Below are 57,671 nucleotides of genomic sequence, written 5' to 3'. Positions count from 1 at the left end.
GCATCGGCCAGCGCTTGCTGAAAGAACGGCTCGTCTTCGGTGGGCCGCCCGCAGGGGTTGATGTAGGTGCGGTACACCGCGTAGTGCTCGACCAGCGCCTGTACGCCGCGGCGAATGGCGCCGAGGGTGAGGTCGCGGGTCATCAGGTCGTTGCGTGCCACCTGCAGCAGGGCCTGGGCCACCGACTCGAAGTCGCCGGCCAGGCTCGCGTTGAGTACCAGGCGGCGGGCTTCGCGCACTTCTTCGGGGAAGGGCGGGCGTTCGCTGACGCGCTGCCACAGTTCGGTCAAGGGGGCTTCGCCGGCAGGGTCGTGCTGCACCAGTGACACCTGGTTCATGAACTCGTAGCCGGTGGTGCCGTCGGTGAGCCAGTCGCGGTGCAGGTGCTCGCCGGTGCCGAGGATTTTTTCCACATAGATCGGGAAATGCTCGACTGCGGTATTCACCGGGCGTGCCGCGAGCAGGCCGTTGACCCGGCGGCGCAGCTTGCGGCAATAACCGCGCGGGTCGGCCAGACCGTCGATGTGGTCGATGCGCAGACCGTCTACCAGCCCGCGCTCGATCAGCTCAAACAGCTTGGCATGGGTGGCCTCGAACACCACCGAGCGCTCGACCCGCAGGCCGCCCAGTTCGTTGATGTCGAAGAAGCGCCGCCAGTTGATGTCATCGGCCGCCGTGCGCCAGCTGGCCAGGCGATAGGATTGCTGTTCGAGCAGAGCATGCAAGCGTTGCAGGCCCGCTTCGCTGCGGCCATCGAACAGGCGCAGCACCGGGTCAAGCCGCGCGCCGTCGTGGTGCAGTTGCGACAGCTCGGCTTGCAAGGCTTGAGCGGCGGCCAGCGGCACGGCCGCTTCACGCAGGCCGTTGAAACGCGTGGCCAGGGTTTGCAGCTCGGGCACGTCGCTGTGCTGCAGGATCTGAGCGTAATCGAGCGGGCAGATCGGGAAGCGGTGTTCGTGGTGAGCGACTTCCAAACGGCCGTGCTCAGCGTCGAAGGTCAGCGGCAACTCGCCATCTTTCAACGCCACGCCGTAGTCGTTGCCCAAGAACGGCAGCAGCAGCTGACCGGCCAACAGCGGATCGCTGGAGTGCCATTGAATATCGAAAAACTCGGCGTACGGGCTGCGTCGGCCCCAGGCCAGCAGGCTCTGCCACCACGGGTTGTCGGCCGCCCCGACCGCCATGTGGTTGGACACGGTGTCGAGAATCAGGCCCATGCCATGTTGGCGCAGGGCCGCCACCAGCCGTTCCAAGGCCGCTTCGCCGCCCAGCTCCGGGTTGACCTGGGTCGGGTCGACCACGTCATAGCCGTGCCGGGAACCGGCGCGGGCCTTGAGGATGGGCGAGGCGTACACATGGCTGATGCCCAGCTGGGCGAAATACGGCACCAGCGGCACGGCATGGTCGAGGGTGAAATCACTGTGGAATTGCAGGCGTACGGTCGCAGTCAAGGGCTTCATCGGTCGCGCTCCCACGCTTCTTTGCGGGCTTTGGCCAGCAGTTCCAGACGCCGGGCGGCGTCTTCATCATCAAGTAATTCGGTGCTGGACAGGGCAAAGCGGCGGCGCCAGTTCGGGTGGCCGTCGGTGGTGCCGGGCAGGTTGGGTTGCTCCTCGGCGCCCAGCAGGTCTTCGAGCGGCAGCAGCACCAGCGGAGCACGGGTCTTGCCAACGAAGGTGATGGCGGCGTCGATCACGGCTTGGGCGTCTTGCGCCTCGTCGGGTGGCATTTCCAGCAGGCTGCGCAGACCTTCACACTCCTGGCTGCGGCTTTCGCGCCAGGTGTGTTCGGTGTCGTCATCGACCAGCCCCAGCCGATGCTGCCAGTCGATGTCGCGGCCTTGCAGCCAGCCGGCCAGCGGCGCCAGGTCATGGGTGCCGGTGGTGGCCATGGCGTTGTCCGGCCAGTCCATCTGCTTGATGAAGCAGCCGGTGCCCTGCTGCTCGAAGGGCAGTACACGCATGCCCAGCACGGCCTTGTCGGCCAGTTGCTCGCGCAAGCCTTCGGGCACGGTGCCCAGGTCTTCGCCGAGCATGATCGCCCGGTGGCGCACCGACTCCAGCGCCAGCAGGCGCAGCAGGTCTTCGAAGGGATAGTGCACGTAGGCGCCGTGGGTGGGCTTGGCCCCACGCGGAATCAGCCACAGCCGGCGCAGGCCCATGACGTGGTCGATACGCAGGCCACCGGCGTGGGCGAGATTGGCCCGGAGCATTTCGATGAAGGCACGAAAGCCATTGCGCTTGAGGCCTTCGGGCGAAAAGCCGCAGATGCCCCAGTCCTGGCCATTGCGGTTGATGATGTCGGGTGGTGCGCCGACGGTGAGGTCGGCGAGCAGCTCGTCCTGTCGGCTCCAGGCCTGGCTGCCGGCACCATCGGCACCGACGGCCAGGTCGGCGATCAGGCCGACCTTCATGCCATTGCCCACGGCCGCCTGCTGCGCGCGTTGCAGGCTGCGGTCGGCTAGCCACTGGCAAAACACCTGGAACTCGATGCGCGCAGGATAGGTGCTGGCGAAGGTTTCGACCTCGACGTGATAGGGGTCGTGCCAAGCCTTCGGCCAGCGCCGCCAGTCAGCCCCCAGACCCTGGTCCACGGCCTCGGCTTGCAGTGCCTCGAAACGGCAGTGGTGTTCAAGAGCCTCGCCGCCGGCGGCGCGAAAGCTCTCGAAATCCGCGCGCTGGGGGTGATCGCCCTGGCAGAAATCCTTATACAACGCCTGCAGCAGGCGCTGGCGCACCTCGGCGGCGCGCGGCCAGTCGACCAGAGGTTGCTGTTCGAGATCGCTCAAGGCCTCGGCCAGGCCTTCGGCTTCGATGGCGGCGCGCACCTCGCGCTCGCCCAGCAGCCCGGCGGGGCTTGCATAGAGCGTGTTGAGCAGCAGACGGCTGGACGGCGAGTAGGGGCTGTAATGCTCTTGTTCGAAGGCCGACAGCGCGTGGATGGGGCTGATCGCCAGCGCGTCGGCACCGCGCTCGGCGGCGCAACGGGCCAACTGTTCCAGTGCCAGGCAATCGCCATAACCGCCGTCACCCGGACGGCGCAGGCTGTACAGCTGGGCCGCCAGGCCCCAGCAGCGCGCGGGGCCTTCTTCGACGGCGTCTTGCAGGCTGTAGCAGCGCGTCGGCGCTACCGCGACGGTCAGTGAACGGCCATCGACTTCCACCTGGTGATAGCCGATCGGCAGGTCCGCTGGCAGCTCGGACTGATCGCCCAGGCTGCACGCGCGCACCTGGCCTTGGGCGTCGGTGACGCGTGCGCGACTGCCGGCCGGAAACCACGGCTGTAGGCGCAGGGCCTGGTCGACGTCGCAGGTCAGCAGCTTGGGCAGTGCCTGAATGTCCTGGGCCCGCTCGAGTGCGGCCAGGCTGTCGGTGACATCTGCCGTGGTCTCGGCCGGATGGCCAAGGGCGCTGAGCACGCCGCGCAGTACCTCGTCACTGACTTGCTGCGCACGGTTGTTGGCATCGGTCCAGTCGCGCGCGATGCCGACCCGTGCCGCCAATTGATGCAGGGGGTTGTCGCTCATGCTGTCTCCGAACCAGTGGGAATCAGGCTCACCACGCAGCTCAAGGCTGACAGCGACGAGTCAGGGTGGGTGGTGTCGCTGCTGTCGAACAGACGCACGCTGGGGCAAGGCAGGGCCACCGCCTGAGCATGATCGGCAAGGTTCAGGTCGATGCGCAGCTCTTGCCCGTCGCCCAGCCGCCAACGGGCGCTGAGGGCCTTGTCACCGATCACTTCGCAGCCGAGCGAGGTGCAGCCCGGCACGTGGGGGGCGACGTGCCGGTGGCGCAGGTCGAGCAACTGCTGGTACAGACCGTGCCAGCCAGCGACCACGTTCTGCTCGGAAAGCTTGGAGGCCTCGAAGGTGCTGGCGGCGTTCGGGTCGGGGATCTGCGCACGCGACTCGGCGTCAGCGAAAGCCTTGAAGTGGGCGAATTCCTTGCGTCGGCCATTGCGCACCGCATCGGCCAGTTCATCGTGGAAGTCGGTGAAGAACAGAAATGGCGCACGGCTGCCCTGGTCATCGCCCATGAACAGCAGCGGGATCATCGGCGACAGCAACAACAGCCCGGTAGCGGCCCGCAGCGCAGCGGGTTTGCACAGCAGCGTCAGACGCTCGCCGAGCGCGCGGTTGCCGATCTGATCGTGGTTCTGCAAAAACAGCACGAAGGCACTGGGTGGCAGGTGGCCGCTGGGCTCGCCACGGGCTTCACCATGGCGGTTGAGCTGGCCCTGAAAGACGAAGCCTTCGGCCAGGCAGCGTGCCAGCTGCTCGATGGGGCGGTCCTTGTAATCGGCGTAATAGCCCTCGGTCTCATCGGTGAGCAGCACGTGCAGCGCGTTATGGCCGTCGTCGTTCCACTGCGCGTCGAAACCGTCCTCCATGAGGAAGGCTTGATTGTGTTCGTTTTCCAGCACCAGCCACACCTGACGCTCGCCCGTGGTTTCGCTGCGCACCTGTTGCGCCAGGGTCTTGAGAAACGCAGGCGAATCGATGGCGTGCACGGCATCCAGGCGCAGCCCATCGATGCGGTAATCCTGCAGCCACATCAGCGCGTTCTGAATGAAGAAGGCGCGTACTGCCGGCTGATTGAAGTCGATGGCGGCGCCCCACGGGGTCTGCTTGTCTTCATTGAAGAACGTGCTGGCGTATTCGTGGAGGAAGTTGCCGTCGGGGCCGAAGTGGTTGTACACCACATCGATCATCACGCTCAGGCCCAGGCCGTGGGCCTGGTCGACCAAGGCGCGCAGTTCATCCGGCGTGCCATAGCTGTGCTGCGGGGCAAACGGCAGTACGCCGTCATAGCCCCAATTGCGATTGCCGGGAAATTGCCCCAGCGGCATCAGCTCGATGGCGGTGATGCCCAGCGCAGCCAGACGCGGCAAGTGCTCGGCCACGCCCTTGTAGCCGCCCAGCGCTCCGACATGCACTTCCTGGATCACCGCTTCATGCCAGGGGCGATTGGGGAAGGGGTGCCGCCAGGCATAAGCCTCGACATCGACCACAGCGCTCGGGCCGCTCACGCCTTCTGGCTGATAGCGCGAGGCGGGGTCGGCGACGGTGAGTTTCTCGTCGATCTGGAACTGGTACCGCTGACCAGCGGTGCAGGGCACAGTGCCACAGAACCAGCCCTCTTCAGCGGCTGGCAGGTCGACGGGAGGTTGGCCGTCGAGCAGTACGCTCACGTGACGCGCGTCTGGCGCCCAGAGGGCGAAGCGCGCGGACGTGGCGTCCAACAAGTGTGCGCCATGTCTGTGCATCTTCGAATCTCCGGATCAGTAAGTGGCGAGCTGGGTTTGCTTGACGAGGTCTTCGTACAGCCGGGCGTAAGGGGTCACGGCCTGGCACCAGTTGAACGGTTGGGTCATGGACAGGCAGCGCATGGCGTTGAGCAGGTCAGGCCTGGCGTGCACATGAAAGGCGCGGCTCAAGGCTTCGCGGTAGCTGTCGGCGGTGGATTCGTCGAACAGGAAACCCGTCACGCCGTTTTCGATGGTGTCTGCCAAGCCGCCTGTGTTACGGGCGACCGGCAGCGAGCCGAAGCGCTGGGCGTACATCTGGCTGAGGCCGCAGGGCTCGTAGCGCGAAGGCATCAGCAGGAAGTCGCTGCCGGCGAACATGCGCCGTGCGTCGGTCTCGTTGAAGCCGATGCGCACCCCGATGCGGCCGGGATGGCGCAGGGCCAGTTCGCGCATGGCCTGCTCTTCTTCTGGCTCGCCGCGACCGATAATGGCGATCTGGCCGCCTTGCTCGACGATGAAGTCGGCCACTGCCAGGGTCAGGTCCAGACCCTTCTGGTAGACCAGGCGGGAGACCACGGCAAACAGCGGGCCCTGGCTGTCGTCGAGTTCGAACAGATGACGTACTTCCTGGGTGTTGAGCGCTTTGCCTTCCCAGTCATTGAGGCTGAAATTGTGCTGCAAGTGCTTGTCGGTCGCCGAATCCCAGCTTTCGTCGATGCCGTTCGGAATGCCGCCCAGCAGGCCTTGATTCGCCTTGCTGGCAAGGAAGCCGTCCAGGCCGCAGCCAAATTCTGGCGTGGTGATCTCTTGCGCATACGTAGCGCTGACCGTAGTGATGTGGCTTGAGTACGCCAGGCCTGCCTTGAGGAACGACAGCTTGCCGTAGAACTCCATGCCTTCTTGCTGCAACGCATGCTCGGGGATGGCGAGCTCGGGGCAGCAGGCCAGGCTGTACACGCCTTGGTAGGCCAGGTTGTGGATGGTGAACAGGGTGGGAGTGCTCAGGCCGCGCCAGTGCATGTAGGCAGGGGCCAGGCCCGCAGGCCAGTCATGGGCGTGAACCAGATCAGGGGTCCAGTGTGCCATGCCTTCGCCAGCGGCGATGTCAGCGGCGGCCAGGCCGAGGCGGGCGAAGCGGATGTGGTTGTCCGCCCAGTCACGGCCTTGGTTGTTGCCGTAGGGCGTGCCCTCGCGCTGGTACAGCTCGGGGCAGATCAGCACGTAGATGACCAGCCCGTCTGGCAAGTCCATACGGCCGATCTTGCACGGCGGCAGGGCGGCGTGGCCGCTCAGCTCACCGACGATGTGAATGGGGTTGTCGCTGTCCATGACCTGCGGGTAGCCCGGGATCAATACGCGCACATCGTGCAGGTCGGACAGGGCACGGGGGAGCGCCGCGGAGACATCGCCCAGGCCGCCGGTCTTGACCAGATCGGCAATTTCCGAGGTGACGAAAAGCACTTTGCGTTTGTTCGGGTTCTGCTGGCGCTTGGCGCCGGGTGATCTGCCTGCCGTGGTGAAGCCGGGTACTTGAGGCCCGCGATGCTCGGTTTTGAACGTGGTGACATTTGGCTCGACAGCGGCGCTGATCATGGTGCTCTCCATCCCTAAAATTCGGATCCCCTTGGACCCTATGCATTACATCGTGCTGGCTCTCTTCTTTTGTGCGGTGAAGCGTCTTGCAGTCCTTGCCCCGGGTCGTACGCAGCGGCACAGCGCCTTGGCCATCCGGGCCGAAAGCGTGTGAGCTCTATGGGGTGGGCAGGCCGTGAGAAAAGATGTCTACCAGCGGCCTACTAAGTTGATGACTGGTCGCGTCAGCGGAAAGTTCTACTCATTTAGAGCGATTGTTCCGAACGGTAACGAGACCAGATTTGGAGTGTAGGAGAGGAACAGTGAAAAATGTGACCCGTTGGTCACTCTTTTTGGCGTGGGCAGCTGTTTTCGGGGTGTTGGGTGGGGTTTAGGCTTCTGCGGTCAGTGGTGTGGGCTGGAGGGTCATGGGGGCAAAAGACGGATAGGCGAGGGAGGCTGAAGGGTCCAGGCACTTGGGTGCTGACACGCTGGCGCGCTGAACGATCCGTCCTCCGCACAGTACCGTGGGAGCGCGATCGGCCCAGCGCTCGCCCAGGCTTGCCCAGGCAAGCGTCTTAGGTCGCTCTAGACGGACGGGCTGATCCAGAATGGAGCCTGCAGCGGAGCGGTTTCAGGGGCGCGCGGGTCATTCATGCCGTTTCAGCGCTGCTCTACCAGCGTCGCGTTCAGTGGTCTGCTCGACTTCTTTCAAGGGCACCTCGCCCACTGCACGGGCCTGTTCGATCAATAACGCATTCCCTTGCTCACCTAGCAGAGCCTGCAGCCGTTGGAAGTCGCCACACCACAGGGTTTCGATGTCGCGGTCACGGCTCTTGTCGCGCTCGGGGTCAAAGGCCACCGTGCGCACTTGCAGGCGAGCGTTGTCGGCGCGACCGCCCACTTCCACGCCATAACCAGGGATAGCGGGCTTGCGCAGCACCACGCGACCGGTCTCGGCCCACCCGGTAGCCATGCCCTCACGGACCTCATAACCGAGGCTGGCCAGGCCTTGCAGCACAGCGTCACGGCGTGCCTGGGCGGCCAGCGTCTGGGCATGGGCGTCGAGCACGGCCTGGGTCTGGGCGATCAGGTCGTCAAGCTGGATCAGCGCATCAGCCGGGGTGCAGGCGGCGATCCGCGTCAGGAGCGCCGCTTCACGCTCGGCCAGCACGGCGTGCAGTTCGCTGGCCAGGTCCTCCAGGTGTGCGAGGCGTTCGCGTACCTGCTGGAAGGTACGGGTGGCGCTGGCCAGCTCGATCACCAGGCTGTCGAGCAGCAGGTTGCGTTGCGCGGGCCGTTCTTCAGCCTCAGCCCGTTGCAAGGCCGTGACGAAGGCTGCGGCCCTCGGTGTGCCTTGCAACAGTTGCAACTCGGCCAAGTGCCGGTCGATGCGCAGCAAACGCTCATCGCGACTGGCCGGCGCGCTGTGACGGGCCAGCCACTCGGCGTAGGCCAGCGGCTGCGCATCGCCTTTGAGCTGCTGCGCCAAGGCCTGCTGCGCCTCACTCAGGCCAGGCGCCGCCACCGCCTGGGTCAGCGTTGCAACGCCGCGTGCCAGCACCCGGTCAGCGTCCTGCTGATTGCCGGCGTTGGCCAACTGCTCCAGCGCCTGCAACACCTGCGCGTCCTGCGGCTGGCCGCTGGCGTTCAGCGCCTTGATCAGTGCGTTGGCGTTGTCCTGCACCTGCCGGGTGCGCTGGTGGTGCTGGGTGGCGCGCTCGATGGCCTGAGCCTCGCGCTCGCGCACATCACGCTGGAGGAATTCGATTTCCAGCGGCACCGCTTTCTGCAGCTCGGTGAAGCGGTCCGCTGTCAGCAGCGTCTGCAAGCGCGCATGCCGCGCGCGCGTGGCGGCGACCTCGGCGGTGTCCAGCACGCCCAACCGCTCGGCCTGTACCTGCCAGCGCGCAGCGGCCTTGGCCAAGCGCTGGAGGTGGCTTTCGCACAGCGCGACGATTTCTTCGCGGGTGACGATACGGACGACTTTCGGGCCGCTCACAGGTTGCTCTCGCGAGTGATCAAGCCAGCCGCCAATGGGCACAGGCGCTGCGATGGCGGGATGCGCTGCGGTTCGCAGGGCAGATCGAGGGTGCATTTCAAGCGGCTCATACGCTTCTCTCGCTGTCGCCGAGGTCAGCCACCGCCGGTGGGCCCAGGCGTGGCTGTGGTGTCACCCGGCGCGATGGGTGGGACACGCGGTTGGGCTTTTGCAGCACGCTCATGGCGTCGCCTCGTTATCCAGGCCCTCGACAGGGGACGCCTGCTCGCCGACGCTGTTGACCGGCTGCGACGCGGCGCTGTCCACTGAAACAGTGGCCAGCGCGGCATTGGCCACCACCGTATCAGCTTGCATCGCGCTGGCCATGGCCGCCTCGATGGCCATCCGCAGGCGTTCCTGCTCGGCCTCGGGATCGTGGTACCACGCCTGTGAGGACACCCGATGCAACTGTGCAATGGCCCGCCCGAGGACTTTCGGCCGCCAGATTTCCCGGGCGCGGGCGCGTTCGAGCAGCGGGTGGCACGGCGCATCGCACTCGATGCCGATGGCGTACACGCCGGTGGTGGGGTGCTCGATGGCGAAGTCCAGGCCAAAGGCATCGCCCTCGCTGGCCGCGGCTGCGTGCCAGCCGAGGCTGGCGATGTATTCACCGACCAGGCGGATGAAGCCATCGCGCACCCCGTCCTGGCGGCTGCGCGCCGGCATGCCGCTGCGGTCGGTCTGCAAGCGGTCGAGCAACCGCGCGCTGTTGCTGAACTCGCCGGCCGTCAGGCTGCGTGCATATTCCAGGTAGCCCTGCAGATAATCGCGCGGGCTGGCCGGGGCGCGGTGGGTATTGAGCATGTCGGAGATGTCGCCGATCGGCATCGAGGTGATCATCACCACCTTGCGCCGCGCACGGGTCACCGCGACGTTCAGGCGGCGCTCGCCACCGGTTTGCCCGAGCACACCGAAGTTGCGCCGGAAGGTGCCCTGGCCGTTACGCCCGAAGGTGGACGAAAACACGATGATGTCGCGCTCATCGCCCTGCACGTTTTCCACGTTCTTGACGAACACCGCCATGTTCTCGCCTTCTTCGCTGCGCTCGCGCTCTTGGGCATAAGCGGCGCGGAAGGCTGGGTCCTGTTCGGCGCGCAGCTCCAGGCAATCTTCGATCAGCTCGGCCTGCTTGCGGTTGAAGGTGACCACGCCGACCGAATCGCGCTCGGCGAAGGGTTTGCGCCAATGCTCGGCCAAGTACTCGACCACGCGCGCGGCCTCGGTCGGGTTGCTCTGGTTCTGGTACACGCCTTCGACCTGAATCAGCTCCAGCGGCTTGATGCGCTGAATGTTGGCCTGCGGGTGACGCACCGGCACATTCAGGCGGTTGCCGTAGAACGAGGCGTTGGAGAAGCCGATCAGCTCGCGGTAAGCCGAGCGGTAATGGATCTGCAAGGTGGTGCTGGGCAGGGCGTTGCGCGCCAGTTGCAGCAGGTCGGGGCAGTCCTTGATCTCGCGGCGGTTCCAGGTGTCTTCAAAGGCTTCGCGTTCCTCTTCATCGGCTTGGGCGTCCGGCTCGTCGCCGTCGAACACCTGGGCCTCGTCGCTTTCGACGCGGCTGGAGAAGAAGGCCGTCGGCGGCATCTGCTTCTCGTCCCCACTGACCACCGTGACCTGGCCACGAAACAGCGTCGGAAGGGCATATTCCACCGGCATCTGTGAGGCTTCGTCGTAGATCACCGTGTCGAACAGACCCGCTTTCAACGGCAACACGCGGCTGGCGACGTCGGGGTTCATCAGCCACACCGGGCGCAGGTGCATCAGGCCCAGGCCGCTGCCCAGCTCGATGAACTCGCGCAAGCGCCGCGAGCGTTTGCCGGTCAGGCGGGTGACGTCCTCCCACTGCTTGCGGTTGCCCAGTTTCGCCGGATCGATACCCTGGCCGAGCAGTTCGCGGTTGAGCAGGCGCATCTGCGCGTCGGCTTCGGCCAGGCTGCTGACCTTGGCGCGGGCCTCGTTCTGGCTGAACAGCAGTTCAGGATGGGCTTGTTCGATGCGGTGCTTCCAGCCCAGCCGTGCTTCAAGGTTGAGCAAGCGGCGTACGGCGCTTTCCAACTGGTCGGGTGGCAAGGCCTCGAGATCATCCTGACGCTGGCGCAGCAGGGCCAGCAACGCCAGCTCGGCAGCGGACAACTGCGCGGCGCGGGCGCGAAAGCGCTGGAAGGCCGCCAGGCTCGGCAGCGCGTCTTGCAGCGCCTGCAGCGTGGCCAGGGTGCTGCGGTTGTGCTGCACCGCCGCGCTGAGTTCGCCGTGCAGGTCCGCCGCCAGCCAGTCACCGAGCAGCGCCAGGCGCGCCAGACTGGTCTGGCGCACGCCCTGGCGCAGCAAGGATGCATCGACATCGGCCAGCAGCGCCTGTAGCTGCCGTGGGTCGCCACTGAGCGCGGCGGCGTCGCTGTGGCGCGCGCGCGGCGACTGCGCCAAGGCGGCGGCCAGGCGCTGGACCTGCTCAAGCTGACGCAACACGCTACGCGTCTTGGGTAGCAGTTCGGGGCCGGCATCGCCGTCTACCGCCGCCATGCCCAGCGCCTGCTGAACAGCCTGCAACTGCTGACGCAGTGGCCGCCAGGCGTGCTCCAGGGCACCGGCCGCACGCACCGGCGGCAAGGCTGCCGCCAGGTCATTGCGCCCATGCGGTGCGAGCAAGCCTTGCAGCCGTTTGCGGCGCAGCCAATGGGCCGGGTTGATCAGGCTCAACCAGCCCTGGCTGGCCTGAACCCGCTCGACGTCGTGGAGCAGTTGGTCCAGCGCCTTGTCGTCCAGTCGCGCCAATGCTGGGGAGAGATCGGTCTGGTGGGGGCTCTGGTCGAGCGCGGCCAGTTGCAGGTCGAGCCGCTGCAATTGGCTCAGCAGCGCTTCGCCACGCGTCGACGGGTGGGTCACTACCCTGGGCGCCGGTTGAACGCGGGTGTTGCCGTCGTCCACAGCAGCCGAAACCGCAGCCGAGGGCGGCATTGGCGCCGAGTCCGCCTGCTCGCGAGCACCGCCCACGCCAGCTCGGAACAACGGCAACCACTGCGCCAGGCGCTGGCAACTGCGCGCGTCCAGCGCCAGCAGTGTGCTGGCGTAGGCGGCGAGCCAGGCGCGGTAGGGCGCAGGGTCATCCAGCTCGAAACTGGCCGGGTGCGCGAGCAAGGTGGCGTCACGCTGGGTTTCTGCTTCGACCACACGCTGCAAGGTCTCGGCGAAGGCGTCCAGCGTCGGCCGGTCGGTGGCAAAGGCTTGCAAGCGCGCCAGCGGGCTGCCCTCGAAGCGCGCCGGTAACCAGGAGGGGATCAGTGGCGCGCAGCGCTCTTCCAACTGCACCAAAGTGCCTTCGTCGAGCCCGGCCAGGCGCTGGCGCAGCGCCGGGAACTGCAACGGCGGCGGGCCCGACTGCAGCTCGATCAGTTCGCCCAGCAGGCGCCGGTAGCTCAGGCCGCTGTCCGGGTCGGGGTGGTGCAGGCTCTGGTGATAACGGTCCAGCTCGCCTTCCAGGGTTTCGATGCGCGCGGCCAGTTGCTGGCGTTGGCGTTGCCAGCGGGCACTGGGGTTGTCCTGGCCGAACAGTGTTTCGAGCTGCTCGCGGATGCCGCGAATCACCGGCTCACGGTCACGGTTGATGTCGTTGAGCATCACCACGCGCTGGCCCAGGCCTTCGGCGACCAGGCGCTTATGCACCACCTCGAGCGCTGCGTGCTTCTGGCAGACGATCAGCAGGCTGCGCTGGCGCCCGATGGCGTCGGCCACCATGTTGACGATGGTCTGGCTCTTGCCGGTGCCGGGCGGGCCTTCGACCAGCAGGCCAGGGCCTTGACGGGCCTGCATGACCGCCGCCTCTTGGGAGGGATCGCTGGCGACGGTGAAGAAACGCTGCAATTCGCCGGGCACCTCAAGGGGTGCGGCGTCGTCGGCCGGGCGTAGGCGCAAGGCAGTTTCCAGGCCGGTGCCGGACGGCGCCAGGCTTTTCAGCTGGCGCAAGTCTTCGCCAATGGCCTGGCCCATGAAGGTGACGTGAAACAGCACTGCTGCGCAGGCCAACGCGTCCTGATACGGCGCGACCTGCAGCGCCGGCCCCGGCAGGGGGGCCAGTTGCCGCGAGTGCTGCGTGGCGAGCATGCCGAAGGCGTCCATCACATCGCTGGCGCGCAAGGACGAGCGCCCCAGCACCTCATCGGCGGTGCTGCGCCAGCGCTTGCAGGCCTCGACCCCGAGTACGCTTTCCAGCGCCGGATTCAGGCGTACCTCCTCGCGCTCGCTGTCGAACGCCAGCGCCGCCTGGCCGCGCTGGCCGACTTCCAGCTGCAGGGTCACCGGCCACAGCAGCAGCGGAATGATCCGGGGCCGCGACGTGCCGCGCGGGTCCTGGCTGAGCAGGAAGGGAAAGCCCAGGTACAGGCCGTCGATGCCGGTGTCGCGCTTGTACAGCGCGCTCTGCCGGTACAGCCCGTGCAGGCGGCTTTCCAGGCCGTCCTTGAGCTGGAAGCTCTCCGGGTCGAGGCTCACCGCGCGGGCGTTGCGTTGCAGCAGATGATCGAGCAGAGCCGGGGCAGGGCGGCGTTCGCTGTGCAGCTCGGCCAGGTCCACCCGGGCGGTGGTCTTGCCGATGGCCATGCGCACCAGCGGCCCGCGCATCACCGCGCTGACCACCTTCTTCTCGAAGAAATCCAGAATCTGCGCGACATACTGCTGCTTCTGCGGCTCCAGCCACTGGCTCGGCGCAATCGCCAACAGTACCAGCGCCTGGGCCAGCGGCATGCGCCGTTCCAGGCGGAACTGCTCGGCCCACTGATCCACCGCCTCGACGCCGCAGCGGGCAAAGCCCTGGATGCGCTCGTCAACGCTTCGAAACAGCTCCAGTTGCGTGTGTTGCAGCCACGCCGCCGCCGCGTGGGCCTCGAACCAGCCCACCTCATGCTGGCGGGCCAGCTCGGCCGCTTCGGCGATGATCGCGTCCGCCGCGCGGAACTGACTGAGGCTCGCACTGAGCAGCACGATCAAATCTTCCTCGGCGATCAGGCGGCGCTGGCTGAGCGACTGCAAACCGGGGTGGTCGGTGTCCGGGAACAGGCGCTGGCGGGCCTGCCACTGGCTGGCCAGGGTGGCCCGCGAGGTGGACAGCAGATAGATGCGCAGGTCGTCTTCGACCAGTTCGATGTGCTGGTGCAGGGCCCGTTGGCGGACGTTCTGCGCGCGGGCCTTGAGGCGGCTCAGCCAATGGTCGCTCTGCAGGCGCTCAAGCAGGTCCGGTACCGCGCCGCTGATCAACGCGTAGCCCTGCGCCGGATGCTCCAGCAGCCAGCCGGGGGTAACGATTTCACCCCGGTGGATCAAGGGCATGTCAGGGTTGAGCAGACGCAGCGCAAGCATCAGGCGCAGGTCGTCTTCCAGGCCCTCGTGCTGCACCACCTGGCGCAGGCCGGCGATCAGCGTCGGCGCCAGGCCGGTCTGTTCGGCCCAGGTGACGATGACCCCGCGCACCAGCAACTGCAACGCTTCGTCCCAGTGCTCAGCGTGCGCCGCTGTCAGGGCAAAGACCTGCGCGTTGCGGTACTGACGCCCGGCCAGTGCCAGGCTGGCGCCTTCGCCAGCGTCTTCGGTGTGGCTGGCCGCAGCCGGGGCGGGCAGGTCTTCACCGTTGAGCCAGGCGCAGACCTGCGGCCACTGCCAGCGCTGGTGCCGATCACGGGCCAGCAGGCCGCGCAGCAGCAGGTGCAGGCGCGGGTCGAGGTCATCGGGCAGCGGCACGCCGTTGGCCAGCACGTGGATCAGGAAGGCGTTGGCCTGGATGCCCTCGAAGCAGGCGCCGCGGGTCAGCTGTTCGAGCAGGATCATGCCCAGGCTCCACCAGTCTGACGCCGCGGCCACGCCACCGGCGACGGCTTCAGGCGCCATGTAGCGGCTGGTTTCCAATGGCGAGACGATGTCCAGGTCGAATTCTGACAGGCGCGCCGAGCCGAAGCCGCTGATGACCATGTCCAGCGGTTCCTGAGTGCGCACCAGCAGGCTGGTAGGGCGCAGGTCGCGGTGGCGCAGGCCGGCTTCGTTGAATGCGTGCAGGGCCTGGCCGACTTCGCGCAGCACGTGGCTGACGCTGGCGAGATCGACGATCACCATGCCCAGGTCGGCCAGGCTGCCGCCGCCCAATGCCTCGATCACCTCGAAGGCGCGCTCGTGCCAGCGACCGGTCGCGAACAGCTGCGGCACATGGGCCAGGGGCAGACGGCGCAGCACGTCGTAAATCGCCGGGTCGGGCTCGGCGCCGGGACGATAGAGCGTGAGCACGGCGCGTTGCCCGGTTTCCTCATGCTCGGCCAGGTAACGCTCGCGGATGCCGTCGGTGTTGCTGATGGCGTGGTCGAGGCGCCAGCCTTCGATGTGCGTGGGGGGCTCGGTGGGTAGGGCGTCGGCTGGCTCAGCCGGGGTGGCTGAGGAGGATCGCGACCCGCTCGCAGCAGTCGGCCCTGCCGTGCTGGCGGAGGTTGTCGAGGTGGCGGATGGCTCTGCAGGCGATGCGCCGCAGATCAGACACATCAAGTCACCGGGTTCGAGGGCGTGGCCTTGGGTGCACCGCGGTTGGGCGCACGCTTGGGGGCTGGGGGGTGAATCGGCGTCAGGGGTCGAACGGGGGTCCAGCGCAGACTCGCTATCGGTACCGGCGCGGGCGCTGTTGAAGGCGCCAGGCTCAGCGCCTGACTGCGCACTGGCAACAGCGCCGGTGTCGCCGCTTGATCCGCCACCGCTGACAACCCCCGCCTCGGTGCTGGATTCGACAGGGCCGCGGGCATCACTGCCCATGGGGGGAGCGCCTGCGCTGGCCGGCGCCGCAGGCGCATCGGCGCCGGTCAGGGCCGGGGTGTCTGGCGCCGCGACAGCGCCCCTGCGCAGCTCGCCCGCTGCGCGCTCTGCCGGGCCTTCAGAGCCTTGGGCGGGCGTGGAGGACTCATCGAGCGCAGGCGGGCGCCAGCCCTCGGCGCGGATCGGTTCGCCCGACAAGTCCCATGAACACGGCTGCCCGTGCACGGTGCCGGCGCAGAACAGTTCGTCTAGGCCACGGGCAGTGTGGCAGTTGGGGCAAAAACGCATCATTTCGGTGAACTCCGCTCAGCGCCGTTTCGAGGTGTGGGCGCTGGTCTGTATCTGGTGGCCCTGGCTGTGCAGGAGGTCGCGCAGGCGCAGCAGGTCGCCGCGGCGCGGAATGCCCGCCATCCACACGCTGCCGGCCGCATCGAACATCAGGTCGAGGGCCTTGTCGCTGGCGTGCAGGGGGCGTTGAAAATGGGCCAGGCGTGCCTCGCCCAACGGCGTGAACAGGCTCAGGCGCTGGTTGTCGCTGCCGCGCAGGGCAAGGGTCTGCTCGCTGTGTTCCTGATAGGGATCGCTGATCAGACCATCGATCAGGCCCCGGGTTTGGCCCAATTGCTCTGCAAGCGCTTCCAGGCTGTGGCCGCTGTACACGAGGATATCGCCCTCGCTGCGCTGGCGCAGGGCCTGAAGCAGGGCCAGCAGGGCGTCGAACTGCTCGAACGGCTCGCCGCCGGTAAGCGTGACGCCGTCGGCCTGCGCCAGCCAGGGTTGGATGTGCTCCAGCAAGGCATCCAGGCTCACGCGCCGGTGGCCGGGGCCCCAGGTGTCGGCCGAAATGCAGCCCGGGCAGCGGATGCTACAGCCTTGGAACCAGATGCCCAGGCGCCGCCCCGGCCCCAGTGTGGTGACCGGAAAATGCACGCGTGACAGGCTCAGGTGCATGCTCAGAGCGGGTCCAAGGTCAGGCCGGCATCGTCCAGGGCGCTGATGACCACGGCCTGGCCCAGCTGGATGTCCTGGTCGAACAGGGTCCGCGACAGCGGGTTGAGCAGGTGCGCTTCTAACTGGTTGCGAATGCCCCGACCGCCGTTGGCCAGGTCATGCAGGCACAGACCCTGGAGCGCCTGGCGCGCCGCAGCGCTCAAGGTCACGGTAAAGCCTTGGGCCTGGAGGTCAGCGAAGGTGGTGTCGACCATCTGCTCGAAAATCTGCAGGGCAACGTCTTCGCGGATGAAGTCGAAGACGATGATGTTCTCGCCGATGCGGTTGAGGATTTCCGGGCGGTTGAGCACCAGCTTGAAGTAGCGGTCGATTTCGCTGTGGACCTTGCCCTGCACCTGCTCGAACGGCTCGTGCGGCAGCACGTTGGCCACCCGCTCACCGTTCTCGCCCTGGCGATAGATACCCAGGTTGGAGGTGAACACGATCAGCGCTTCGGAGAAGTACACGCGGTCGCCGCGGCCGGAGGTCAGCACGCCGTCGTCGAGGATCTGCAGGAATTTATCGAGGATGCGCGGGTGGGCTTTTTCGATCTCGTCGAACAGCACCACGCTGAACGGTTTTTCGCGGATGGCATTGGTCAGCTCGCCGCCCACGTCGTAACCCACGTAGCCGGGCGGTGCGCCGATCAGACGCTGGTCGGCATGCTCGGCGCTGAATTCCGACATGTCGAAGCGGATGTAGGCGCTTTCGTCTCCGAACAGCAAGCGGGTAATGGTCTTGGCCAGCTCGGTCTTGCCCACGCCGGTCGGCCCGGCCAGAAACGCCACGCCGCGCGGGCGATTGCCCTTGCGGCTGGCGCCGACGCCGGTGACGGCACGTTTGACGATGTCGAGCATGTGCGTCACCGCGTGGCTCTGGCCTTTGACCCGTTGCTGGACGATGGCCGTGGCATTGCGAATACGGGTGCGATCCAGGCTCAGCCAAGGGTCTTCGGTGACCCCCACTTTGTAGCGGCGCACGGCGTCGCTGATCTGCGTCATGTCGACACCTTCAACCCGGGCCAGTTGGGCGATGGCACTGAGGTCGAGCAACAGCAGGCCCTCGGTGTTTTCCACGAACGCATCGACGGCGGCTTGCAGCGCGTCTGGCTCGGCGCCCTGGCTGCCGGCCAGGCCGCGCAACAGTGCCGGGGCCAAGGCGCGACGGCAGCGCTGGTCGGGCTTGCCGACCGGCACGTGGCGGATGCGCGGGTTGTCGACCAGCAGCCAGTCGGGCAGGTCGCCTTCCTTTTCCACCAGCCACAGCAGGGTGTTGAAAAACGGCTTGCGCTCGGCAGTGGCCGGGCGGCTGCGCGCTTGGTGCGACATCACCAGCGCTTGAGTAAACAGGCGGTGCTCGGCAGCGCTGAGGTTGTCGTTGCGCACCGCCACACGGGAGGCGAAGTCGAGGATCAGCGCCAGCGGCTCGCCGCGCTGGTTGACCAACCGCTCGACAGTGGCGCCGAGCAGGTCGATGCCGGCCGGGGCCACGCCCTCGACCGGATTCAGGCCCAGGCTCTGCATGAGCTTGTGGCTGTCGGCCAGGTCGCCGCCTGGGCGGGTGAGGGCGCTGAAACCACCGACCGGGTTCCACAGCAGCACCTGGGCGTAGCCGGCATCGAGCAGCGCGGTGCACAGGGTCTGGTTGAAGCTCTGCGCGGTAATCGCGCCAGGCGCGATCTGCGTGGCTTGCAGGTCGCGGATGTTGCCGGACAGCACGAACTGGCTCTTCAGCGGCAGAAAGCGGACCAGATCCCGCAACCAGCGTGGCCGTTCGAAATGGGCAATCCCTGTCATGTGCGTGCTCGCGGCGGTGATCGATAAGGCAGGGTATGGGGCCAACAGGGGATTTTCCACTGTTGCTGTAGGAAAGTTGCGTGAGTCTTGCAGGGCTGAAGGCTTGGGCGCTCTAGCCACGCTTGAGCGGGGGCCGATATCCCACCGTGTGCAGCAGGCGTCGAAATGCTGGCATCTGGCCCTGAGCTATGCGCCGGCATGCCAGAAGACAGTCTAACGCGGGGCCTGTGGCCAGTCGTCCAATTGTCGGACAATGTTGCGGGGTGGGCTTGCTTACCGCTTCGCTTGGACTAATGTTGGTCGGACGTCATCGATCAATACGCCTTTAGTCTCAGGAGGAGCCTGGCATGCGCATACGTGGTGATACGTTCTGGTCATGGGCCGACCCTACCTTGCATCACCGCCGGCACGATGAGGCGGTGCAACATGGCCACTGCATCGACGTGCAGGTACGGCTGTCTCGTACCGGCGCCACTCAGTTGTTCATTGGCGTCTATGGCGCTTCGGGCCTGGCCTTGTACGAGGAGGCCTACGCATCACGGCCGGGTGAGTCCATGACCCGCGCCCTGGCCTGGGGCGTCGGCCGCGCCCGGCACGTGGCGGGCGAACTGACGCCGGTGGTGAGCGCCAGGGGTGTCGAGCACGGCCCTGCACGTGTGGCCAACGCACGTTGACCTGCCCGTCGGTACACGCCTGATGCGCCCGGTGCTATGCGCGTCAGGTTGTGTCGCCACCCTCTGCTAGCATCGACGGTTCTCAGCAGCCAGGGAGTGGCGCATGAAAGCCGTCGTCATCACGCAATACCGCAGTGAATACCCCCAACCTATCCGCTTCACGGCCGGTGAACTACTGGCGGTGGGCCAGCGCTATGAAGGCCGCGAAGGCTGGCAGGACTGGTACCTGTGCACCAGCGCCGCGTGCATCCCCGGCTGGGTGCCCGAGCAGATCATCGAGATTCTTGGCGTAGGCCGTGGCCGTGCCCGCGAGCCTTACTGTGCCCACGAACTGGATGTCGATCCCGGCCAACTGATCGAGACGTTGCGCCCCCTCAATGGCTGGTACTGGTGCAGGCGCCTGAGCGATGACGAACTGGGCTGGCTTCCGGCCGAGGTGCTGCGCCTGCAGGACTGAGCGTTGCGGGCCATCTGATCTGCTTTTTTTTCGCCAACCTGACGCTGTAACCGTATCAGCCGCAGCGGGAAAATAGGCCCCGCCCAGTCACGCAGTACGGCCTGCACTGGGTCGGGGTCGCGCTGCTATCGCGGCGTTGCCAGCCGGGCCGTTCCGTTCAACGCACTGTAGAGGTTTCAATGGGCAAGCTCGCATGGTTCATCGGCGGTTTCTTGGTACTGGCCATCGGTATTGGCCTGTTGGGCACCATCCCGCCTCCTTGACCGCTAGCCGCATGGCCTGCCTTGCCCCTGGGCAGGCCGGTGCTAGGGTTTCACACATACAGTGCCAGTGTGGCCAGTCAAGGGTGATAGGTCATCACCTGTTCACAGTCGCTCCTGTACCCTGCGCAGCGTATTGCTTCAAGGGAGACACACAGCATGATGCACGCCACACGTGGTGCAGCCGCAATGGGGCAGTGGCGCACACAGTTTCTCGACCCCACCTTTTTCCATGAAGACGACTACGACCGCGCCCTGTTGCAGGCACAGGCGCTCGAGCAGGCGGGCGCGATCAGCACCCGCGAATGGAGAGAGCTGGTTCGTCAAGCCAACGCGGCGTTATTGAAGATCGACTGATCGTCGTAGGAAATTTGTCCACAGAAACCGTGAACAGGTCTGTGGATAACGCGCTGAATGCCTTGATGCTCAAGGCTTGGGGCGGATTGCACATATTTTGTACAAACTCGTTGCATCTCAGGGACCTGAGCACCTGAACACCCACCGAGGAAGTCCTTGAAATGCTGACGCTCGATGCCTCTGGTACGCCCGTCCTGACCGGCGCAATCGTCGCCCAGATCCTGATGCTGGAAGAGCGTCTGCTGACCCCTGCCACCCGACGCGATCCGCTCGCCCTGGCCGACCTGCTGGCCGAAGGCTTCTTCGAAATCGGCGCGTGGGGTGCGACCTGGGACCGCGCGGCGGTGCTGGCAGCACTGCCTGACGAAAACGCCGCCCTGCGCACCCTCAGCGATTTCAGGGTTCACCCCGTGAGCGCGGAGGTGGTTCTGGCCACTTATCACTGCCTCAAACAGGCTGATGGGGCAGCGACCCGGTCGCTGCGCAGCTCACTGTGGGTCTGGCGCGAGGGGGCCTGGCGTCTGGCCTTTCATCAAGGCACCGCGTTGTAGGGGGGCGGGCGGGGTGGCTGCACGGTGAGCGCACCCGCTCGGCACGCAGGTGATTCGCAACGCATACCGGTTCACTGAGCAAGCAGGTCAAAGCAGGTCGAGTTCGCGCCGGCGCCGTCCTACAGACCTGGAGAATGGACGAAGCACAGTTTATTGCCTTCCGGATCCCGACAGTACGCTGCATAGAACCCAGTGCCGTACTGCGGGCGCGGTCCTGGGGCGCCCTCATCGCTGCCGCCGTGGCACTGCGCGATACGCCAGGCCTCGTCCACCGCCTGCGGCGAACGGGCTGCAAAACTCACCTGGGTACCGTTGCCGGCGCTGGCTGTGTGCCCATTGAATGGCAACTGCACATAGAACTGCGGCCAGTCGCTTCCTGGCAACTGCCAGCCCGCGCCAGCCGGGCCCTGGTCGTCAGTCTCGGGCACGCGTGTCAGGCCAAGGCAGGCGAGCACCGGCTCATAGAAGGCGATCATGCGTGGCAGATCCCGGGCGCCGAGCTGGATATGGCTGAACATGGGTGGGTCTCCAGAACCATGAGTGTGGGCAGTGATGCTGCAGTGCGGTGAACGCGGCAGGCAAGCGGGGCAAACGCAATTTATTTCCATATGCGCATGATTCTCATGTAGATTCTCGACCTTTGGAGTCTTCATGCACAAGGAGTCAGCCCGCAATGCCCCCGTCCCTCTACCGTTCCCTGTCACTCAGCGTCGGCCTGTGCGCGTCAATCTTCAGTCCACTGTCGCTGGCCGAAGCTGAAGAAAAACCTGAAAAGCGTGTGATCGAGCTCGATTCAACCGAGGTGACGGCCACCGGCCTGGGCAGCACCACTGAACACAGTGGGTCCTACACCACCGGGAACATGAGCGCTGCCACGCGTTTGAACCTTTCGGTCAAGGAAACGCCCCAGTCGGTCTCGGTCGTCACCCGTCAACAGCTCGACGATTTCAAGCTCAATACTTTGTCCGAAGCCATGGCGCAGGTCACGGGCGTCACCGTTCAGCGCAACGACTCGGAACGGCCCAGTTACTACTCGCGCGGCTATGCGATCAACAACTTCCAGATCGATGGGATGCTCAACACCTTTTCCGGGCTCAAGTCCGACTCGGACACCATCATCTACGACCGCATCGAGGTGGTGCGCGGCGCGACGGGCCTGACCACCGGGGCAGGCGACCCGTCCGGCACCATCGCCATGGTGCGCAAACGCCCGACCCATGAGCTTGCGGTCAAAAGCGGCGTCAGTGCTGGCAGCTATGACAACTACTACAGCTATCTGGACGTCGGTGGGCCCCTGGGTTGGGACGGGCGCTTGCGCGGCCGTACGGTGCTGGCCTACCGCGACAACAAGTCCTTCATGGACAAGTACGCCAGCCAACGTGAAGTGGCCTATGGCGTGCTTGAAGCCGACCTCACCGACAGTACGGTTCTGGCCGTGGGCTATGACTATCAGAACAAGCACGTGCAAGGGTCCTCATGGGGTACGGTGCCGTATTGGAATGCCGACGGTAGCAAAGCCAACCTGCCACGCTCGACCAACCTCAGCGCCCCTTGGTCGTCCTGGCCACTCAAGGACCAGACCGTGTTCGCCACGCTCGATCAGCGGCTGGACAATGACTGGCGCATGAAGGTGGCCTACACCCACCGCCAGACCGACAGCGATGGCAAGGTCTATTACGGCGGCAATGGTTTCCCCGAGGCCGACCGCAGCGGCATGAACGCCTGGTACTCGCATTTTGGTGGCGAAGAGAAGATGGACGCTGTCGATTTCAACCTCGCCGGGCCGTTCCAGCTGTTGGGTCGCAGCCATGACTTCATGGTCGGGTATGGTGAATCGGAGCGGCGCAACAGTGAGCCGTATCGCATCGGCCTGCCGGTGGCCGATGGTTATGAGGCGATTCCCGACTGGAAATACATGGGGGGTATCGCGAAGTTCTCTGACCTGGAAACGGGGCTCGACCGCGGGCGCTCCTACACGCGACAAAAAGCCGGTTACATCGCCACGCGCCTGAACCCCACCGACCGCCTGCACTTGGTGCTGGGCAGTCGCTATGGCAGTTGGGACACCGAGCGGCGCAACTGGACCTACGACGACGCCCTGGTGCGCAACGGCGAGACCCTCAGCAGACAGACGCAGAACGATCAATGGACGCCCTATGCTGGCGTGCTGTTCGACCTGACCGATGATTTCACGGCCTACGTGAGCTACGCCGACATCTTCAATCCGCAGTCGGTGGTCGACGTCAACAAACAGTACATCGAGCCCATCGTGGGCAAGGTCTACGAGCTGGGCCTCAAGGGCAGCCTGCTCGACGAGCGCCTGAACCTGAGCACTGCGGTGTTTCGCAGCAAGCAGGACAACGTGGCCGAAGTCGACGACTCGGTCCCGCCCGATGGTAATGAAGTGTTCTACACCAGCGGCGGCAAAGGCATTGTCGTCGAAGGTTTCGAGGCAGAGGTGGCGGGCGAGGTCATGACTGACTGGCAGATGAGCCTGGGTTACAGCTACACCCACGCTGCAACGGCCGAAAAGAAACGCAAAAGCACCGAACAACCCTTGAACCTGGTGCGCCTCTCCAGCACCTACCGCATGACCCCAGCCCTGACGGTGGGCGCGAGCCTTGACTGGCAGAGCGACAAATACCGCCTGGCCAACCGCCCCATCGGCCGCGACGCAGCCGGCGGCATCATCACTGCCCGGGAGAAGATGCGGCAAGAGGCATTCTCGGTGGTGGGCCTGATGGCGCGGTACCAGGTCGACGAGCACCTGGCAGCGTCACTCAACGTGAAGAACCTGTTCGATGAGCACTACTACAACAACGTTGGGTTCTACAACGGCGTCTACCACGGCGAGCCGCGGACCCTGATGGTCAGCCTCGACTGGACGCTGTGAGCTGAGCGGTCGATAGGGCGCGCTGGGCTGCGCCTGCCGGCAGTCGGTGCAGCACGTCGATCAGGACGGCTGCATCATGGCGTGTCGCAGGGAAATCGCCATGGCGCATCGAAACCCTGAAAATGGACCTGTCACTCAGACCACTTCGCGCTGCGCATGGCAATGCACCACACGATTTCGGCCCTGAGCCTTGGCCCGGTACAGCGCCTGGTCAGCCTGCGCCAGCAGGGCATCGAGGTCGCCAACGGTCGACGGCGCGCTGCGCCCGACCAGGCCGATGCTGACACTGATGCGCAGGGCCGGACCGTGCTCGTGCACGGTCAGCTCTTCGATCGCCCGACGCAGCCGTTCAGCCAGGAAGCTGGCAGCCTGCGGCGCCACGTTGGGCACCACGATGGCGAACTCCTCACCCCCCAGCCGACCGAACAATGCGCCCGGCCCCAATTGCTCCTGCACGGTGTGTGCGAACTGGCGCAGCACTTGATCGCCAACGGCGTGACCATGGCGATCGTTGATGGCCTTGAAGTGGTCGATGTCGAGCATCATCAGGGTCAGCGGCAAGCCAGCCTGGCGGCAGCTGTCCAGCAGGGCGCTGGCCTGGTGAGTGAACGCGCTGCGGCTGAGCGCGCCGGTCAGGTGATCGATGGCCGCCTGATGCTCCAGGCGTCTGAGCAGCTGGCGGTTGGCATGGCTGACGCAGGCCACGACCACTGGCCCGAGCACCAGCATGGCGATGCCCAGACGCGCTGACATCAGGGCGGTGACGGCCGTTTCGCTTTGCGGCAGGCTGAAGTGCATGACGTTGTGCGCGACCGCCACGATCAGCGTGGAGCCCACACCCAACGCCAGCAAAGAGAGGAGAAACGGCGAATAATTCAGCGCGCACCAGACCAGGGCGGCAATCGGGAAGGCGATGGCGCCGGGCCCGCCGACAGCCAGCCCAAGGCCCAGCGATCCCAGCAGCACCAACAGCGGCGCCGCGCCAATCGGCTGCCCGCCATTGCGCAGCAAACTGCGCGGCGAGGGCGCACTGAGCAGCACCGGCAACACCAGCACGCTGGTGGAGAACTGTTCGCTGAACCAGGCCAGCCAGGTCGCCCTGACCGATTCCTCGAACCACGGCGCGGCCACCAGGCAGGCCAGGCTCGCCGCCACCACGGCGGCGGCGGCGCTGGCGCCGAGCAGGCACAACACCCCATGCGGCGTGCGCAAGCGCCGGTCGCTGCGGGGCAGGCGGGCCATCAGCAGCCATAACGTGAGGATCACGCTGAGGTTGCACAGGTTGAACCACAGGGTCGGTTGCCATGCGCTGCCACAGGCAAGGTCGGCAAGCACCATACCCAGGTAAACCAGGCACCAGCCGACGGGGCTGGCGAGGCGCCGGTGGCGCAGCAGCAGGCCTGCCAGCACGGCGTTGACCGGCCAGAACAACGAGAGGGTGGCGCTGGGGCGGGCCAGGATGCCGGCCGCCGTGAGGACCAGTGTCAGGCTGAACAGGGCCAGGTAGACCCACAGACGCGACCGGGCTGAAAACACCATGAACATGGACCACATGCGCGGTAGAGAAGAAACGATGCGCCAGGTCGGGCCCGGCGGCATACGCGGGCAGTGTCTTTCAACCGAGTAATTGATGTCAAACGGATATCATTGCGCGGCGATTGGCGGCGTTTGCTCGCACGGCAGGGCACGAGCAGAGCCGGTCGGGGAGGGTCTGGAATGCGCCACGGGTGTAAACGGGCGGTAACGATCCAGCGATGCCTCACGCGTTGTCCGAACGGGATCTGCGCTCGTTCCTGTTGCGTTGAGAGACACGGCACCGCAAGGCCCGCCCCGCCTGGGCTGCACCGACTGGGCGTCTTGGCTGGGCGTACTCGCCGCAATGCTCATGTGCTCCAGTGCATTGCGCTTGCTCGCCGCGTTTCGCGGGGCCGCCACCGGCCTTGTCTGGCCTTCGCGCAGACACGGTTCAGGCAGACCCTAGAGCGGAAACACCCAAGGCACCATCATCACCGTCACCCCCATCACCAGCACCGTAAACGGCACGCCCACCCGCACGAAGTCCCCGAAACGATACTGCCCAGGCCCCAGCACCAAGGTGTTCACCGGCGAGGACACCGGCGTCATGAACGCGGCCGAGGCAGCCAGGGCCACGGTCATGGCGAACGGGTACGGCGACAGCCCCAGTTGGCTGGCCGTGCTGATGGCCACCGGCGCCATCAGCACGGCGGTCGCGGTGTTGGAGATGAACAGGCCAATCACCGCCGTCATGACGAACAAGCAGGCCAGCATACTGCGCGGCCCGGCATCGCCCAGCAGGTCGACCAGGCCGGTCACTGCCAGGTCGATGCCGCCGGTCTTCTGCAGCGCCAACGCGAACGGCAGCATGCCGACGATCAGCACCAGGCTCGGCCAGTGAATGGCGCGGTAGGCGCTGTTCATGTCGATGCAGCGGCCGGCACCCATCAATAGGCAGCCGATCAGCGCGGCTACCACGTTCGGCACCAGCCCGCTGACCATCAATGCCACCATCACCGCCAGGCTGGCCAAGGCCTGTGGCGCACGGCGCCGGGCCGGCGCCACCTGGTCGATCTCGGCAGGCAGGCTGAGCACGATGAAGTCATGGGGGTGGGTCTGCAGTTGGCGGATGGCCTTCCAGGGGCCGACCACCAGCAGGGTGTCGCCCATGCGCAACGATGTGTCCACCAACTGCTCCTCAATGGCGGCCTGTTCGCGGCGCAGGCCGACCACGTTGAGGCCGAAGCGGGTGCGGAAAGCCAGGCTGAGCAGGGTCTTGCCGATCAGGCTCGAGCCTGGCGGCAGCGACACCTCGGCCATGCCCAGTTCCTGGGACTGGTCGATGAAGTACGCGGCTTTGAAACGCATCGGTTCGAGCTGCATCGACTCGCACAAACTGCGCAGGCCGTCGCCCTTGCCGAACAGGTCAAGCAGCAGCACGTCGCCTTGATGCAGCACGGTCGCCGAATCTGCGTTGATCACCCGCGTGGTGAATTTATGCTGGCGCTCGATGCCGATCACATTGGCGCCGTGTGCGGTGCGCAGGGCCAGCTCGCCCAGCGAATGGCCGATCAGCGCAGAGTGCGCGCGGATACGCAGGCGCCGCTCGCGGCCGCTGAGTTTGTAGTCCTGTACCAAGTCGTGCAGGGTGGGGCGTGCTTCGACTCGACCCTCCTGGCGGCCCTCGCCGTTGAGCCAATGGCGGGTGAGCAGCATGTAGCCTACGCCCAGCACCAGCACCACCAAGCCGAACGGGGTAAAGCTGAAGAAGCCGAACCCTTGGCCGGCATGGCGTACCAGTTCGCTGTGCACCACCACATTCGGCGGTGTGGCGACCAGGCTGAGCATGCCGCTGATGAGGCCGGCGAAGCTCAGCGGCATCATCAGCCGGCTGGGTGATAGCCGAAGGCGCGCGGCGATGCTCAGCACGATGGGAATGAAGATCGCCACCACCCCGGTCGAACTCATCACCGAACCCAATCCGGCCACCGATACCATCAGCAGCAGCAACAGGCGCACCTCGCTGTGGCCGGCGGTCTCGCTCAGCCATTCACCGATGCGGTAGGCAATGCCTGTGCGCACCAGCCCTTCGCCAATGATGAACAGCGCAGCGATCAGCACCACATTGGGGTCGCTGAAGCCGGCCAGCGCCTGCTCGATGGTCAGCACGCCCGAGAGCGGTAGCGCGAGGATCACCAGCACCGCGACCACATCCATGCGCGGCCGGTTGCGGATGAACAGCACGATGACGATGGCCAGTAGGCCGAGGACCCACAGCAACGGGTAATTCATGGGACGGGTGATCCTCCAGGTGAGGTCGAACAAAGGCTGACATTTTGCCTAATGCCAGTCCGTCAGGTCATCGCGGCCGCTTCGAGGTCCATGGCGGCTGACCAGCGCTGCGGACCGACCGCGCCTACAGGGTTTTGCGCGAAACTTGACATCCCTGCGGCGCTATAGGGGCCGACTTGAGGCGCGATGGCCGGCGCTGCCGTCCTGACTCAGGCGACGCGAAGCGCCAGGAAAACGCGATTTCAGCCGTTGGGCTGGTGCGCAGCCGCAACGGATTTCAACTCGGTCTGATCGACGGGCAGTAGGCATTGTCCGTCATCACGCGCGCAGCCGCGTTGATGTACTGCACGGTTTTGCACTGACCGCTGTGCAACGACGGCTACGGGTGCCTCTGAGCTGCTGTTCTGTCCTGTTCGGTCATGGTGTTGTGCCGGACGCCCGGCCTAGACTCTTTCAAGGCCGCCAGGAAGACGGCCACCTGCCATCTGGTGAGCCCATGATTGCCCATACCCCCACCCTGTTTGGTGCAGTCGCGCTGGTCGCGACCATTCTTGCGTTCTGCTTGCTGCTGGTCGGCCGTTTCAATCGCCGTGACACCCTGCTGCTGACGGGCGTCGGCTTGCTGGTGCACGCTTTGGCGTACGTGTGTTACACGCTGTACGGCCATGCGCCGCTGCTGGTCAGCTATGCCTTGGGCAACAGCCTGCTCTCGCTGGCCGTGGCGTTCTACAGCGCCAGCCTGTTTCGTGTGCGAGAACAACCCGTACCGTGGCGGCGCATTTTCATGTTCCCGCCGCTGATGCTGGTCGGCCTGATGGCGCTGCTGGACACCGTCGAGCCGCGCATGTTGATGGCTTCGCTGGGGCTGATGGGGCAGTGCGGGTTGCTCTTGTACTGGGCGCAGCGCAAGGGGCAATGGCAGGGGCGGGCGCACTTGTTGCTGTCGATTGGCGCGGCCATCAGCCTGATCGGCCTGGGCATGCGGGTCATTGCCATCGCCAACGGCACTGCCGGAGAAATGCGCTATGACACCAGCAACCTAAAGCAGACGGTCTCGGTCGCGATTGGCACGGTGACGGTGATGATGTTTTCCATCGGGCTGGTGCTGATGGCCAAGGAGCGCACCGAGGCGCGCTTGCAGCAGTTGGCGCTCAGCGACGGGCTGACCGGCACGCTGAATCGCCGCGCCATCCTTGAGCGCTTCGAGCAGCGTGTGCAGCAGCATCAACGCGGCGCTCGCCCGCTGGCGGTGGCGATGATCGACATCGACCACTTCAAGCGCATCAATGACGTGCACGGCCATCAGGCCGGCGATGAGGTGCTGTGCCAGTGCGTGCGCACTTGGCAGCAACGTCTGCGCACAGGCGACAGCCTGGGGCGTTGGGGCGGGGAGGAATTTTTGCTGTTGCTGCCGGACACAGATCGGGCCGGTGCCCTGAGGCTGGTGAGCGAGCTGCGCCAGGGTCTGGCCAGCCAGCCGGCGCGGTTCGCCGGGAAGTCGATTGACCTGCGCTTCAGCGTGGGTTTGTGGTGCGGGGTGCCCGGGGAAGACGACACCACCGCGTCACTGCTGGCGCAGGCGGACGCGGCGTTGTATCAGGCCAAGGCCAGCGGCCGCGATGCAGTGCATCTGGTCGCGTTGGACGAGGTGGGCTGATGGCGTGACGAATTACTTAGCAGCTTGAATGGCTTCGATGGTGCCGTTGGTGATTTCGATCAGTACGTAGCGACCTTCAATCTCCACCCAATGCTTGCCTTCTCCAGGAGCGGTCAGGCCAAGGGCTTTCCAGTTCTTTACTGCCAGCTCTTCGCGCTTGTACTTATCGGAGGCTTTGTCACCGACTTCCAGTTTTTTGTCGTGGGTATCGGGCCCTTGGATACTTTCCTGGGTCGATTTGACGTCAGCTGCCTGGGCGACCATCGGCACGCCAGCCAGGGTGCCAGAGAACAGCAGAGCGCAGAGCAGAGTGTTGGCCTTCATACCGGTGTTCCTTGTCAGACATGTGTGCAAATTAGGACAGCTGGCTCAGATGACAATTCACTTTGCTGCGTAGGCAAATGCTAGAGTCGCGTTCTTTTTTTCGAGGAACGAACATGCGAGCACTACTGCCGATGGCCGCTGCGTTGCTGATGGTCGGCTGCGCCTCATCGACCATGGACGCCGCCCGCACCGGCCCCCCCAGCGCCCAGCTCGACTCGCGCAAGCCCGCCGAGCGGGTTGCCGAGTGTATTCAGTACAGCTGGCAGGACGAGGCCGTGTTTGGTGTCGATGCCAGCGGCTACAAGGATGCGCGCAAAGGCGGTGGGTTCACGGTATATACCCGCGAAGCGCAGGCGTTCGTCGACATCTACCCCAAAGGCGCCGGCACCCACGTCGATTTCTATGCGCAACAGCAGGACAGTACGGCGTTGCGGCGCAAGGCTGGGGCAGCGACCTGTCTGTGAGAAGCAATCAGCCCTGGGTCGGCTTCGCCGCCCATCGCGGCACTCCGGAGCGCCGGGCAGGCCGCTTCTACAGGGGCGCCTGGGTCTGATTGGCTGCGCCGGCCATCGCCACTGAAGTCGCTGTCTGGCCCTTACGCCAGATACCCCCCATCCACCGTCAGTGTCGCGCCCGTTGTATAGCTTGACGCTGCACTGGCCAGGTACAGCACCGCTGCGGCCATCTCGTCCGGTTCGGCCACGCGTTTGAGCGGGATCTGCTGCAGTGCGCTGTCGAGGATGGCTGGGTTTTTCACCAGCGCCGAGGCGAACTGGGTGTCGGTAAGGCCTGGCAGCAAGGCATTGCAGCGAATGCCGAAGGGCGCGCACTCCTTGGCGAAGGCCTGCGTCATGTTGATCACCGCCGCTTTGGTGACGGAATAGATGCCCTGGAAATGCCCCGGCGAGACGCCATTGATCGACGCTACGTTGATGATGCTGCCACCACCGTGCTCGCGCATCAGCTTGCCAGCCGCCACCGACATGAAGAAATAGCCGCGGATGTTCACGTCCACGGTCTTCTGGAATGCGCCTGGGTCGGTATCGAGAATGTTGCAGAACTGTGGATTGGTAGCGGCGTTGTTGACCAGGATGTCGAGCCGCCCGAAGCGTTCGCGGACCTGCGCGAAGGCCTGCTCGATCTGCGCCAGTTCGCCGATGTGGCAGGCCAGCGCAGTGGCCTGGCCGCCCGCGGCAACGATGGCATCGGCCACTTGCTGGCAGCCTTCGAGCTTGCGGCTGGTGACTACCACGTGGGCGCCTTGCTGAGCCAGCAGGTGGGCAATGGCGGCGCCAATGCCACGGCTGGCGCCGGACACCAGGGCGATTTTGCCGTCTAGGTCGAACAGTTGAGTCTTGGCCATGGTCGTCGTTACCTGATCAGTCAAAGGGGCGTGATGAAGACGCCGGTGCGGCAGCTCGCTTCTGATACCCGTGGGGCTGTGCTACCGGATTCGAACAGCGGCGTTTTGGTCATTGGGGTACCGGCCTGATTCTTCAGAGGGGGGAGCGGGCGATGATCTGCAGCGTCATCTGCTCCAGCAGGTGGTTCATCTGGATAAAGCTGGCAAAGCGTTTGTCCTGGGTCTGGCCGTGGAAGTAGCGGTAGTAGATCTGCTGGATGATCCCCGCCAGCCGGAACAGCCCATACACGTGATAGAAGTCGACGTTATCCAGTTGCAGCCCGCTGCGCTCTGCGTAGCGCTCGACGAATTGGCGGCGGCTGAGCATGCCTGGGGCGTTGCTCGGCTGCCGGCGCAGTTGCTGGATGGGCGCGGGGTCGGTGGCCTCGATCCAGTACGCCAAGCTGGTGCCCAGATCCATCAGTGGGTCACCCAGGGTCGCCATTTCCCAGTCCAGCACGCCGATGATGCGTGTGGGCTGGACGGGGTCGAGGATGACATTGTCCAGACGGTAATCGTTGTGCAGCAGGGCCGGGCGTGGATGGTCGGCAGGCTGATGCTCGCGCAGCCAGGTGATCACCTGCTCCCAGTGCGGCGCATCGGCGGTCAGGGCGTGGGCGTAACGGCTCGCCCAGCCTTCGATCTGGCGCTGCACGTAGCCGTCGGGCTTGCCCAGGTCGCCCAGGCCGCAGGCGTGGTAGTCGACCTGATGCAACTCGGCCAAGCGATCGATGAAGCTTTCGCACAGGGTTTGTGTTTGCGCAGGGCCCAGGCCCAGCGCCGGGGGCAGGTCGGCGCGCAGGATGATCCCTTCGACGCGCTGCATGAGGTAGAACTCACTGCCGATCAGCGCCGCGTCCGTGCAGTGCAGGTAGGCCTTGGGGCAGTAAGGGAAGCCGGCATTGAGCCGGTTGAGAATGCGAAATTCCCGGCCCATGTCATGGGCGCTCTTGGCCTTGTGGCCGAAAGGCGGGCGGCGCAGCACCAGTTCGCGGTCGGCGTAGCGCAGCAGGTACGTCAGGTTGGAGGCGCCCCCGGGGAACTGGCTGAGTTCAGGTGTGCCGGTCAGCCCAGGCAGGTGCGCCTTGAGATAGGCATCGATCACGGCGACATCGAAGGTTTCACCGCTGCGGACCTGGGTGGGGCGATCTGTAAGCGACATTGACGCTCCTTCTTCTGCGCTCGGCCAAGCATGATCCACTGTAATGAGCCCAAGGGTGGGCGACAAGCTTGCGAGGCGCTGGATAGCCCGGCGTGTTGGCACACGATCAGCGGATCTGATGCCCGTCCCGGGCGAAAAAAAACCGAAGCGCAGAGGCTTCGGTTTCAGGTGTCGGCGCTGGAACCCGAATCAGGACGGGAACAGTTCGCTGAGCTTCATCGACAGCATCATGTCGCCTTCGACGCGCAGCTTGCCGCCCATGAAGGCCTGCATGCCATCGGTCTCGCCGCTGACGATGCCCTTCAGGGTTTCGCTGTCCATGACCAAGGTGCAGTTGGCGTCAGGGTTTTCGCCCTCTTGCAGTTCGCAGGTGCCGTCCTTGATGACCAACGCGTAGTGCTTGTCTTCATCGGTGATGTTGAAGCCGTACACCAGGTCCAGGCCAGCGGCTGCGGCGGGGTTGAACTTCTCTTGCATCTTTTTCACGGCGTCGGCGACGGAAGTCATGGCGTTTTCCTTATCGGTGATGGGTAGCGGAGTACACGGGGATGAAAAGGTTGGGTCATCGGTAAGTGATGAGCTCCGGGACCTGCAACAGGCGCAGGTGGGCCTGGCTGTTGAACGTGCTCAGGCTGACCTGGCGGCCCTGGAATTTCAGGTGGCTGAGCGAGGTGTTGATGATCTGCCAGTTGAGCGTGAAGGCTTGGGCCGGGGTAATGCCGGTGACCACGTGAAGCAGGGCGGCGATGCTGCCCCCGGAGGTGAACACGGCGATGTTCTGGCCTTCCTCGGCTTGATCCAGCACGCGCTGCAGGGCCCGGCCCAGGCGCGCGGTGAAGGCGCTCCAGGTTTCCAGGCCATCGTCAGCGGCATGCTCGCCGTCATGCCAGCGCTGCACCATCAGGGCGAACAGCCGCTGAAACTCGCTGCGGTGTTCGCGGGCGTTGCGCATCACGTTCAGTGCCTCAGGCTCCTGGACCAGCAGCGCGGGCAGCAGGCTGCGGATCACGCCTTCGGCGTCGAATTCATTGAAATCAGGGTCGGTGTCTACGGTGGGGCTGGCGACGCCGTGGGCGTGCAGGGCCTCCAAGGCGAGGCGGGCGGTGTCTTGCTGACGGCGCAGGCTACCGGCGACGCAGCGGTCGAACCGCAGCCCCAGCTGGCCGAAATGCTCGCCCAGCGCATGGCTCTGGCGCGCGCCGAGGTCAGACAGCACGTCGTAGTCAGTGGCGCCAAAGGAAGCCTGGCCATGTCGGATCAGATAGAGGTTGCCCACGGGTCGCCTGCACGCATTGGGAGTGGTGCGAGGTTAGGATGCGCCCGGCGGGCTGTCAACGAGAAAGCATACAAGCGTTTGAAAAGGGCGTTTGAATGTTGCCGCAGGGCCCTCGCGTTCCTGCGTGTCAGCGCCTTGGCGCAGGCGCGTACCCATTGCAGGCACGCGCCGCAAGATCAGTGCGCCCCAGCCGATTTGCTCAAGTCGCTCTCGGCCCATTCGGTGTAGATGCACGCATCGCCTACCGCCCACCGCACCTTCACCGTGTCGCCCGGCTGCATCGACATGCCGGCCGCCGACAGCGCTTTGACCTTCAGCTCGGTGCCACCGGGGGTGATCACCTGGCAGGTCTGGCTTTCACCCAGGAACAACACTTCCCCGACCTTGGCGCTGACTTCGTTCCAGCCCGCCGGCAGTGGCTCGCGTGCGGCCTGCTCGGTGGTCATGGCCAGGGCTTTTTCCGGGCGCACCATGATCAACGCTTCCTGGCCTGGATTCAGGCCAGGCGTCAGGCGAATCGCTAGCGGCTGACCTTCAAAAGTGCCGCTGCCGTTGCCCTGGGCCTTGATGCGCAGGAAGTTGGAGTTGCCCAGGAACGAGGCGACGAAGGCGTTCGGCGGGTTCTGATAGAGGTCATAACCTGTGCCCAGACCGACGATCTTGCCGTGGCTGAAGATGGCGATGCGCTGTGACAAGCGCATCGCCTCTTCCTGGTCGTGGGTCACGTAGACGATGGTGATGCCCAGGCGCCGGTGCAACTGACGCAGCTCGTCCTGCAGGTCTTCACGCAGCTTTTTGTCCAGCGCGCCGAGCGGTTCATCCATCAGCAGGATGCGCGGCTCGTAGACCAGGGCGCGGGCGATGGCCACGCGCTGTTGCTGGCCACCGGACATCTGCGATGGCTTGCGGTGGGCGAACTGCTCCAGCTGCACCAGCTTGAGCATGGCGTCGACGCGTTTGGTGGTTTCCGTGGCGCTGAGCTTGCGGATGGCCAGGGGGAAGGCGATGTTGTCGCGCACGTTCAGGTGCGGGAACAGCGAGTAGCGTTGGAACACCATGCCGATGTCGCGCTTGTGCGGCGGCACCTGCACCAGGGACTTGCCGTCGACCAGAATCTCGCCGCTGCTGGGCGTCTCGAAGCCGGCCAGCATCGACAGCGTGGTCGACTTGCCCGAGCCGCTGGAGCCGAGGAAGGTGAGGAATTCGCCGTCCTGGATTTCCAGGTCGAGGTTGTCCACGGCGGTGAAATCGCCGTAGTGCTTGTTCAGGCCACGCAGGCTGACCAGGGTCTTGCCTTGCGGTTTGTCTTGGATCACTGCACTCATTGTTGTTTTCTCCGCAGGCTCATTTGTTCAGGCTCAGGCTCAGGCTCAGGCTCAGGCGTTGGCTTCGGTGCGCCGGCGCAAGGCGGCGGCAACGACCATGACCAGCAGCGACAGGCCAATCAGCAGCGTCGAGGCGACCGCGATGACGGGGCTGAGGTCCTGGCGCAGGGTGGTCCACATCTTCACCGGCAGCGTTTGCAGGTCGGGGCTGGCCATCATCACGCTGAGCACCACTTCGTCCCACGAGACGAGGAAGGCGAACAGGCCGCCGGCGATCATCCCCGGCCGAATGGCCGGGAAGGTCACCTTGTAGATCGCTTGCAGGCGCGAGGCCCCGCAGATCACAGCGGCGTCTTCGATCGACTGGTCGAACAGCTTCAGCGAGTTGATGATCGAGATGATGGTGAAGGGCAGGGCAACGATCACGTGGCTGACCACAAAGGCGAACAGCGTGCCGGTGTAGCCCAGTTTCAGGAACAGTGCATAGACCGCCACTGCGATGATCACCAGCGGCACGATCATCGGCATGGTGAACAGCCCGTAGAGCATTTCGCGGCCCGGGAAGCGCCCACGCACCAGGGCGAAGGCGGTTGGCAGGCCCAAGGCAACGGCAGCGATTGTGGTCAGCACCGCAACCTTGAGGCTGGCGAGCGCAGCGTCCATCCAGTCGGGGTTGGAGAAGAACTGTGCGTACCACTTCACGGTCCAGCCCGGTGGCGGGAACACCAGCCACTGCGAGGAGCCGAACGACAGCAGGATGATGAACACCACCGGCAGCAGCAGGAAAGCGGCGATGACGCCGGTGGTCACGTACAGGCCCGTACGCAGCGGGCGGCCCATGGCATTGGGAGACAGGAGCATGGCGGATTACCTCGGGTTGCCGACCGGGGATTCCGGCTGCAGCTTCAGGTACAGGTAGAAAAGCACCAGGGTGATCGCCACCAACAGTGCGGCGGCGGCACTGGCCAGGCCCCAGTTGAGGAACGACTGCACCTGCTGAATGATGAACTCCGGCAGCATCATGTTCTGCGCCCCGCCCAGCAGCGCCGGGGTGACGTAGTAACCGAGCGACATCACGAATACCATCAAGGCGCCCGAGAACAGCCCCGAGCGGCACAGCGGCAGGAACACCTTCCAGAAATTGGTCCAGGGGCTGGCGCCGCAGATCGAGCCCGCCTGCAGCACCATCGGGTCGATGGCGTGCATGGTCGCCTGCAGCGGCAGCACGATGAACGGAATCATGATGTAGCTCATGCCGATCACCACCCCAGTGAGGTTGTGCACCATTTCAATCGGGGTATCGATGATACCCATGGCCATCAACGCCTTGTTGATCACCCCCGAGCTCTGCAGCAGCACCAGCCAGGAGTAGGTCCGCGCCAGCAGGCTGGTCCACATCGACAGCAGCACGATGTTCAGCAGCCAGCGGCCCCAGCCCTTGGGCACCAGGGTGATCGCCCAGGCCAGCGGGAAGCCCAGCAGTACGCTGATCAGCGTCACCAGACCTGCCACCGAGAAGGTGTTGATCAACACCCGGGTATAGGCCGAGTTGGCGAACAGTTGCGCGTAGTTGCCCAGGCCCGGTTCCGGCTCCAGCACGCCGCGCAGCAGCAGGCCGATCAGCGGTGCGAAGAAGAACAGGCCGAGAAACAGCAGGGCCGGCAGCAGGTTGCGGCTGCCTTTCCAGCGTTGGCCCAGGCTCGGGCGCCGCACGACGGCGGCCCCGGTGCCCGGCCCTTGGGCGTTTTGCAAGGCGTTGATGGCGACTTTCATTTGACCAGCCACTCGTTCCAGCGGGCCGCGATGGCCTGACCATTCTTGGCCCAGTAGGCGAAGTCGAGGGTGACCTGGTCTTCGACGTGGGCGGTCGGCAGGTTCGGCGCCAGCTTGCTGTCGAGCTTGGCCACGCTGTCGACGTTGACCGGGGCATAGGCGGTCTTGTTGGCGAAGTCGGCCTGGCCCTGGGCGCTGCTGGCGTTGGCCAGGAACTTCATGGCCGCGTCCTTGTTCTTGGCGCCTTTGGGTACTACCAGGAAATCGGCCATGACCAGGTTCTGCTTCCAGCTCACGCCGACCGGAGCGCCGTCCTGCTGCAGGGCATACACCCGGCCGTTCCAGAACTGGCCGAGAGAGGCTTCACCCGAGGCCAGCAATTGCTGCGACTGGGCACCGCCGCCCCACCAGACGATGTCTTTCTTGATGGTGTCGAGCTTTTTGAAGGCGCGGTCCAGGTCCAGCGGGTAGAGCTTGTCGGGCGCGACGCCATCGGCCAGCAGGGCCAGCTCCAGCACGCCAGGGCTCGGCCATTTGTAGAGGGCGCGTTTGCCAGGGTAGGTCTTGGTGTCGAACAGTGCGGACCACTCGGTGGGCTTGCTGGCGCCGAGCTTGCCTTCGTTGTAACCGAGCACGAAGGAGAAGAAGAACGAACCCACGCCATGGTCAGACACGAAGCGCGGATCGATCTTGTCGCGTTGGATGGTCTTGAAGTCGAGGGGTTCGAGCAGGCCTTCACTCGCGGCGCGCAGGGCGAAGTCGGCTTCGACATCGACCACGTCCCATTGCACGTTGCCGCTTTCGACCATGGCCTTGAGCTTGCCGTAGTCGGTTGGGCCGTCCTGGACGACCTTGATCTCGGTTTGCTTGGTGAACGGAATGGCCCAGGCTTCTTTCTGTGCGTCCTGGGTGGTACCACCCCAGCTGACGAAATTGACGCTTTCGGCGGCGACTGCAGCCTGGCACGCCAGGGTCAGCAGGCTGGCGGACAGCACTGCGCTTACACGTTTGCTCAACAGCATGATTACGCCCTCGTTACTTTTGTTATTCGAGGCGGGCTGGGTGCGCCCGCCAATCGTGTTCGGGGAGCAGCTTTGTACAGTGTGACGCGACGCTTGGGCCGTCTGTTGAAAGGCGGCGAAAATTAAGGTCTACGGGATATCATATTATGGTATTCCAAGATTTTGGCAAGTGGGGGAAGGCGACCGGCCATCATTTGTTTTCGACGGTTTACGGGGTGCTGGGCAAGGTGTGGTTTTGCCCAGAGGTCCGTGTGTGGCTGATGAAGCAAGGTGGCAGTGCGTGGGGTTGCTGTACAGCCTAAAGCGGCTAAAGCCGGCCCTGCTTGACCTAGTCTGGTCGAGGTCCCATGCCGCGCTGTAGGGCGGCCGGTTCGGCGCTGCGCTGGGTCGTGAAGGCGGGCGCACTGCGGCGCCCTTGGGTGAGCAGTGCGCGGTGCACGGGGTATCAGGCCCACGGGCCGACCTGGCGTTGCGTGCTCGCATGCGCGGCATGCCTCAGCCGCCGGTGGGCGGCTCGAAGGCGATACTCTGCACCACTTCCAGCTCATACCCCGCCAACCCCGCATATTTCAGCGGTGGCCCCAGGTGGCACAACTTGCCCACGCCCAGGTCCTGCAAGATCTGCGCACCCGTACCGACCTCCGAATACACCTTGGACTGCCCGCGCTGATACGGCCGCAAAGGCTGGGTCAACTGCGGGATACGCTCCAGAAGCGCCTGGGACGACTCATGGTTGGCCAGGATCACCACCACGCCCGTACCTTCCTGCGCGACCTTTTCCAACGCAGCCCAAAGCGTCCAGTTCGCTGGCCCGGCGTATTCGGCGCCGACCAGGTCACGCAGCGGGTCGATCACATGCACGCGGACCAGCGTGGGCTGATCGCGGCGGATCTCGCCCATCACCATGGCCATGTGCACGCCCCCTTCGATGCGGTCTTCGTAGCTGACCAGGCGGAAGGTGCCATGCACCGTCGGCAGCTCGCGCTCGCCGATGCGTTTGATGGTCTGTTCGTTACTCAGGCGATAGTGGATCAGGTCGGCGATGGTGCCGATCTTGATGCCGTGCTGCGCGGCGAACACTTCCAGGTCGGGGCGGCGAGCCATGGTGCCGTCGTCGTTGAGCACTTCGACAATCACCGAGGCGGGTGCGAAGCCTGCAAGGCGCGCCATGTCGCAGCCGGCTTCGGTGTGCCCGGCACGGTTCAGCACGCCGCCTTCGCGCGCGCGCAGGGGAAAGATGTGACCGGGTTGCACGAGGTCTTCGGGGCGAGCATTGGCGGCCATGGCGGCGGCAACGGTGCGCGCGCGGTCGGCAGCGGAAATGCCGGTGGTGACGCCGGTCGCGGCTTCGATCGAGACGGTGAAGGCAGTGCTGAAGGCGCTACCGTTGGCCGGCACCATCTGCTCAAGGCCCAGGCACTGGCAGTGCTCGTCGGTCAGGGTCAGGCAGATCAGGCCGCGCGCGTGGCGGGCCATGAAGTTGATGGCGGTGGCGTCACAACGCTCGGCGGCGATCAGCAGGTCACCTTCGTTTTCCCGGTCTTCGTCGTCCACCAGCAGGACCATCTTGCCCTGCCGGTAGTCCTCGAGGAGTTCTTCGATGCTATTGAAAGCCATGCGGTACGCTCACTTCTTTTTGATGGTTTGTGGTATACCATCATACACATAACCCGCAGGTGGAGCGCAGTGCATGAAGGCTTATTGGATCGCCCATGTCGATGTCAGCGATGTCGAGCAATACCAGCAATACACCCAGCGCGCGCCGGCAGCGTTCAAGGCCTATGGCGGGCGTTTCCTGGCCCGTGGGGGGCGCAGCGAAGCCCTGGAAGGCCGACCGACGCCGCAGCGTAGCGTAGTGATCGAGTTCGATTCCTATGACCAGGCTTTGGCCTGCTATCGCTCGGCCCAGTACCAGGAGGCCTGCGGCCACCGGCAAGGCGCGGCCAAGGCTGAAGTCATCATTGTAGAAGGGTTTGAGCCGTAGGCATCACACGTATGTCGGTGTGTAGAAACGTCGCCAGGCGCTGTCTGAAAAGCCTTGAGACTCGGTTATGCTGCGTAACGACAGCCCGGAAGGCCGGCCCCGACTAGGCGTCCTCGACTAGGCGCCCCCGACGTAATGCTCATTTACTTCAGTAAAGTCGAGCGCGACCCTGGCTGTTGCTTGGCTGTTGTCACGGGGCCGCCACCGGCCTTGCCTAACCTTCGCTCACGACTTTTCAGACAGCGCCTGGGGTGTAGCGAACACCAACGGGCGCCTCTGGCGCGGGCTGCAGAGGTCGGGCCTATCTAACGGTCGGGATAGCCAGACACCGCCAACGCACCCTCCAAGCCTTGCGCGGCAGTGAGAGGATTGCCGGCCGGGCGCTGAGCTCCGCGCGGTGCTAGGCGGCGGCTGAACCCGAGAGCGGGTTCAGTACACCCAGACTTCCACCCGCCGATTGCGCAAGCGCTCTTGCACCTGAGCGTTACCCGCCACCGGCAAGGCATTGCCCATCTCTATCACCTGCTGCGCCTGTACCCCCTGGCGTGCCAGTTCCCGGCGCACTGCCAGGGCGCGCAGGCGCGAGAGCAGGGCGGCGCGGCCAGGGGTGTCCTTGCGGTCCCCAAAGCCCACTAGCACCACCTGGCCTTGCAGTTTGCCGACACGGCGCAGGTAGCTCGCCACCCGCGGTACATCGCGCAAGGCCTTGTTATCGAGGCGCGCGCTGTCTGGCTGGAAGCGAAAGCTCACGTTGAGCCGCTCGGCCGCGCCGGCCAGTGTGCGGTAGGACGGCGGCTGGTCGGCCTGCACCGGCACCGGCACAGCCTTGATCTGTTGAGCGACGAATCCTTGCGCGGCGACGATGGCCTGGCCGGCGGCGCTTTGCGCAAAATCCGCCAGCGCCTGAGCGTAGGGTGTGGGGCGCGCGGGCAGGTAGAAATACAGGCGACGTGACAGCGGATAATCCTCGCTGGCGATCAGATCGCGGGTGGGCGCCAGGGCCGGCCCATCGCCCGCGGCGATGGCCAGGGCCTGCGCACCCTGTACCGAACCCAGGCCACTGAAGCCGATGGCATGCGGGTCGGCCAGCACCTGCGCCACCAAGGCGTCAGCCGACTCGAAGCGCGTGGCGTGGCCGGCGACGTTCAGGTGCTGCGGCTGCAGCACCAGGCTGTTGAAGGTTTCAAATGTGCCTGAGCGTGCGTCGCGCGCATACAGATGGATCTCGCCACCGGCTACCCCCAACTGCTCCCAACGCTGGATGCGGCCGGAAAACACCTGCGCCAGTTGCTCAAGCGTCAGGTGCTCGAGCGGGTTGGCAGGGTGGGTAATGATCGCCACGCCGTCCAGGCCGATCACCTGCTCGCTGGCGGCGCTGCGCAGATCGCCCAGACCGCTCAGTTGCACTGCTTCCTGGTCGCTGATCGGCCGCGAGGCGCTGGCGATATCGGCACGACCCTCGCCCAGCGCCGCGAAGCCGGTGCGGGTGCCGTGGGCGGCGATTTCGATGCGAATCGGCTGGCCGCGGCTGTCTGTGGCGCGCACCACCTGTTCGTTAGCGGCGGCGCCCTGCTGGCGCTGCAAGGCGCTCGCACCGCGCGCGGTCAACAGGCCTTCGACCAGCGCCGGTACCAGCGCGCTGCCGACGGTGTTGGAGCCCTGGAGGCGCAATTGCGCGGGTGCAGCACAGGCCAGTGCCGGCAACAGGCAGAACAGCAGAACAAAGCGGCCACGCATGCCGAATGACCTTTATATAAAGGAGGCGATTTCTGGAGAAGGCAACGGGCCGCAGAGTACGACGATGCCGTGACGGTGAGATGACAGGTGCTAGCGACTGTTGCGCTGCCTGCAGTATCAACTGTGTGGGTCGCGGCATCATCACACGCGTTATGCTGTTTCCAGATGTTTCTATAACAAGCCTGAATAAGGAACGCCGCAATGCCGCTCAAGGACCTGCTGATCGCACTGGTGGTGATCATCGCGTGGGGTGTCAACTTCGTGGTCATCAAGATTGGCCTCGATGGCTTGCCCCCGATGCTGCTGGGCGCACTGCGATTTACGCTGGTGGCGTTCCCCGCGATCCTGCTGGTCAAACGACCGAAACTGCCTTGGCGCTGGCTGATCGCCTACGGCGCAACCATCTCCCTTGGCCAGTTCGCCTTCCTGTTCCAGGCCATGTACAGCGGCATGCCGCCAGGCTTGGCCTCGCTGGTGTTGCAGTCCCAGGCGTTCTTTACCCTGGGCTTCGCGGCGTTGTTTCTCGGCGAGCGGCTGCGCCCGGCCAGCGTACTGGGCCTGCTGGTCGCGGCGGCCGGGCTGGCAGTGATTGGCAGCGAAGACAGCAGTCATGTGCCGCTAATCGCGCTGTTGCTGACCCTGTGCGGCGGCGCCATGTGGGGCATGGGCAATATCATCACCCGGCGTTTTGGCTCGGTGGACCTGGTGGCGCTGGTGATCTGGGGCGGCCTGATCCCGCCGCTGCCGTTTCTGGCGCTGTCCTGGTGGCTCGAGGGGCCGGCGGCGATGTCCCATGCGCTGCTGAACATTTCACTGAACTCGCTGCTGGCGCTGGCGTACTTGTCATTCGTCGCCACCATGCTCGGCTACAGCCTGTGGAGCACGTTGCTGTCACGCCATCCTGCGGGCAAGGTGGCGCCATTTTCCTTGTTGGTGCCGGTGATTGGCCTGAGTTCCTCGGCCTGGTTGCTGGGCGAGCGCCTGAGCACCTTGCAGTGCTGGGGGGCAGGGCTGGTGATGCTCGGGCTGTTGGTCAACGTGTTTGGCTCGCGTGTGCTGCAGCGCCTGACGGCCAGGGGAGGGCGCACGGTCTGAGGCCGGCGGCCGATCTGTTAGGATCGGCGCCTTGTCTTTTTAACGTGGAGCCTGCAGATGATCGTCACCACTACCCCGCAGATCGAAGGCCGTGTGATTGCTGAATACCGCGGCGTGATCAGCGCTCAATCGGTGCAGGGCGTGAATTTCGTGCGGGACTTCTTTGCCAAGTTCCGCGATGTCTTCGGCGGCCGCTCGCAAACGCTGGAAAGCGCGCTGCGCACGGCACGCCAGCAAGCGACCGAAGAGCTGCTGGCACACGCCCGTGACGCGGGCGCCGATGCCGTGGTCGGTGTGCATTTCGAGATCAGCATGCCAAGCGTGCAGGGCGGTATGGTGGTGGTGTTTGCCACCGGCACGGCGGTACGTTTGCGCTGATTGCAACCGCGCTACCGCGTCCGGCACGTCTCAGGAAACGCCAGTGCCCCGGCCAACGGCGGGGTTTTCAGCGCATTCATTGATCTTGAGCAAGTATCCGGTGCGCAGTGCTCGTGGCGCACAGGCCTGTGTGTTTTCCTAGAGGAAATGTCGGCAATACGAAGGGAGGAACGCCATGAGAATCAGGGAAGATATCTACTGGCAATGGGCCGATGCCAGCCTGCACAGCCGGTGCCATGACGAGGCGCTGAGCGATGGCACCTCGTTCGATGTGCAGGTGAGGTTATCGCCCCAAGGCGCCACACAGTTGTTTCTGGGCTTGTACAGTCGTGAGGGGAAGGCCATCCGCGAGGAGTACTACCGTCAGCGACCCGGTGAAACCATGACCCGGGCGCTGGTCTGGGGCGTGGATCGCGCACGCGCCCTGGCGGTCGGAGCGCAGGACGCAGCGCCAGCACAGCGCCGCCAGGCCTGAAGCCAGACGCACGACGCCCGGCCATCGAAGGCCGGGCGTTGTGCGTTTCAGCGGGGCTGCGTTCAGGCGAACGACTCGATCACCTTGACCGCGTCACGCTCGCGGGCGGCGGGCCATTCCTGTTGCAAGGTCTGCAACACGCGCCCGACGAACTGGGTATCAGCGGCGGCCTTGCGACCGACGAAGCCCTGACCACGGCGGTAGACCTTGAAGCGTGCACACATGCTGGGCAGGTGGGCCTCGAAGGCTGCTTCGTGGGAGTTCGGTTGCAGGCGGTCGAGGCGAACTTCACCTGTGTGGCTCAGCCACAGCAAGTGGTCGTCCTGGCTGTCCTTGCGCGCGGCAAACAGCTGGGCCAATTGCTCGATGGTCGGTTGGTCGTTCAAGTTCAGGTTCATCATAAAGCCCCCATTACTCATTGTTGGTGTCGTTCCGAGTCGGCGCCACACGATGTAGCGCACAACCAAAGCTGCTACCGCAGCATTGCAACAGGGGCTTTCTCACGCTGTCTTTTGGACAGTTCCCGCTCCAGAGACGGCGTGCGTTACCGCGCAAGCCGTCTGGAATACCCATGCCAGCGTCCCCGATCAGGGAGACGGCCCAATCATGCCCAAGGTTCTGAAAGGCCGTCAACATTTTTGTAGTGGAAATTTTCTATCACTACATAATGTCGGACAATCCGCTGTGTCGTGTAGGCTTGCCTGGCCTTCGGTGTTATCACGTCGAGATCGCCGTGATGACGAACCCTGGCCGCGTAAAGGGGTCAGGGTAAGGCAGCCCTCACAAAAGCGTCAGTCAGACGCCCCAGCAGGAGTTTCACCCGCATGCCGAACAAGTCAGACCCTGAGACCCCCAGGAGCAGTATCAACCCCCCCGTGTTTTGGATTTCCGCGATCTTGTTGCTTGTGCTGGTGCTCTATGCCAGCGTCTTCCAGAGCCACGCCCAAGCGCTTTTTGATCACATCCAAGCCTGGATCATCATCAATGTCAGCTGGTTCTACATCCTGGCCGTCGCGATCATTCTGGGCACCGTGGTGTTCCTTGGCTTCAGTCGCTACGGCGATATCAAACTAGGCCCCGACCATAGTACGCCCGACTTCAGCAGCATGACCTGGTTCGCCATGCTGTTCTCGGCCGGCATGGGCATCGGCCTTATGTTCTTCGGCGTAGCAGAGCCGGTGATGCACTTTGTCAAGCCGCCGTTCGGCGACGGCGGCACGGTGCAGGCCGCAGGCGAAGCCATGCGCATCACCTTCTTCCACTGGGGTCTGCATGCTTGGGCCATCTACGCCATCGTGGCGTTGATCTTGGCGTACTTCAGCTTCCGCCACGGCCTGCCGCTGACCTTGCGGTCGGCGCTCTACCCGTTGATCGGCGAGCGCATCTATGGCCCCATCGGCCATGCAGTGGATATCTTCGCCATCATCGGCACTGTGTTCGGGGTCGCCACTTCATTGGGCTTTGGTGTCTCGCAGATCAACACGGGCCTGAATTCGCTGTTCGGCCTCCCGGTGTCCATCCCGATTCAGATCGCCTTGATCATCGGTACCACGTTCCTGGCCACGTTGTCGGTGGTGTCCGGGCTGGACAAAGGTATCCGCCGTCTGTCCGAGCTGAACCTCGGCCTGGCGGTGTTGCTGATGTTGATGGTGGTGATCCTCGGCCCCACAGTGCTGATCCTGCAGACATTCGTGCAGAACACCGGTAGCTACTTGAGCGAAATCGTCAGCCGCACCATGAACCTCAACGCCTACCAGCCGACCGACTGGATTGGCGGCTGGACCCTGTTTTACTGGGGCTGGTGGCTGGCCTGGTCGCCCTTCGTTGGCTTGTTCATCGCGCGTATTTCCCGTGGCCGCACCATCCGCGAATTCGTTACCGGCGTGCTGCTGGTCCCCACCGGCTTCACGCTGTTGTGGATGACCGTGTTCGGCAATACCGCGATTCACATGATTCTGGACCAAGGCTTTACCGATCTTGCCCAGGCGGTGAACAAGGATACGTCACTGGCATTATTTGCCTTCCTTGAGCACTTCCCGTTTTCCAGCATCATCAGCACCCTGGCGATCATCATGGTGGTGGTGTTCTTCGTGACCTCCGCCGATTCGGGCGCGATGGTGGTGGATATGCTGGCCTCGGGCGGTCAGGAAAGCACGCCGGTGCGCCAGCGCATCTTCTGGGCCTCAAGCATGGGACTGGTGGCAATCGCGTTGCTGCTGGCAGGCGGGCTCCAGGCATTGCAAACGGCGACGATCGCCAGTGCCTTGCCGTTTACCATCGTGCTGTTGATCAGCATGCGCGGGCTACTCAAGGCCTTGAAGCTCGATGCCACCAAGCGCGGTTTGCGTCACCAGGCGCTGGCGATTTCGCCCAACTCCTCGCGCGGCGCGAGCAACTGGCAACGGCGGTTGCGCACCCTGGCGATGTTCCCGCGCCGCTCGCACGTGCTGCGTTTCATCAGCGATGTGGGTATGCCGGCCTGCCAGTCAGTGGCCGAGGAATGGCGGCGTCAGGGTTACGAGTCCACTGTGGAGCAGGGCGAGGACGGTGATGTCACGCTCAAGGTCGGCCCGACCGATGACACCTTCATCTACCACATCCGTCCGCAGGCCTATGCCATGCCGAGCTTCGTCACCAGCGAAAGCGACGGTGACGAACGCAAGTACTTCCGCGCCGAGGTGCACTTGCGCGAAGGCGGGCAGGACCATGATGTGATGGGGTGGTCGAAGGATGAAGTGATCGGCGACATTCTCGATCACTATGAGCGTCACCTGCACTTCCTGCACTTGGTGGGATGATGCGAAGAAGGGCCGCGCAATGCTATGGGCGTCAGTCAAGCGAACGTGAGTCATGCAGCGGCTTCAGTCACGCAGGGCTGCGAAGCAGCCCCAATCACCGCCGTCGCGCTTTGGCGGGCGGTGCGCATCGCTTGAGTCGGGGTGGCGCTGCCGGCCTGCGTGATCACCTGAGCGCCGGACGCGCCACGCCTGCTCGATCCTGTGAACGTCAAGGGCCGTGCCCTCGTCTGCGGCCCAGCCGCGAAGGGGTGGGCCGTCCTCGATCATTCCCGCAGCAAGCATCGATGTGGGAACGAGCTTGCTTGTGAGAACCGCTTTGGCAACGCGTCTAGCCCCAACAAGCGTGCTGGCCCTGAGTGCTTCGCGAGCAAGCGCTGGGGGGCCGCTCGCGCCTATGACAATCTTCGATTGCCTGGGATCAGCCACGCCACGCGGTTGGTGTTTTAGCGGATACGGCCAGGGTCGAGGGCATCGAGCGTCCCCCGACCCAGCGCGCCAGGCGCTCAGTCCAGATCAGCCGCGCTATGACGCTCCGGCGCCTGTGTTGCCTCATCGCCCCAGGTGCGGTTGACCCGGGTACCGCGTTTGACCGCCGGGCGTTCGCCAATGGCCCTGGCCCAGCGCAGAACGTGCGGATATTCCTCGACGGCAAGGAATTCAGCTGCGTCGTAGACCGTACCGAGCACCAACTGGCCGTACCACGACCACACTGCGATATCCGCGATGCTGTAGTGCGCGCCGCCCAGGTACGGACTTTCCTCCAGGCGACGGTTGAGCACATCGAGCTGGCGCTTGGCTTCCATGGTGAAGCGGTTGATGGCGTACTCGATTTTCTCCGGTGCATACACGTAAAAGTGACCGAAGCCACCGCCCAGGTAGGGCGCTGAGCCCATCTGCCAGAACAGCCAGTTCAAGGTTTCGGTACGCGTAGGCAGATCTTCGGCCAGCAAGACGCCGAATTTTTCCGCCAGATACAGCAGGATCGCGCCCGACTCGAACACCCGCAATGGTGGTTCGACGCCGAGATCGAGCAGGGCCGGGATCTTGGAATTCGGATTGACCTCGACGAAACCGCTGGAGAACTGATCGCCCTCGCCGATGCGGATCAGCCAGGCGTCGTACTCGGCAGCGCTGTGGCCGAGGGCCAGCAACTCTTCGAGCACAATCGTGACCTTGATGCCATTGGGCGTGCCCATCGAATACAACTGCAGCGGGTGCTTGCCGACGGGCAGCGCTTTCTCATGGGTGGGGCCGGCGACCGGGCGGTTGGTGCTGGCGAATTTGCCGCCGGAGGCAGCATCGTTATGCCAGACCTTGGGGGGTATGTAAGCAGTGCTCATGAAGGTCTCCTGAACCTGTGGGAAATGGGCGCGTCATGCGGTGGACCTGCAAGCTGTGCCGGGGGTTCGGGCGCCATGCCCAATGATTGCACACTGCGCTGCTGCACTCATCACACCCGTATCAGGTGCCAACGCACGCGCAGGCCCCGCACCCCAGCCCCATCAGCCATAAAAAGAAGGCACCGGCACCACCCCGTTCAATGCCCAGTCCCCCACCTCCTGCAGCTTGTAGTCGACCGGATCATGCAGCGACTGCACGCGCAGGTTGCGCCAGTACCGATCAAGCCGCAGCGAAGCCTGGGTCGCCCGCGCGCCGGTCACCTCGAACAGTCGATTGCAGATGTCCAGCCCGGTACGGCTGGCCGCCACCTTGGCCGTGGCGATCGACACCGCCAGCGCCCCGCGCTGCTCGGCGCTCAGCGCAGGCCCTTGAGCCCAGGCCAGGTCCAGTTGCTCGGCAGCCCGCTCAACCAATAGGCGCACCCCCTCCAGGGCCACCCAGAACTCCCCATAGTGGCGCAGCACATAAGGGTCCTGATACGCATGCTCGACCGTTGCCCGCAGCCATGGCCTGCTCTGCGTGCGGGTGTAGTGGCAAGCTTGCTCCAGAGCGCCTTCGGTCAGGCCCAGGAACACATGGGCAAAGTGCAGTTGTGCGATCAGCGGCCGCAGGCAGGCGAACGGCGTGCTCAGCGGACCTGGATCAAGCAACAGTTCGTCATCCTCGACGCGCACGTGATCAAAGGTGGCGCTGCCGCTGTCGGTCTGGCGCTGACCGATGTTGTCCCAGTCGCCATGCAGGGTGATGCCGGCGCGGTCACTGGGAATTGCCGCAATCAGCAGCTTGCCGCCGGCGGCAGGGTCCACCGCCGAGGCGATCAGCCTCTGCGAATCCCGCGCGCCGGAGCAGAAGCTTTTCTGCCCGGTAAATACCCGCTGGCCATTGACCCTGGCAACCACCGTGCGGGTGTCCAGCGGGTTCAGCGCATTGCCCCAGAACCACTGCTGGCGTGCGGTGTGCTCGAACCACGGCTGCCACTGCGATTCGCGTGCAAACAGCCGCACGGTGGCCAGCATCAGATGATGGAAGCCGAATACGTGAGCGACCGCGCTGTCGACCTTGGCCAGCTCGCGCACCACGGTCAGGGTCTGGCGCCAGTTGCCGCCAAGCCCACCCAGTTCCCGTGGAATGCTCAAGGCCAGCAGGCCGCTGTGGCGCAGGGCGTCGCGCTCGGTTTTCGGCGTGCCCCCGGCGGCGTCACGCTCGATGGCGGTCTGGGCAAACTGCGCGGCCAGGCGGCGGGCGGTGAGCAGTGGATCGATCGGCTAGGTGTCCGGGCCATGGCTCATGAGCGGCTCCGGGTCGAGGTAAGGGGGAGGGGTGAGCTGGGCATGGGTGGCGTCCTTGTCGAAGTGGGCAGCGGGGGAGCTGCAGCGCAAGCAAGCGATGTACCAAGCGTCGATGGCGCGCAGCGCGGCTGGCCACCATCGCCCCGCTCACAGCAGGTGCTGAATCGTTGAGGCGTACCGGCTGCCGGGCGTTGCGCACAATAGAGCGGGGCTGGCGATAGAACCTGGGGTTGGCGTTTCGCGCAACCTGAACCGAGAGGTTGTCGATCAGCGCCGAGCATTGGGTAACAGTACGGCGGCCAATGGCGCTGCGAACCCAGGCTGATTGCGTCACTCTGATAACTGCGGTAACAGTTTACCGCCGGCCAATGACCCTCGTGCAGCGCGGGTTGTGCCGAGCGCCCACCTCCTGCCATGGAAGCCCGGATGAACATCGAATTCATTGGCCATCAAGGCCTGCACAACCCCTCGCAAGGCATCTGCGACGAATATGAACTGAGCGCTGTCAACGACTTCGAGGCGCTGCTCGAGGTCCGCCGGCGCCTGGCCCTTGACCACCCCGGCAGCATGCTGTTGGTGTCGCTCGATGACCGCGGTCAAGCCCGCTATACCAGCGGCCACGCTCGCTTGAACCTTGAGCTGGACACGCCCACCGAGGCCGAGCTGGCCGCCTTGCCGCCCGGCTGTTTCGAGGCGGGCCAGTATGTCGGCTACACCACCTGCAAGGACGAGTTTGCGCTCTGTCTGCGCAACCTGCGCGAGCGCGTGGCGGGCACTACGTTCACCGACGCCTGCGGCCATGGCCTGACCCTCGATGATGCGGCCGTACAAGAATGGATCGGCTTCCAGCAGGCCCCCTTGACGCTGCTCGATCAACCCCTCGCCGCGTTGGTGGTGCCGGTGCAGGACAGCGCCGATGCGCTGGTGGCATTTCCCAACGGCTACTTCACGTGTGACCTCAGCCCTGCCATGAACCACGCCGTGGTTCGCCACCTGCAAGTCCAGGGCTATCAATTGTTCGGCGTGGGCGCGTCCTATCTGGGCCTGTTGCGCGCCGAGCCCGCTGACGCACACGTGGCGGCGGCGGTGGCCGAGGCGTTTGCTGCGCTGTACAACGTCGAGGCATCCAACCAGGCCGTGTTCGTGGCAACGGTGATGGCCGCCGTCGGTGGGCAGCGGCACCTGTGGATGCGCTACACGGAGTAGCCGGGTACTGCAGAAAGACTCGAACGGCACCACGGCGCCCTTGTCCGGCTATCAGTCAAGGCAGGAGACTTGGGGGGGGGCGCTGCAGGCTGATCGCACGCTGTCCACGGCTGATAAAGACGCTCACCGGCCGAAGTAGTCATCATTGTTTGGACTGAATCTCATTGCCTATTGATTACAGACTGGTTTTCGGTCTGCCTCTTCTAGCCTCGGCATATACAGTTCTTGTTAGCCCTGCCGATATACAGGTCATTACCCATTGGCGATTACCGACAAGTAACAGCGTAGGTTGATGCCACTATTTTGGCGACAATAAAACGGCGCCTGCAGGGCTCGTCCACTGTGTGTTGAAAAACTAAAAGGGGCAGCATGGAACGTTTACAAAACGCCTGGGTCTGCTTAATGGCTCATTGCCATCGCCTGACGTGGACCCCACGTTTTCCGTGCCATTCCCGGCCTGCCGGGCGCGGCGAATGCAGAACTTTTCAGGCTGCTGTACTTCCCTTCGGACCCCATTTCTTGAACAACACCGTTATTTCAAGTTGTCCATCCATCACCATTGAAAACATTAATGGCAAAATGATGGCGCGGCGGCAGTATTTTTGTGATGCTGAATGTCCGCACACCGCAGCTCGGCCGCAGAGGGCGCAATGAACGGCGTACCCATTCCACTCAATGAATCCCAGCGTCTGAGCAAACTGGCCGGGTTGTGCGTTGCGCACGATGACGCGCGCGGTGAGTTACGCCCGTTGGTGGAACTGGCCAGTGCCTATTTCAAGGTGCCGATGTGCGTGGTCGCGATTGTCAGCGAGCGTCAGCAGTGGTTCATGGCCAAAAAAGGCATCGCGGCCGACGGCACCTCACGCGATGTGTCGTTCTGCGCCCACACCATCTCGCACGCGCGGCCCTTCGAAGTCACCGACGCCAGTGTCGATGAACGCTTCGCGCACAACCCCTTGGTGATCGGCGAGCCGGGCATCCGTTACTACTGCGGCGTGCCGCTGATGGTCGAAGACAGCTTCGCCATCGGCAGCTTCTGCATCATCGATACAGCCGCGCGGCCGCCGATGAGTGCGGCTGACCTGGCCATGCTGGTGACCTTCGCCCAGTGCGCCATGCGCATCATCGACGGCATCCGCCAACGCAATTTCCTCGACCACCCCACCGGCCTGTTGAACCGCATCAAGCTCGAATGCGATGTGCGTGATCGGCTGGCGCGCGGTGAGCGTTTTGCGTTGATGGCGTTCGATGTCATCCAGGCCTCGGCGCTCAACGATGTGGTCAAGGCCCTGGGCTACAACTTCGCACACGATCTGACGCTGCAGATCAAGGAGCGTCTGGTACAGCACGTCGACTCGGGTCTGCAGGTCTATCGCATCAGCCCGACACGTTTCGGCACCCTGGTGCCTGCGCAATACGACGTGCAGGCGCTGGCCGCGCGGATGGTCACGGTGTTGCTGGCGCCCATCGAGTGCCACGGCATTCCGGTGTCCTTGGACGTTGGGGTAGGGGTCTGGCACATCGATGAGGTCGATGGCGACGGCAGTGATCTTGAGTGGTTGCGCCGCGCGGTGGGCGCCGCCGATGCCGCTCGGCGCACGCCCACGCGTTGCGCCGGCTACCAGCCAGAGGACGACGCCGCCCAGCGCCGTGCCTTCATCTTGCTGTCATCGCTGAGCAAGGCCTTGCTCAGCGACGATCAATTGCACCTGCACCTGCAACCGCGTATCGACCTCACCAACGGCGCCTGTGGTTCGGCCGAAGCGCTGCTGCGTTGGCAGCATCCGCAGCTCGGCGCCATTTCACCGGGCGAATTCGTGCCACTGGTGGAGAAGACCGCGCTGATGCCGCTGCTCAGCAACTGGGTGATGAACGCGGTGCTCGACATTTTGCTGCGCACCCGCGCGCTGGACTTCAGCCTGAGCATGAACGTTACCGCCAGCGATCTGGAAAGCCCGGCGTTCATGGACGCGCTGTTGGCCGGGCTGCAACGCCATGGCCTGAGCAGCGAGCGGATTCAGCTGGAATTCACCGAGAGCATGCTGGTCGAGCACCTGGACATGGTTCAGCAACAACTGGCCCGAGCCCGCGCGGCCAACATCCACATTGCCATCGATGATTTCGGCACGGGCTACAGCAACTGGGCTTATCTGAGCCGGATTCCAGCTTCGGTGGTCAAGCTCGACCGTTCGTTGATACAGACCTCGGCGGCATGCCCGCGCGAGCGCATTCTGGTCAAGACCATCGTCGAGCTGTCCATCGAGCTGGGCTATCAGGTCACGGCCGAAGGCGTCGAGACCCTGGAGCAGCTGGAGCATGTGCGCGGCCTGGGCTGCCATCAAGCGCAAGGATTCCTGATTGCCCGGCCGATGCCGGTGGCTGCGTTCGAGGCATGGTTTGAATCGAGAACCGCCACCGGCGCCTGGCCGCAAACACCCGTTGTTCCTGTTGTTCCTGTTGTTCCCTCTGAACTCACAGTAGGTCTTGATCATGTTTAATCGGCATCTGAAAGCGAAGTTGGCCGAGCGCGAAGTCGACCTTGCGCAGGCAATGCAGCTACTCGGCCTGCTGGACCAGGCCGGTATCGCCCTCAGGCTGGATGCCGATAACCGCGTCATCGAATCCAACACCGCCTTTGCTGCCGCGCTGGGTTACGCCCACACGGAAATCATCGGCAAACAACTCTCACAACTGGTGCCGGGTTATGTCTCCCAGTTGCCCTGTTTTCAAGCCTATGCCAAAGCGGTGGCCAAGGGCGTGCCGGTGCGTGACGACTACCGCTTCCTGCGCGCCGACGGCAGCCTGGCCTGGTTGCGTCTGACCTGGCACCCCATGCGCAGCGCAGAGGGCACCTTGCAGCAGGTCGTCGGTTACGGCAGCGATGTGTCTGTGGAAGTCAGCTTGAGCCGGGAAAACCAGGCGCTGCTCGATGCGCTGCTGCGCTCGAACGCGAGCATCCAGTTCGACCTCACCGGCAAGGTGTTGGACGCCAATCAAGAATTCCTGAGCGCCATGGGCTATTCGCTGAGCCAGGTGGTGGGGCAGCATCACCGGTTGTTCTGCGATCCCGACTATGTCGCCAGCCCGGCCTACGCCGAGTTCTGGCGCACGCTGAACGCCGGGCAGTTCGTGCGCGGGCGCTTCAAACGTGTTGACAGCCGTGGCCGCGAGGTGTGGCTGGAGGCGAGCTACAACCCGGTCAACGATGCCGAAGGCAAGCTGGTGCGCGTGGTCAAGTTCGCCTCGGTGATCACCGATCAGGTGCTGCGCGAGAATGAGGTCAAGCGCGCCGCGCAGACGGCGCTGGAAGTGTCCAACAGCACCGACCTGAGCGCCAGCGAGGGTGCCTCGGTGGTGGATCAGGCGGTGTCGACGATGCAGAGCGTGTCGCAGCAGATGCAGTCGGCGGCGGTCACGATCGAAGCGCTGGGCAAGCAGTCGGTGGTGATCAGCTCGATCGTGCAGACCATCGGCGGCATCGCCTCGCAAACCAACCTGCTGGCGCTCAACGCCGCCATCGAGGCGGCGCGGGCTGGCGAACAAGGGCGCGGCTTTGCGGTGGTGGCCGATGAAGTGCGGCAGTTGGCTGCGCGCACCAGCAAGGCCACCGAGGAAATCGTCGGCGTGGTGGCGCAGAACCAGACGCTGGCCAGCCAGGCCATCGTCGAGATCGAGAACAGCCAGAGCAGTGCGGCGCTGGGGTTGTCGTTCGCCTCCCAGGCTGGGGCCTCGATCAGCGATATCAAGGAGGGCGCCAGGCGCGTGGTGCAGGCGATCAGCCAGGTGAATCAGGACCTGTCCTGAAGCGGCCCAAGGCAGGGTCGCGCAACCCATCAGGTGCGCATGGCGCAATGGCGCCCGGCCGCCCCTTGAGCAAAATAGAAAAATCGTCATGCGCTATCTGGCTGGGTTTGAGCAGGCATCTCACTCAGGGCTAATGCCTCACGCAACTCACGCTCGCCTCACCGCTCCGGCACTCCCACCCATTCGAGCGCGACATCGAGCGTTTCCCGGTCAGGCGCTTCTGGATGGTTTCGCCCTGCAGCCGATCGCTGCTGGCTCGTTACGCCAGCCCCCTATTTTTACGAACGCCTGAGCTTGAGCGGCCCTGTGTATTCGTACTTTCACTTCACCCCAAACCGCGCAATAAGGCAGTACTACGCGTCTGCGCCAACCGGAAAGTTCGACCGTGACTGCATCTATTTTACAGCCCGCTGTGCATAACGTGATGAAGGATAAATACACGTGGGCTTTTGCAGTTGCGGCGTGAGGCCACAGAGACTCAAGGCCAGCGATCATGAGATCCACAGCCGGCCATGAAATTGCCGAGGCTTTGCATCGTGCCTTACCTGTCATGTGTGTGAGTAGGCAGCATTGTAGTGCTGTGCCACCGTCAGCACTCCCACGCTAAAAGGACATTCCCCAATGGCTCACGCTAGCCTGAACTATTTTTACAAAGACACTAGACTCGTTACGGTATCAACTGCAGATGCGGCTGAAAGCATTGGCCGTGCGGGCGATTTGAGTTTCTGCCAGATGAACCCTCAAACGGGTTCGGTAAAACTCTTGGAAACGGATGCGCAAGGGTCATGCATCGGGTTGGCGAAAACAAGTGGCCACTTGGTGGACATCGCCTACAGCCCCTATGGTAATGACAACTACGCAAACGATACGGCGCTGTATACTCGATTTGTTGGCGAGGCCTTGTTGCCTTTGGCCAGAGGCTACTCGCTAGGGATGGGGCACCGCGTATTTTACCCTTCGCTGATGCGGTTCGCACGTCCGGATGCACTGTCGCCGTTCAACCGAGGCGGGCTGAATACTTATGCCTATTGCTCGGGTGATCCCGTTAACCGATCCGATCCGTCCGGTCGTTGGAGCGTTTCCAAATGGTATAAAGGGGGCTACTCCTATACTGCGATCAGAGCGACGGTGGTCGCCTCACGTCCTGGTGCAGCATTAAGTCCAAGGATGGTTAAAAGTTTTAGTGATTCCTTGCAAAAACGTATTTATCGCTCGGAACAAAAAATGAGTCATGTTCAAGCCAAAATAAATAGTCTGGGCATTGACAGTCAAGCTGCAGTCCCTTGGTTGAAAAAAGAGAAAAAGTACGGTGAGCAGTTGGAGGGATGGGCCTCGGAGAGAAGCTTGTTGGATCAATTTAAAAAAGCAGATGGTGATCACTTTTACAGGCTTGTTGACCCGACTGCAGGTGATGAGGCACTTGCTCGAGAGCTGCAGGCTGAATTCAACCTTGGGCACGTCGAACCCAATCCTGACGGCGTACAGGCTGTCGAAAATTCAAGCTCGCTGAGTCGGGCCAGTTCTACCTGGTCTTTAAGCAGTATTCAGCGCTCGCAGTTGGAGGTGATTAGGACAAAGGCAACTGACATCAGAATTGAACTTTAAGAATTAGGCAGGTTACTGAGCTGGTGTGCTAATCACACCAGCAGAGGTCTTTTAGGGCTGGCAGTTTCTAAGTGCTGGCCACTCATGCAGGTGCTGTTACAGAAGGTGAGTTGCGATGGAGACTCCGCAGATTGACAGACTAATGAAGGCAGCAGAGTTTCGTCTTTGGTGTTACTAAGCCCAAACCTGGGAAGCGTACTCACCGTCTTGCAGCCTTTCATGGCGCAGCTCGGAACCGATATTTCCTTGTCGATCTGGAATGAGCGAGTGCATAGCGACTTATCCTACGGCTCGAAACCCAGGCACTGGTATGGAATTACCGGGGTGCAGTCTCCCTTGGCGCGCGCCGTAACCCACATCACATTGCCGGGACTGGACCCGTGCAAAAGACGCAGCGCCTAACCCTCAAGCAACACCGCCCCCGCGCCTCGGTCTGCCAGCGCATCGTCCGGATTACGCAACGGGCACTCACTCATGGACAGGCAGCCGCAGCCAATACAGCTGTCGAGCTGATCGCGCAGTTGGCTCAGGCTGTCGATGCGCGTGGTCAGCAGGTCGCGCCAGGCGGTGGACAAGTTGTTCCAGTCTTCTACCGTCAGTGCGCGGTGGGTGGGCAGTGCATCGAATGCGCGCTTGATGTCCGCCAGGGGTATACCCGCCCGCTTGGCGATCTTGATGATCGCCACCCGGCGCAGGGTGTTGCGGCTGTAGCGCCGTTGGTTGCCGGCGCTGCGGTGGGCATGGATCAGGCCTTTGGATTCATAGAAGTGCAGCGTGGCCACGGTGACGCCGCTGCGTTGGGCAATTTCGCCGACCGACAGGGCGGTTCGTACGTCGAGCATGTAAACCTCGCTGACCTCATCAATAGCTGAGGTTTATAGCGGTCTGCAGCCTCTCCGGCAAGCCTTCCCCTGCGCCGTCGGGAACCTTGGTCGACGGGTGCTGACAGAGCAAGGCAGTTAACACGCCTTCACCTGACCAGGAGCGACCCATGACGCACTACCGCGGACTCATATTCGAAGAGGCTGGCGAGCCAGCCAGTGACGAGGCACTGGCGTTGCTCGAAGCGCGCCTGGGCACGCGCTTGCCTGACGACTACCGCACCTTTCTGAGCGCATTCAACGGCGCCGAGCTGGACTATGAGGTCGTCGCGACCCTGGCCAACGGTGACCGGGAAACGCTTGGCTTCAGCCTGTTCAGCGTCGATCCGGACGGTGACTGGGAAAGCAATCCGCACGAGCTGGAGCAGTTGCGTGAAGTCGAGGGGTTTCCGGCCACCGGTCTGCTGCCGATCGGCCGCGACGGGGGGGCGAGTGTGCTGTTGCTGGACCTGCGTGACGGACGTCAGGACGTGGCGGCCATGGTCGCGGGGCTGCCAGCCTGGACCGGGCGCCGTCAACAGGGCGACGAGTATGTGGTGCTGGCCGAGTCGTTCGACGCCTACCTTGCGCTGCTGCACCTGTCGGATGCGACAGTGGCCGACCACATCCAGCGGTTTCTGATCACCCCTGAGAGCATCGCTGCCACGCTGGAATGGCTTGACAGCGGCAGTCCGGGTTGGCGTGAGCGCTTCCGTGAGCAGTGGAATGCTCGGGTCAGCGAGGCGCCGATCTAGCGGAGCTTCAGGAAGGTTTTTGGGCTCGATCGGCGAGGGGCCGGGCTGCCGAGTGTTCGGCAGACGATGAGCGAGGCGACGCTCCAGCGGGCTCTGAAGGTATTCGAGTTCGATAGACTGCACCGCAACCGAGCGCGCCTGGGGTCCGGCGCGTCCGGCGCTTGTCATCTGTTCGCTGGCGCGATGCCAAGCCGTTGATTCAGCCCTCGAGCAGGTGCTTCAGAACCAGCGGTCGTTACGTTTGCGCCCGCGAGTGAGCGCCGGCAGGATCAAGCCTACCAGCAGGCCGGCGCCGGCAATGCTGCCGCCGTAGACCATGTATCGCATCATCACTTGCTTGTTCTCATCGCCCAGACGCGCCTGGGCATCGCGTAGCGAAGACTGGCTGTCGTCGAGCTGCTCGGTCAGCGCCGTGTTACGCGCCTGCAGCTCATCGACCAGGGATTTGCGTGAGTCGAGGGTTTCCTGCATGCCTTGCACGCGGTTCTTCCAGCTGTCATCGATGGTCTTGAGCTGACCGGACAGCTCGCTGACCTGGGCTTCGAGTTGCGGGACACGCTCGACCGGCGCGGGCACCGTCTGCAGGTCGCTGCTGAGAATCCACACCTGGTCACCGCTTTCTCCACGGATCTGGCTGTAGTTGCCTTGGGTGGTCAGCAGCGTGACTTTCTGCCCGGACTTGAGGTTGCCGACGATGCGGTGACCGTCCGTAGGGCCGCTGCGCACATAGGTGCTCAGGCTGTCGCTGACCCAACGGGCATCGCTGGCCGGGGTCTCGGCGTGGGTGGGCAAGGCGAGTGCGGCCAGGGCGGCGAACAGGCTGCCACGCAGGACAGAACGGGCGGGAAGGGCTGGGCGGGAATCAGGCATGTCGATCTTCGCTGGAACGGGACGAATGAAGGCCCCATGAAGCGGGCCGTG

42 protein-coding genes and 3 pseudogenes (1 of these 45 running past the window's edge) are annotated in these 57,671 nt (G+C 64.3%); 18 read left to right on the top strand and 27 right to left on the bottom strand.

Annotated features, from left to right (window positions below):
• The 8 genes and pseudogenes from SJI00_RS13910 to SJI00_RS13875 all read right to left on the bottom strand — a co-directional run.
• Positions 1-1,460 carry the 5' portion of a malto-oligosyltrehalose synthase gene (locus SJI00_RS13910; RefSeq protein ID WP_322462289.1) on the bottom strand. The gene continues 1,318 nt to the left of window position 1, outside the view, so the window shows 1,460 of its 2,778 coding nt (coding positions 1-1,460); it begins with the start codon at positions 1,458-1,460; the stop codon falls past the left edge of the window.
• Complete coding sequence (gene malQ / locus SJI00_RS13905) at positions 1,457-3,526, bottom strand: 4-alpha-glucanotransferase (protein ID WP_322462288.1); 2,070 nt, start codon at positions 3,524-3,526, stop codon at positions 1,457-1,459. The genes SJI00_RS13910 and malQ overlap by 4 nt, the downstream gene beginning before the upstream one ends.
• Complete coding sequence (gene treZ / locus SJI00_RS13900; RefSeq protein ID WP_322462287.1) at positions 3,523-5,265, bottom strand: malto-oligosyltrehalose trehalohydrolase; 1,743 nt, start codon at positions 5,263-5,265, stop codon at positions 3,523-3,525. Before treZ ends, malQ begins: the two co-directional genes overlap by 4 nt.
• A 15-nt stretch (positions 5,266-5,280) precedes the next feature.
• Entirely contained in the window at positions 5,281-6,840 is a 1,560-nt protein-coding gene (gene glgA / locus SJI00_RS13895) for a glycogen synthase GlgA (protein ID WP_322462286.1), read from the bottom strand.
• Positions 6,841-7,468: 628 nt separating this feature from the next.
• Positions 7,469-8,821, bottom strand: a complete 1,353-nt coding sequence (locus SJI00_RS13890) for a coiled-coil domain-containing protein (protein WP_322462285.1) — start codon at positions 8,819-8,821, stop codon at positions 7,469-7,471.
• A gap of 318 nt (positions 8,822-9,139) precedes the next feature.
• Positions 9,140-15,928: pseudogene (locus tag SJI00_RS13885) on the bottom strand (AAA domain-containing protein); the annotation flags it as partial.
• Between the two features lie 15 nt (positions 15,929-15,943).
• On the bottom strand, positions 15,944-16,588 hold the full coding sequence (locus SJI00_RS13880) for a 4Fe-4S cluster-binding domain-containing protein (protein WP_322462284.1): 645 nt from the start codon (positions 16,586-16,588) through the stop codon (positions 15,944-15,946).
• 2 nt (positions 16,589-16,590) lie between these two features.
• Positions 16,591-18,423, bottom strand: a complete 1,833-nt coding sequence (locus SJI00_RS13875; RefSeq protein ID WP_322462283.1) for an AAA family ATPase — start codon at positions 18,421-18,423, stop codon at positions 16,591-16,593.
• 347 nt (positions 18,424-18,770) lie between these two features.
• Between SJI00_RS13875 and SJI00_RS13870 the strand changes: the two genes are divergently transcribed.
• The 4 genes from SJI00_RS13870 (at position 18,771) to SJI00_RS13855 (ending at position 20,722) form a co-directional block, all read left to right on the top strand.
• Positions 18,771-19,097 (top strand): hypothetical protein, encoded by a 327-nt coding sequence (locus SJI00_RS13870; protein WP_322462282.1) that lies wholly within the window; start codon positions 18,771-18,773, stop codon positions 19,095-19,097.
• Between the two features lie 103 nt (positions 19,098-19,200).
• Positions 19,201-19,554, top strand: a complete 354-nt coding sequence (locus SJI00_RS13865; protein WP_322462281.1) for an SH3 domain-containing protein — start codon at positions 19,201-19,203, stop codon at positions 19,552-19,554.
• Positions 19,555-19,973: 419 nt separating this feature from the next.
• On the top strand, positions 19,974-20,171 hold the full coding sequence (locus tag SJI00_RS13860; RefSeq protein WP_322462280.1) for a hypothetical protein: 198 nt from the start codon (positions 19,974-19,976) through the stop codon (positions 20,169-20,171).
• 161 nt (positions 20,172-20,332) lie between these two features.
• Positions 20,333-20,722 carry a nuclear transport factor 2 family protein gene (locus tag SJI00_RS13855; RefSeq protein WP_322462279.1) on the top strand — a complete coding sequence of 130 codons (390 nt, stop codon included), beginning with the start codon at positions 20,333-20,335 and terminating at the stop codon, positions 20,720-20,722.
• Positions 20,723-20,841: 119 nt separating this feature from the next.
• Here SJI00_RS13855 and SJI00_RS13850 read toward each other — a convergent pair whose 3' ends face one another.
• On the bottom strand, positions 20,842-21,240 hold the full coding sequence (locus SJI00_RS13850; RefSeq protein WP_322462278.1) for a VOC family protein: 399 nt from the start codon (positions 21,238-21,240) through the stop codon (positions 20,842-20,844).
• Between the two features lie 155 nt (positions 21,241-21,395).
• Between SJI00_RS13850 and SJI00_RS13845 the strand changes: the two genes are divergently transcribed.
• Positions 21,396-23,615, top strand: coding sequence for a TonB-dependent siderophore receptor (locus SJI00_RS13845; protein ID WP_322462277.1), 2,220 nt, complete (start codon positions 21,396-21,398; stop codon positions 23,613-23,615).
• 135 nt (positions 23,616-23,750) lie between these two features.
• Here the strand turns inward: SJI00_RS13845 and SJI00_RS13840 are convergent, their stop codons facing one another.
• Entirely contained in the window at positions 23,751-25,154 is a 1,404-nt protein-coding gene (locus SJI00_RS13840; protein ID WP_322462370.1) for a GGDEF domain-containing protein, read from the bottom strand.
• Positions 25,155-25,592: 438 nt separating this feature from the next.
• Positions 25,593-27,422 (bottom strand): SLC13 family permease, encoded by a 1,830-nt coding sequence (locus tag SJI00_RS13835; RefSeq protein WP_322462276.1) that lies wholly within the window; start codon positions 27,420-27,422, stop codon positions 25,593-25,595.
• A gap of 496 nt (positions 27,423-27,918) precedes the next feature.
• Between SJI00_RS13835 and SJI00_RS13830 the strand changes: the two genes are divergently transcribed.
• The gene (locus SJI00_RS13830; protein ID WP_322462275.1) at positions 27,919-29,079 is read left to right on the top strand and encodes a GGDEF domain-containing protein; all 1,161 of its coding nucleotides are present in this window, start codon (positions 27,919-27,921) and stop codon (positions 29,077-29,079) included.
• A 12-nt stretch (positions 29,080-29,091) separates the two neighbouring features.
• Here SJI00_RS13830 and SJI00_RS13825 read toward each other — a convergent pair whose 3' ends face one another.
• Complete coding sequence (locus tag SJI00_RS13825; RefSeq protein WP_322462274.1) at positions 29,092-29,403, bottom strand: RcnB family protein; 312 nt, start codon at positions 29,401-29,403, stop codon at positions 29,092-29,094.
• A gap of 113 nt (positions 29,404-29,516) precedes the next feature.
• Between SJI00_RS13825 and SJI00_RS13820 the strand changes: the two genes are divergently transcribed.
• Positions 29,517-29,867, top strand: coding sequence for a hypothetical protein (locus SJI00_RS13820; RefSeq protein ID WP_322462273.1), 351 nt, complete (start codon positions 29,517-29,519; stop codon positions 29,865-29,867).
• Positions 29,868-29,998: 131 nt separating this feature from the next.
• On the opposite strand, the gene SJI00_RS13815 is transcribed toward SJI00_RS13820, so the two are convergent.
• The 9 genes and pseudogenes from SJI00_RS13815 to ribBA all read right to left on the bottom strand — a co-directional run bounded on the left by SJI00_RS13815 (position 29,999) and on the right by ribBA (position 38,980).
• Positions 29,999-30,766: an SDR family oxidoreductase gene (locus SJI00_RS13815; RefSeq protein WP_491630668.1), complete on the bottom strand. Its 768-nt coding sequence runs from the start codon at positions 30,764-30,766 to the stop codon at positions 29,999-30,001.
• Positions 30,767-30,899: 133 nt separating this feature from the next.
• Positions 30,900-31,967, bottom strand: coding sequence for a phosphotransferase family protein (locus tag SJI00_RS13810; protein WP_322462271.1), 1,068 nt, complete (start codon positions 31,965-31,967; stop codon positions 30,900-30,902).
• Positions 31,968-32,156: 189 nt separating this feature from the next.
• The gene (locus tag SJI00_RS13805) at positions 32,157-32,474 is read right to left on the bottom strand and encodes an SCP2 sterol-binding domain-containing protein (RefSeq protein ID WP_312932919.1); all 318 of its coding nucleotides are present in this window, start codon (positions 32,472-32,474) and stop codon (positions 32,157-32,159) included.
• A gap of 55 nt (positions 32,475-32,529) precedes the next feature.
• Positions 32,530-33,243 carry a histidine phosphatase family protein gene (locus SJI00_RS13800; protein WP_322462270.1) on the bottom strand — a complete coding sequence of 238 codons (714 nt, stop codon included), beginning with the start codon at positions 33,241-33,243 and terminating at the stop codon, positions 32,530-32,532.
• 176 nt (positions 33,244-33,419) lie between these two features.
• The gene (locus tag SJI00_RS13795; protein ID WP_322462269.1) at positions 33,420-34,568 is read right to left on the bottom strand and encodes an ABC transporter ATP-binding protein; all 1,149 of its coding nucleotides are present in this window, start codon (positions 34,566-34,568) and stop codon (positions 33,420-33,422) included.
• Positions 34,569-34,619: 51 nt separating this feature from the next.
• Complete coding sequence (locus SJI00_RS13790; protein WP_322462268.1) at positions 34,620-35,429, bottom strand: ABC transporter permease; 810 nt, start codon at positions 35,427-35,429, stop codon at positions 34,620-34,622.
• 6 nt (positions 35,430-35,435) lie between these two features.
• Positions 35,436-36,278 (bottom strand): annotated as a pseudogene (locus SJI00_RS13785) (ABC transporter permease); the annotation flags it as partial.
• A 59-nt stretch (positions 36,279-36,337) separates the two neighbouring features.
• Positions 36,338-37,363: an ABC transporter substrate-binding protein gene (locus SJI00_RS13780; protein WP_322462266.1), complete on the bottom strand. Its 1,026-nt coding sequence runs from the start codon at positions 37,361-37,363 to the stop codon at positions 36,338-36,340.
• Positions 37,364-37,858: 495 nt separating this feature from the next.
• Positions 37,859-38,980, bottom strand: a complete 1,122-nt coding sequence (gene ribBA / locus SJI00_RS13775) for a bifunctional 3,4-dihydroxy-2-butanone-4-phosphate synthase/GTP cyclohydrolase II (RefSeq protein ID WP_322462265.1) — start codon at positions 38,978-38,980, stop codon at positions 37,859-37,861.
• 73 nt (positions 38,981-39,053) lie between these two features.
• Between ribBA and SJI00_RS13770 the strand changes: the two genes are divergently transcribed.
• Positions 39,054-39,347: a DUF1330 domain-containing protein gene (locus tag SJI00_RS13770; RefSeq protein ID WP_322462264.1), complete on the top strand. Its 294-nt coding sequence runs from the start codon at positions 39,054-39,056 to the stop codon at positions 39,345-39,347.
• A 429-nt stretch (positions 39,348-39,776) separates the two neighbouring features.
• Here SJI00_RS13770 and SJI00_RS13765 read toward each other — a convergent pair whose 3' ends face one another.
• Positions 39,777-41,084, bottom strand: a complete 1,308-nt coding sequence (locus SJI00_RS13765) for a substrate-binding domain-containing protein (protein WP_322462263.1) — start codon at positions 41,082-41,084, stop codon at positions 39,777-39,779.
• 201 nt (positions 41,085-41,285) lie between these two features.
• Between SJI00_RS13765 and SJI00_RS13760 the strand changes: the two genes are divergently transcribed.
• The 3 genes from SJI00_RS13760 (at position 41,286) to SJI00_RS13750 (ending at position 43,032) form a co-directional block, all read left to right on the top strand.
• Positions 41,286-42,179: an EamA family transporter gene (locus SJI00_RS13760; protein ID WP_322462262.1), complete on the top strand. Its 894-nt coding sequence runs from the start codon at positions 41,286-41,288 to the stop codon at positions 42,177-42,179.
• A gap of 57 nt (positions 42,180-42,236) precedes the next feature.
• Entirely contained in the window at positions 42,237-42,557 is a 321-nt protein-coding gene (locus SJI00_RS13755) for a YbjQ family protein (protein WP_322462261.1), read from the top strand.
• 175 nt (positions 42,558-42,732) lie between these two features.
• Positions 42,733-43,032 (top strand): hypothetical protein, encoded by a 300-nt coding sequence (locus SJI00_RS13750; RefSeq protein ID WP_322462260.1) that lies wholly within the window; start codon positions 42,733-42,735, stop codon positions 43,030-43,032.
• Positions 43,033-43,094: 62 nt separating this feature from the next.
• Here SJI00_RS13750 and SJI00_RS13745 read toward each other — a convergent pair whose 3' ends face one another.
• The gene (locus SJI00_RS13745) at positions 43,095-43,430 is read right to left on the bottom strand and encodes a hypothetical protein (protein WP_322462259.1); all 336 of its coding nucleotides are present in this window, start codon (positions 43,428-43,430) and stop codon (positions 43,095-43,097) included.
• A gap of 426 nt (positions 43,431-43,856) precedes the next feature.
• Here SJI00_RS13745 and SJI00_RS13740 point away from each other — a divergent pair, with 426 nt between their 5' ends.
• On the top strand, positions 43,857-45,830 hold the full coding sequence (locus SJI00_RS13740; RefSeq protein ID WP_322462258.1) for a BCCT family transporter: 1,974 nt from the start codon (positions 43,857-43,859) through the stop codon (positions 45,828-45,830).
• A 503-nt stretch (positions 45,831-46,333) separates the two neighbouring features.
• On the opposite strand, the gene yghU is transcribed toward SJI00_RS13740, so the two are convergent.
• Both yghU and SJI00_RS13730 read right to left on the bottom strand, forming a co-directional pair.
• Positions 46,334-47,170, bottom strand: a complete 837-nt coding sequence (gene yghU, locus SJI00_RS13735; protein ID WP_322462257.1) for a glutathione-dependent disulfide-bond oxidoreductase — start codon at positions 47,168-47,170, stop codon at positions 46,334-46,336.
• A gap of 162 nt (positions 47,171-47,332) precedes the next feature.
• Entirely contained in the window at positions 47,333-48,493 is a 1,161-nt protein-coding gene (locus SJI00_RS13730; protein WP_322462369.1) for an acyl-CoA dehydrogenase family protein, read from the bottom strand.
• Positions 48,494-48,946: 453 nt separating this feature from the next.
• On the opposite strand from SJI00_RS13730, the gene SJI00_RS13725 reads away from it, so the two are divergent.
• From SJI00_RS13725 to SJI00_RS13710, 5 genes and pseudogenes are all read left to right on the top strand, one after another.
• On the top strand, positions 48,947-49,726 hold the full coding sequence (locus tag SJI00_RS13725; protein ID WP_322462256.1) for a hypothetical protein: 780 nt from the start codon (positions 48,947-48,949) through the stop codon (positions 49,724-49,726).
• A 650-nt stretch (positions 49,727-50,376) separates the two neighbouring features.
• A complete protein-coding gene (locus SJI00_RS13720) occupies positions 50,377-52,224 on the top strand; it encodes a sensor domain-containing diguanylate cyclase (RefSeq protein WP_322462255.1) in 1,848 nt (615 codons plus the stop codon).
• Positions 52,217-52,993, top strand: a pseudogene (locus SJI00_RS22615) (PAS domain-containing protein); the annotation flags it as partial. The gene SJI00_RS13720 and the pseudogene SJI00_RS22615, both read left to right, overlap by 8 nt.
• On the top strand, positions 52,973-53,530 hold the full coding sequence (locus tag SJI00_RS22610; protein ID WP_416221041.1) for a methyl-accepting chemotaxis protein: 558 nt from the start codon (positions 52,973-52,975) through the stop codon (positions 53,528-53,530). The pseudogene SJI00_RS22615 and the gene SJI00_RS22610, both read left to right, overlap by 21 nt.
• Positions 53,531-54,151: 621 nt before the next feature.
• Positions 54,152-55,135 carry an RHS repeat-associated core domain-containing protein gene (locus SJI00_RS13710; RefSeq protein WP_322462253.1) on the top strand — a complete coding sequence of 328 codons (984 nt, stop codon included), beginning with the start codon at positions 54,152-54,154 and terminating at the stop codon, positions 55,133-55,135.
• A gap of 398 nt (positions 55,136-55,533) precedes the next feature.
• Here the strand turns inward: SJI00_RS13710 and soxR are convergent, their stop codons facing one another.
• Positions 55,534-55,977, bottom strand: a complete 444-nt coding sequence (gene soxR / locus SJI00_RS13705) for a redox-sensitive transcriptional activator SoxR (protein ID WP_322462252.1) — start codon at positions 55,975-55,977, stop codon at positions 55,534-55,536.
• Positions 55,978-56,126: 149 nt separating this feature from the next.
• Between soxR and SJI00_RS13700 the strand changes: the two genes are divergently transcribed.
• Complete coding sequence (locus SJI00_RS13700; protein WP_322462251.1) at positions 56,127-56,750, top strand: SMI1/KNR4 family protein; 624 nt, start codon at positions 56,127-56,129, stop codon at positions 56,748-56,750.
• Between the two features lie 219 nt (positions 56,751-56,969).
• Here the strand turns inward: SJI00_RS13700 and SJI00_RS13695 are convergent, their stop codons facing one another.
• Complete coding sequence (locus tag SJI00_RS13695; protein ID WP_322462250.1) at positions 56,970-57,620, bottom strand: TIGR04211 family SH3 domain-containing protein; 651 nt, start codon at positions 57,618-57,620, stop codon at positions 56,970-56,972.
• Positions 57,621-57,671: the final 51 nt, after the last annotated feature.

Origin of the sequence: Pseudomonas gebzensis (genome assembly GCF_034427815.1) — a bacterium.
GTDB lineage: Bacteria > Pseudomonadota > Gammaproteobacteria > Pseudomonadales > Pseudomonadaceae > Aquipseudomonas.
This window is presented reverse-complemented; position numbering and strand designations above follow the sequence as displayed.

Coding starts and splice junctions, on each gene's coding strand:
- malQ (WP_322462288.1), bottom strand. CDS start 3,526: ATGAGCGACAACCCCCTGCATCAATTGGCGGCACGGGTCGGCATCGCG.
- treZ (WP_322462287.1), bottom strand. CDS start 5,265: ATGCACAGACATGGCGCACACTTGTTGGACGCCACGTCCGCGCGCTTC.
- glgA (WP_322462286.1), bottom strand. CDS start 6,840: ATGATCAGCGCCGCTGTCGAGCCAAATGTCACCACGTTCAAAACCGAG.
- SJI00_RS13880 (WP_322462284.1), bottom strand. CDS start 16,588: ATGCACCTGAGCCTGTCACGCGTGCATTTTCCGGTCACCACACTGGGG.
- SJI00_RS13875 (WP_322462283.1), bottom strand. CDS start 18,423: ATGACAGGGATTGCCCATTTCGAACGGCCACGCTGGTTGCGGGATCTG.
- SJI00_RS13870 (WP_322462282.1), top strand. CDS start 18,771: ATGCGCATACGTGGTGATACGTTCTGGTCATGGGCCGACCCTACCTTG.
- SJI00_RS13865 (WP_322462281.1), top strand. CDS start 19,201: ATGAAAGCCGTCGTCATCACGCAATACCGCAGTGAATACCCCCAACCT.
- SJI00_RS13860 (WP_322462280.1), top strand. CDS start 19,974: ATGATGCACGCCACACGTGGTGCAGCCGCAATGGGGCAGTGGCGCACA.
- SJI00_RS13855 (WP_322462279.1), top strand. CDS start 20,333: ATGCTGACGCTCGATGCCTCTGGTACGCCCGTCCTGACCGGCGCAATC.
- SJI00_RS13850 (WP_322462278.1), bottom strand. CDS start 21,240: ATGTTCAGCCATATCCAGCTCGGCGCCCGGGATCTGCCACGCATGATC.
- SJI00_RS13845 (WP_322462277.1), top strand. CDS start 21,396: ATGCCCCCGTCCCTCTACCGTTCCCTGTCACTCAGCGTCGGCCTGTGC.
- SJI00_RS13840 (WP_322462370.1), bottom strand. CDS start 25,154: ATGGTGTTTTCAGCCCGGTCGCGTCTGTGGGTCTACCTGGCCCTGTTC.
- SJI00_RS13835 (WP_322462276.1), bottom strand. CDS start 27,422: ATGAATTACCCGTTGCTGTGGGTCCTCGGCCTACTGGCCATCGTCATC.
- SJI00_RS13830 (WP_322462275.1), top strand. CDS start 27,919: ATGATTGCCCATACCCCCACCCTGTTTGGTGCAGTCGCGCTGGTCGCG.
- SJI00_RS13825 (WP_322462274.1), bottom strand. CDS start 29,403: ATGAAGGCCAACACTCTGCTCTGCGCTCTGCTGTTCTCTGGCACCCTG.
- SJI00_RS13820 (WP_322462273.1), top strand. CDS start 29,517: ATGCGAGCACTACTGCCGATGGCCGCTGCGTTGCTGATGGTCGGCTGC.
- SJI00_RS13815 (WP_491630668.1), bottom strand. CDS start 30,766: ATGGCCAAGACTCAACTGTTCGACCTAGACGGCAAAATCGCCCTGGTG.
- SJI00_RS13810 (WP_322462271.1), bottom strand. CDS start 31,967: ATGTCGCTTACAGATCGCCCCACCCAGGTCCGCAGCGGTGAAACCTTC.
- SJI00_RS13805 (WP_312932919.1), bottom strand. CDS start 32,474: ATGACTTCCGTCGCCGACGCCGTGAAAAAGATGCAAGAGAAGTTCAAC.
- SJI00_RS13795 (WP_322462269.1), bottom strand. CDS start 34,568: ATGAGTGCAGTGATCCAAGACAAACCGCAAGGCAAGACCCTGGTCAGC.
- SJI00_RS13790 (WP_322462268.1), bottom strand. CDS start 35,429: ATGCTCCTGTCTCCCAATGCCATGGGCCGCCCGCTGCGTACGGGCCTG.
- SJI00_RS13780 (WP_322462266.1), bottom strand. CDS start 37,363: ATGCTGTTGAGCAAACGTGTAAGCGCAGTGCTGTCCGCCAGCCTGCTG.
- ribBA (WP_322462265.1), bottom strand. CDS start 38,980: ATGGCTTTCAATAGCATCGAAGAACTCCTCGAGGACTACCGGCAGGGC.
- SJI00_RS13770 (WP_322462264.1), top strand. CDS start 39,054: ATGAAGGCTTATTGGATCGCCCATGTCGATGTCAGCGATGTCGAGCAA.
- SJI00_RS13765 (WP_322462263.1), bottom strand. CDS start 41,084: ATGCGTGGCCGCTTTGTTCTGCTGTTCTGCCTGTTGCCGGCACTGGCC.
- SJI00_RS13760 (WP_322462262.1), top strand. CDS start 41,286: ATGCCGCTCAAGGACCTGCTGATCGCACTGGTGGTGATCATCGCGTGG.
- SJI00_RS13755 (WP_322462261.1), top strand. CDS start 42,237: ATGATCGTCACCACTACCCCGCAGATCGAAGGCCGTGTGATTGCTGAA.
- SJI00_RS13750 (WP_322462260.1), top strand. CDS start 42,733: ATGAGAATCAGGGAAGATATCTACTGGCAATGGGCCGATGCCAGCCTG.
- SJI00_RS13745 (WP_322462259.1), bottom strand. CDS start 43,430: ATGAACCTGAACTTGAACGACCAACCGACCATCGAGCAATTGGCCCAG.
- SJI00_RS13740 (WP_322462258.1), top strand. CDS start 43,857: ATGCCGAACAAGTCAGACCCTGAGACCCCCAGGAGCAGTATCAACCCC.
- yghU (WP_322462257.1), bottom strand. CDS start 47,170: ATGAGCACTGCTTACATACCCCCCAAGGTCTGGCATAACGATGCTGCC.
- SJI00_RS13725 (WP_322462256.1), top strand. CDS start 48,947: ATGAACATCGAATTCATTGGCCATCAAGGCCTGCACAACCCCTCGCAA.
- SJI00_RS13720 (WP_322462255.1), top strand. CDS start 50,377: ATGAACGGCGTACCCATTCCACTCAATGAATCCCAGCGTCTGAGCAAA.
- SJI00_RS13710 (WP_322462253.1), top strand. CDS start 54,152: ATGGCTCACGCTAGCCTGAACTATTTTTACAAAGACACTAGACTCGTT.
- soxR (WP_322462252.1), bottom strand. CDS start 55,977: ATGCTCGACGTACGAACCGCCCTGTCGGTCGGCGAAATTGCCCAACGC.
- SJI00_RS13700 (WP_322462251.1), top strand. CDS start 56,127: ATGACGCACTACCGCGGACTCATATTCGAAGAGGCTGGCGAGCCAGCC.
- SJI00_RS13695 (WP_322462250.1), bottom strand. CDS start 57,620: ATGCCTGATTCCCGCCCAGCCCTTCCCGCCCGTTCTGTCCTGCGTGGC.